This window comes from Halalkalibacter flavus, assembly GCF_036663575.1.
Taxonomy (GTDB): Bacteria; Bacillota; Bacilli; order Bacillales; family Bacillaceae_D; genus Halalkalibacter; species Halalkalibacter flavus.
The window spans coordinates 1-57,671 of sequence record NZ_JAWRVK010000003.1 but is presented as its reverse complement, the minus strand read 5'-3'; the positions used below and the strand labels follow the sequence as shown (position 1 = coordinate 57,671).

The window sequence follows — 57,671 nt, the reverse complement described above, 5'->3', positions numbered from 1 at the left end:
TTCCCTTCTTCCATATGTTCGCCTTCATAAAGATCAAAAAGTCGAACGTCATGTAACAATTCTCCACCAGCCCAACGAATAACTGCTTCCACTTCTCCAGCTGAACGGTGTGTATCTACGACAAGGGCAATATCACGAACCATAGCAGGATATCGTGGCAACGACTTGTAAATAACTGAATTCGTTTCATGCGTTAGCAGTGATTCAAGTTCAAGTTCATAGACGTATGTTTCTTTTAGCCCTAATTCCTTCTGTAGGGCCGGGTGAACTTGACCTACAAATCCAATTTCTTTTCCGTCTAGCTTAACAAGTGCCGTTCGCCCTGGGTGTAAGTCAGGTAGTTTTGCTTGTTCAAAAACTATTTTCTCAAAGACTCCTAGCTGTAAGAACATCTCTTCGAGGATGCCTTTCACAACAAAGAAATCAACTACTTTTTTCTCTCCTTGCCAATTATGTTCATGCCATAGCCCGGTCAATGCACCTGCAACCATTTCACGTTCAGTAGGTTGTTTTGTTAATGTCTCTTCATCTGTTAAGAAGATCGAACCAATTTCAAATACATGTACATTGTGATTTTTACGGTTTACGTTATAACTAAGAACATCAAATAAGTGTGGGATCAAGCTTGTACGCATCGTACTACGATCCTCACTCATTGGCATTGCTAAACGCACTGAGCTTGTTTGATTCGTTTCAAAAGCAAACCCTTTTGCCTTTTGGGGACTTGTTAATGAATACGTAATAACTTGAGAGAGTCCAGAACGCTCTAACACACGGCGGACATGACGTCTCTTTTTCTGATATTCTGTCAAAGCTCCTTGAGTTGTTGCACCAACTGGAAGAGTGGTCGGAATATGATCATATCCATATAATCTTGCTACTTCTTCCATTAAGTCTTCTTCAATTTGAATATCAGCGCGGCGAGAAGGGATTGTAACATGTAAGACGTTGCCATCTTGTTCATACGTAAATCCTAACCGTGACATGAACGATGCGGCTTCCTCGATTGTTACATTCATTCCTAAACGATTATTAACTCTTTCTAGATCAAGGCGAACTGTAGCCATATCATAAGAAAGTAGATCTTTTTCAACAACACCAGATACAATCGTACCTCCTGTTAATTCAGCAATAAGAGCGGCTGCTCTTCTACCCGCTGCAAGTACTCGGTCTTGGTCAACACCCTTTTCGTATCTTGTACTAGCATCACTTCTTAGCCCTAAATCTCTTGATGCTTTACGGATTGTTGATCCTTTGAAATAAGCAGCTTCTAAAAGGACTGTCGTTGTCCCTTCATGAACTTCAGATGTTGCCCCACCCATGACACCAGCAATAGCGACAGGCTCTTTGCCATTTGTTATGACAAGATGATCATTCGTAAGCGTCCGCTCTTGATCATCTAATGTGACAATTTTTTCTCCGTCATAAGCACGACGAACTAGTACTTCTTTGGAGCCGAAGCGGTCATAATCAAATGCATGTAACGGTTGACCATATTCAAGTAACACATAATTCGTTACATCAACGACATTACTAATTGGACGGATTCCTGCTGCCATCAGACGATTTTGTAGCCACAGAGGTGATGTACCTACTTTCACGTCTTTAATCATAATCGCACCGTAGTAAGGATTATCTTCTGTTGCTTCCACCTCTACGTTAATGTAGTCAGTAGCAGATTCATCATTTGTTACAACTTCAATATTAGGAAGAGTCACTTCTCGCTCATATAGAGCTCCCACTTCATAAGCTACCCCTAACATATTTAAGCAATCTGAACGATTTGGTGTTAAATCCAATTCTAATACTTCATCATCCAAGTTAAGTGCGGCAAGGGCGTCACTACCAACTTCAACTAGATCTTGGAAAACATAAATCCCTTCAGAGAACTCCTTTTGGACAAGTTTCCCTTCGATCCCTAGCTCTTGTAAGGAGCAAATCATTCCTTGTGACACTTCTCCACGTAATTTTGCTTTTTTTATTTTAAAGTTACCAGGAAGAACCGCTCCTACCTTTGCAACTGCGACATGCTGTCCGGCTGCGACATTCTTTGCACCACAGACAATTTGAACGAGTTCGTCTTCACCAATATCAACTTGACAAACATTCAGTTTATCTGCGTTTGGATGTTGTTCACATTCTTTCACATATCCAACAACTACTCCTGAAATTCCTTTATTTAATTGATGAACAAAATCAATTTCAATCCCGCCACGCGTCATCTTTTCTGCAATCTCACTCGCCGAAAGGTCTTTCACATCAATGTAATCTTGTAACCATTTATAAGAGACTAACATAATTTTTCCTCCTTACACCCGTTTGAACTGCGCTAGAAAACGTACATCATTTGTATAAAAATGACGAATGTCATCAATATCATATTTAAGCATTGCTAATCGCTCAACACCCATACCAAAGGCAAATCCACTGTATTTCGCAGAGTCAAATCCACTCATTTCTAATACTCGTGGATGAACCATTCCCGCACCTAACACTTCAATCCAACCTGATTGCTTACATACACGACAGCCTTTTCCACCGCACATTCCACAAGAAACATCCACTTCTACAGAAGGCTCTGTAAATGGGAAGAAACTTGGACGCAAACGAATTTCTCGATCTTCCCCAAAGAATGATTTGGCAAATTGTTCTAATACCCCTTTTAAATCACTCATGCGGACATTCTCATCAACAAACAAACCTTCTATTTGCATAAATTGATGTGAATGAGTTGCATCATCATCATCGCGACGAAAAACTTTTCCTGGACAAATGACTTTTACTGGGCCTTTTCCTTTATGTAATTCCATCGTTCTCGCTTGAACAGGAGACGTATGTGTTCTCAGTAACAATTCTTCTGTGAAATAAAAGGAATCCTGCATGTCTCGTGCTGGATGGTCTTTTGGTAAGTTTAACGCTTCGAAATTATAGTAATCGACTTCAACTTCTGGACCTTCTGCGACAGAGAAACCAAGTCCTAAAAATGCCTCTTCTACTTCTTCAACTACTTGAGTTAACGGGTGTGTAGAGCCACTATGAACTGGACGCCCAGGTAATGTCACATCAATACTTTCACTTGCAAGTTGCCGTTCAATGGCTGCATTTTCTAATTCCTTTTCTTTTCGTTCAACTTGTTCTTTGATAGCATCTCGTACGTCATTAGCCATCTGGCCAATGACCGGACGCTCTTCTGCTGAGAGTTTCCCCATTCCACGTAAGACCTCTGTAATGGGACCTTTTTTACCTAAATATGCCACTCTCACATCCTGTAATGCTTTTACATCTTCAGCAACATCGACCTTTGCCAACGCCTCATCACGCAAGGCTTCTAAACGTTCACGCATCATTTTTCCTCCTTCAAAATAACCATTCTCACTTAAAAGGGTAACCTCCAAAAAATATTGGCCAAAATAAAAAGCCTTCGCTCCCGCAAAAGGGACGAAGACTCGTGGTACCACCCTTATTAATGAAGAGGGAATCCCTCTCATTATCTTCATTGCTCTAACGGTCGAAACCGGGATCACCTTCACAAGGTTGTACTTGTGGTCCAGTGCCTGCTCCAGAGTGAATTCGGTTTTCCCTTCCATAAAAATGCTTTCAGTCTAAGGCATCTTCTCCCTGAATGGTGGTTAAAAACGTACTACTCTCTTTCTTAGCATTTTAAAAATATATTGATTTATTTATTATAGTGAATATACTTTCTTCATGCAACCATCTTTGCCATTATCCCCTCAAATAATACAGCAAGATGCCTGCAGCAACTGAAACATTTAATGACTCTGCTTGACCATGTATCGGAATATAGATGTTTTGGTCTGTTTTTTCTAGTAAAGGTTGGGCTACGCCCTCTCCCTCGTTTCCCATAATGAGTGCAAAATGAGATTGAGGTTGGATAGCAGAATATGAGCTTGCCTCATTTAATGCTGTCCCAAAAACAGGGATGGATGACTCTTTAAAGGCATCAATCCATTTTTCTAATTTTCCTTTGATAACTGGAAGGTGAAAAATCGAACCTTGAGTGGCACGAATCACTTTGCTATTAAAAACATCCACACTTCCTTCTCCAAGAATCACTCCCGTCATTCCAGCAGCATCAGCTGTTCGGATCATCGTACCGAGATTTCCAGGATCTTGAATTCGATCTAACAATAAATATTGCCCCGTTACCTTATCCACGTTAGGTTCAGTGGGAATGACACAAACAGCCGCTATCCCTTGAGGCGTTTCTGTCTCCGATAGTTCTTTCATTACTTGGTCGCTTACGATGATCACATCTTGGTCTTGCATCGATAATGATGAAGGCAAGACCGCCCCTTCTGTCATTAATATGTATTCTACGGCCATGTTAGCTTTAATAGCTTCCTCGACGAGGTGATACCCTTCGACGAGAAAACGGCCTGCTGTCTCTCTTCCTTTTTTCGTATGTAGCTTTTTCCAACGTTTTACATGCTCATTCTTAACTGAATCAATTCGTTTCATGCTCTACTCCTTTTAATCCTTCTTTCTCATTTCTTCATCATACCCATTTTTTTCGTCATAATCCAGTCCACGCTGTACATACTACAAATAGATTTAATACTATCACTTAAAGGAGTGCTGAAATATGAGTTTTAACTTACGCGGTGCCATCATGGCAAATATCAAAGGAAATTCACAGGATGAGGTAGAAGCAGTGATTGTTGACGCTGTTCAACGCGGCGAAGAAAAAATGCTTCCAGGTTTAGGTGTGATGATGGAAGTATTCTGGAAAAATGCAAGTGAGCAACAAAAAGACGAAGTTTGTCAGCAGATTAGTCAAGGATTGCAGTAATACTTGAAGAGGTTGCTCTCGCTTATGCTTGAGCAACCTCTTCTCGTTTAATCTAACAGTTGTTTAAGAAAACGTTATTTTCTCGACGGTGTCTTTATCAAGCTTTTTAATAACCTCAACGATGAGTTTCACTGCATTTTCGTAATCATCACGATGTAAGATAGCAGCATGTGTGTGTATATAACGAGTTGCTACTGTAATGGATAAAGCTGGAACACCATTTGCTGTTAAGTGAATGGCTCCAGAATCGGTACCACCACCAGCCATTGCGTCGAATTGATATGGGATATTATGCTCATCTGCTGTATCTGTCACAAAGTCACGTAAACCTTTGTGAGAAATCATCGATGCATCATACAAGACAATTTGAGGGCCATCTCCCATCTTTGCTAACGCTTCTTTTTCTGTTACACCTGGTGTATCTCCAGCTATCCCTACATCCACACCAAAACCAATATCAGGTTGGATTAAGTGTGCTGATGTACGTGCACCACGAAGGCCAACTTCTTCTTGTACGGTACCAACACCATACACAGTATTCGGGTGGTTCTCTCCTTGTAGACCACGGAGGACATCAATTGCAATAGCACACCCAATTCGGTTATCCCATGCTTTAGCCATTAATAGCTTTTCATTTTTCATGACTGTAAATTCGCAAACCGGAACGACTGAATCACCAGGACGTACTCCAAATTCCATTGCTTCCTCTTTACTTGTTGCACCGATATCTATAAACATATCTTTTTTATCAACGGGCTTCTTTCTTGCTTCAGGAGCTAGAATATGAGGAGGTTTTGAGCCGATTACTCCTGGAATATTTCCTTTATTTGTCATAACCGTAACACGCTGGGCTAGCATAACTTGTTCCCACCAGCCACCGACTGTTTGAAAGCGAAGAAATCCTTTCTCATCAATGCTAGTCACCATGAAACCAATCTCATCAAGATGGCCTGCAACCATGATTTTTGGTCCTTCGGCATTTCCTGTTTTCTTCGCAACAAGACTTCCAAGTTTATCTGTTGTTACCTCATCAGCAAATGGGCTAATGTATTTTTTCATTACCTCTCGAGCTTCACGCTCATTTCCAGGAACTCCATTTGCATCTGTTAAATCCTTTAACATTTGTAAACGTTCATCAAGATTTGTCATTATGTATAACCTCCTAAGTATCAACTATATTTTCAGTATACAGAAAACAATTTCGCTACTCAAATGAATCTAAAACAAGACTGCTAGTACCTACAAATTTAAAAAGGCTAATTCCATAAGGACACTAAAAAAGATCAACTTTCTCCTTTTTCAGTGGCTTCAATTTCATTTATCAATTCCCTAATACCCGCTATCTTGTCTTTCATGATTCACTTTATTCTTTACTAGATAAGCTTTTTCTACTTCTTCATTTGAAAAACCAAGTTGTTGACCTAATGAAAAAAATCCATCAACAAGTTGCTGAAATTTTTCTTGTGTCCGGTCAGCATCTAGTTCATGTGTTTGATTCATAATAAGAAGAAACTGATCAGTAACGCTTTGTCGTTCTTGATTATATTCTTTCACCGTAACCGAAGTAAGGTTTAATGTTAACCCTAGTGTCAAAATAAAGTGCAACCCGTCTACATATTCTTCTAAAATTACTGAACGTTCCGAGGATGACTTTCGGCTCCAATATTTAAAGCATCTTGTTTCATTGGCTAGTTCTGCGATTTCAACGATCAATGCAAGTAGTTGTTCCTTAAATAAATCTCGTCCTATCAGGTGATGCTCTTGAACAATTCGGTCATTAAGTTCTTTTTGAATGGCAAATAATTTCTGTATTTCCATAGACAATCCTCCTATCTATTTAATTATAACAATTTTTTTAAAAAACACGTAACCAAAGTCCAAGTGATTCGTATAACATAATAGCTTTACTTTATTAATAAACCTATGTCAAAATCAAAATACATTCCGATGATTTGTACCTCATAAGGAGGAGATTATTTATGGTAATTTTATTCCGTTTGTTGTTGTTAATCGCTTTATTTGTACTTGCTTATAGTGCGTTTAAGTACTTATTTCACCCACGCCGGAAACTAGAACAAGCACATGACCGAAAGCAATTTTTCTTTTATGACGACGACAATGAAGTCCGAAAAAATTTTCTAATCACATATAAAGGTGTTATGTTTGAAGGGGAAAAATATCTCGGAACGACAGAGCATTCCTTTGAAATTATTTCTATTTATGTTTGGGCAAAGCAAACGGACCAGCTAACGGGATTGAGCAAAGAAGACTTTCAATTTATTGCAGATGATATTCATTTACGTTACCCAAATGCTAAAGTTGAATGGAAAAGTCCAATTAAAGAACTACTTAAAAAATAAATAATTAAAAGGGGTGTCTCAAAGGTCTTTTTTCGACCTTTGAGACACCCTTTTTTTATGACGTTTCATATTATTTCACTTATTGTTTAGACGTTGAGAAGAAGTCATCCCATTTAATATTCGTTCGTTTTTTACGAAAAAACAAAAATAAAATCGCTAAAAATGTAGCAAAGACTACCGTACCAGCTAAAGGCAGTTCATGAATCATATCCCCAAATGCCGTATAGACCACTGCCGGTGGAATACTTACAAAAAAAGAATATTTCGTATATTCTTTTAAATTCTTTGTTGATTCAATCAAATACAATGAAACTAAATGAAAATGAATAAATGGCATCAACCTCATAATCATCATTTGGACAACTGTTAACTGATGCTTCTCTTTTAAAAATCTTTTTTTCAATTTCGTCAGTTTCTTTCGCATGCTCGGAAAAATATGAATGAGACCATAAAAGACAACACTTACTGCCGTAAGCCCTAATATTGAATAGATGGATCCATAAACCGTCCCAAATAGATAACCACCAAGTAGGCAAATGAGTAAGACAGGAATAAAAAATACTTGCCTAAAGACATGAAGTAAGACGAAAAACAGCGGAGCAAACCAACCACTTTGTTCTATTACTTGAAATGAACGCTCTAAAAACTCCTCCATTATTAGTCCCCCTCTCTCTAGTCTATGCCGAGACATTTAGTAAGATGAAGACAAGTACTGTAAATTGGATCACAATCATTAATGGAATTCCGATAGCAAAGCTTTTGTGCTTTGTTTTATGCCGAAACTTCTTCATACCTGCATAAATACCAACACTTCCTCCAACTAACGCTAACAGAAACAAAGTCCTTTCAGACACTCTTCTTTGACGATTTTTTGCTTTAGCCTTATCTATGCCCATTATAACAAATGCAAGGGTGTTAGCGAAAAGAATATAGATCGTTATGATCATTTTTAGATCCTCCTACCTTTTAGAAACATTGGAAAAAGCCGATCTTCCTTTTCCATTGCCTCTAGAAAACGTTATATTTCCGTTCCCATGAATTTAGACCTTTTTTGACAAAATAAAAAAACGCGACTATAAGCCGCGCTTTTTTATTTTTATGCATTAAGGCTTGCTTTTGCTTTTTCAGCAAGTTGTGCAAATGACTTTTCGTCAGTAACAGCAAGTTCAGCAAGCATTTTACGGTTCACATTGATATCAGCAAGCTTTAAACCGTGCATGAAACGGCTGTAAGAAAGACCATTCATACGAGCAGCTGCGTTGATACGAGTAATCCATAGCTTACGGAAGTCGCGTTTCTTGTTGCGACGATCACGGTAAGCATAAAGTAAAGACTTCATTACTTGTCCTTGCGCTGATTTAAATAATGTATGTTTAGAACCGAAATATCCTTTAGCTAACTTTAATACCTTCTTACGACGACGACGAGCGACATAACCGCCTTTTACTCTTGGCATCGAAGTTCCCTCCTTTTTCTATCAAAACGAAATCAATTATTTTTTGTACGTTAACATTTCGCGAATACGTTTGAAGTCACCAGAATGAACCATTCCAGCTTTGCGTAGTTTACGCTTTTGCTTTTGTGACTTGTTACCGAATAAGTGACTAGTGAATGCGTGTGAACGCTTAAGCTTCCCAGATCCAGTTTTCTTGAAACGCTTAGCTGCTCCACGGTGAGTTTTCATTTTTGGCATAACTCAGGTCCTCCCTTTAATCTTGTTTCAAGTTCAGATATTACTTCTCTGTTTTAGGAGCCAAAATAAGGAACATACTGCGTCCTTCCATCTTAGGCATCGCTTCAACTGTTGCAATATCTTCACATTCTTTTGCAAGACGCTCTAATACTTTCCGTCCAATTTGAGAATGAGTAATGGCACGTCCACGGAAACGGATCGCTGCTTTTACTTTATCTCCTTTTTCAAGGAATTTTCGAGCATTACGAAGCTTCGTATTAAAGTCATTATCTTCAATTGTCGGGCTCAAACGAACCTCTTTCACGTTGATAACCTTTTGTTTCTTACGCGCTTCTTTGTCTTTCTTTTGTTGCTCATAACGGAATTTTCCGTAGTCCATGATTCGACATACAGGTGGTTTCGCATTTGGAGCTACACAAACTAAATCAAGATTAACATTCTGCGCCATATCTAGTGCTTCTTGTTTCGTTTTCACACCAACTTGATCACCGTTTGCTCCAATAAGACGTACTTCACGTGCACGAATCCCTTCATTGACCAACATGTCTTTACTAATAATGAGCCACCTCCAAAGGATTTTAACGAATCAAAGCAAGGTTTGCATGGATATTGTGGTCCAATGCACCTTCATTCAAGTACAAAAAAAGTGTAGGCACACTACGCCCACACTTCGTCCATTCATAGAAATGAAACTGTTCATACCTGTAAACTGCATACGCGTCAATCAGGTGAGAAGCGGGCGCTTCTGCTTGCTTTGTTTCCAATGTTAAATTATTTACTCAATGACTATATCATAACCATCGAATCACGTCAACTCTTTGGTGGCCGACTTAATTATTCTACCTCCTGAAGTAGAAGAATGCAAGAGAATATTGCAAAAGGGTGATTTTCCCTTTTGCAATATTCTCGATGCGATGAGTGTAGCCGACGTTATCTCTTAAGCCTTTTAGGAGCGGTTTTCTCCTAAAAGGCGCACGGCGCGCGGAGCCATCGCAAACTTGTTCGCTCTCATAAAGATAAAAGGGTGATTTTCCCTTTTGCAATATTCTCTTCTACTTCCTAGCTTCTAACTTCATTTGCTCTACAAACTCTTCCAAAGAAACAGATGCAGAATCTTGCTCCCCATACTTACGGATGTTCACAGCATTTGCTTCCTTTTCCTTATCACCTAATACAAGCATATATGGAATCTTTTGCATTTGTGCTTCACGGATCTTATACCCAAGCTTTTCATCACGCTCATCAATTTCTACTCGAACTCCTACTGCTTGGAGCTCTTCTTGTACTTTCTTCGCGTATCCAAGGTGCACATCATTTGAAACAGGAATAATTTGTGCTTGTATTGGAGCTAACCAAGTCGGGAATGCCCCTTTGTACTCTTCAAGTAAAAAGGCAACAAAGCGCTCCATTGTTGATACAACTCCACGGTGAACAACGACTGGACGATGTTGTTGACCATCTTCTCCAACATAAGTTAAATCAAAACGTTCAGGTAATAAGAAGTCTAGCTGAACCGTTGACAACGTTTCTTCTTTTCCAAGTGCTGTTTTCACTTGAACGTCAAGCTTCGGACCATAGAATGCCGCTTCTCCCTGTGCTTCGAAGTACTCAATTCCTTCAAGTTCATTCATCGCATCCTTTAGCATGCTTTGTGCTTTGTTCCACATCTCATCATCATCAAAATACTTTTCAGTATCTTCAGGGTCACGATAAGACAGACGGAATTTATACTTTTCAATACCGAAGTCTTTGTAAACCTCTTGAATGAGTCGGACAACTCGTAAAAATTCATCTTTAATTTGATCAGGACGACAGAAGATGTGCGCATCATTTAACGTCATTCCACGAACACGTTGAAGTCCGGAAACCGCACCAGACATTTCATAACGATGCATCATACCAAGTTCAGCAATACGCAGCGGAAGTTGACGGTAACTTCTCATCTCCTGCTTGTATACCATCATGTGATGAGGGCAGTTCATTGGACGTAAAACAAACTCTTCATTATCGCGTTCCATAACAGGGAACATATCATCTTTGTAATGGTCCCAGTGTCCGGATGTTTTGTACAGCTCAGAGCTCCCTAAAATAGGTGTATAGACGTGCTGATAACCAAGTCGTTCTTCTTTATCCACGATGTAACGTTCAATGATTCGACGAACGGTTGCTCCCTTTGGTAGCCAAAGCGGCAGGCCTTGTCCTACCTTTTGCGATAAAGCAAAGATTCCTAGTTCCTTTCCTAGCTTACGATGATCACGCTCTTTTGCTTCTTCAAGTAAGCGGAGATGTTCTTTTAAATCTTCTTTGTTAAAGAACGCTGTGCCGTAAATCCGTTGAAGCATTTTATTTTTGCTGTCTCCACGCCAGTATGCACCAGCTAAGCTTAATAACTTAAATTCTTTAATTTTATTCGTTGATGGGATGTGTACTCCGCGACAAAGGTCAAAAAATTCACCTTGCTCATAAATTGTAAGCATTTCCCCTTCAGGAATTGCTTCAATAAGCTCTAACTTGTACTCATCGCCGATTTCTTTATATTTTTGAATTGCTTCCTCACGTGATACTTCGGTACGTTTCACTTCAAGATTTTCTGAAATAATACGCTTCATTTCCTTTTCAATCTTCGGAAGGTCTTCAGGTGTTAGTGACTCTTCTGAATCGATATCATAATAGAACCCACCTTCAATAACGGGGCCTACACCTAACTTCACATCTTTGTATAAACGTTTGATCGCTTGAGCCATTACATGAGCTGTACTGTGACGAACAATTTCAAGTGCCTCTTCAGAATCAGGTGTCACGATGGCAATTTTCCCATCTTCCGTAATTGGTGTACGTAAATCAAGTAATGTATCATTCAATTTTCCGGCAATTGCCTTCTTTTTTAACCCTGGACTAATCGACGCTGCAATCTCTTCTGTCGTCGTTCCACTTGGAAACTCCTTGACTGCACCATCTGGAAACGTAATCTTAACATCGGCCATGCTTGTCCACTCCTTCTTAATCTAAAATAAAAAACACCCATCCCTCCATATAGAAGGGACGAGTGTAGTTCGTGGTTCCACCCTTGTTCAAGATCGTTTTATTTTCACAAGAAAACAAAATCAATCTCCTCAAGATACAAAATAACGGTTGTTACCGGCGCCAGATATTCCACTTGTGTGTTTCCCTGCCGCAGTTCAGAGGTGGTAAGAACGTTATTCTAGTTAGGAAGCTCTCAGCAAATGCTTCCTTCTCTGAAAACCGATACAACGCCTCATGTCCTCATCAAGACTCTTACATGTTTGACTGTGATATGTAGTATTATAGGGAGCCTTGTTTAGAAAATCAAGTGGCAATAAAAAAATGGCGCAGCCGCTCTATTTTATTTACAAAATTAACTCCATTCTTTATCATATGCTTTTAACGGATAAAGCTTCATACGTTCCTGAAAAATTGCTTGAATTGATAAAATCACTCCATGGTCAGGGTCATCTGAGAAGACATGAACAAGTCTTGGCACCATGCTTACTAAAGGACTAATAACCATATCTTCTATATCTACCTCTTGTTCAAAAACGAGATCGTCCTGAAGATGGAACAGCAATTCTTCTCTTGTCATTCTACGAAAATGTTCATCATAGAACGTGAATGTTTCATCATGAACAATGTAAACCATCTCTAACTTCGGACGCTTGAATTGGACAAACTGTCGGAAGTCTTCAATCATATTTTGGTATTCTTGCTCAAGCATATACTCATCAATAGCCATCTCCACACAGTCAATTAAGATTTCCCCATAATCTCTTAAGCGAAATGTAAGAAATGGTTCATAATAAAAAGTCGTATCCTCTTCCAAATGAGTAGAAAATGCTTGATAAATAAACTCCCTTCGATTAAAAAACGATTTCATCTGTGGAAGATCGTTGCGATCACCTTCTAGAATCGATCGGGCAATCGTAAGAATCTGTTCCTGTTCTTCCTCATCATGAAAGTAGAACATTGTTTCAATGATATCTAATAGCCACTCATCCTCCTTTGAACTAATGACATAATCGGTTAACACAGAAGCTAGCAAAGGATGAAACGAATCATAAAAATCGATATGTTTGTGTTCATAGTTGAGAATAATCGTATCTTCACCTTCTGCTCTCACAGCTCCACCTAAGCCGTACTCAGCGTACTTTTGGATATACGCTGTCAGCTGACTATACAGCTGCTTGCAATCATAGCTTTCTTCAAAATGGATTGCTATCAACGCTTACTCCCCCTTACATATAACGAACACCTCTATGTGAACATCATCTTTTTCGTCATTTCAGACAGGCTCTACTTCCATCCTATGTTGAGATTAGAAAAACATGATTAGAAATTGCATTTTCATTTGAAGGGACTATTTAAACGCATAACTAAGCAAACTTGGTGCTCATCTATACGACAAAAAAAGACCTGACACAATGGTCGGTCCTTATAGAAAATCAATGTTAGACTAAAGAATAGATGGTACTCCGCTATCTTTAGTTTTGCATAATAAAATCTTTTGCTGCTGTTTCCTTATCATCAAACACACGTAAAATATTGTATTTCGTATCACGTTGTGCTGGAATTTTCCCAGCTTCGCGAATCAAACGTAGAATTTCATTTGTATTTACTTTATGAGTTGTACCTGCAGCAGAAACAACATTTTCTTCCATCATTGTACTTCCAAAATCATTACAACCGTATTGAAGTGACATCTTTCCTACCTCTGGTCCCATCGTTACCCAAGATGACTGGAAGTTTGGAATGTTATCAAGAAAAAGTCTTGAAATCGCCACATTTTTTAAATAGTCGCGCGAGGTTAGCTTTTTCGTTTTATACATTCCTGTATTCTCCGGTTGAAATAACCACGAAATAAAGGCTGTAAAACATTCGGTTTCATCTTGCGCATCACGAATTCGTTGAAGATGCAAAGCCCGCTCTTCAAACGATTCACCAAACCCAATAACCATCGTAGCTGAGCCATGCATACCAACACGCTTTGAAGCTTTCATCGCCTCAATCCATTGCTCCCACGTAATTTTCAAACGACTTACACGCAGACGGGTTTCCTCTGTTAAAATTTCAGCCCCACCACCCGGCATACTGTCAAGCCCAGCTTCGTGTAACTCACGTAAAACATCCTCAACTGATAAATCTGACACTTCAGCGATCTTCCAAATCTCTGCAGGTGAAAAAGAATGCATCCAAATAGCCGGATAACGTCGTTTAATCTCGCGTAATAGATCAGTATAATAACTAAGTGGCAAATCAGGATTCGTCCCACCTTGCATGAGGATTTCTGTCCCATCAACATCTAGCGTTTCTTGTATTTTCTTGAAGATTTCTTCATCTTCAAGAACATATCCTTCTTTATGACCTGGAGCACGATAAAAAGCACAAAAACGACAATACGTATCACAGAAATTTGTATAGTTAACATTTCGTCCAATTACAAAAGTTGTCACTGGTTCTGGGTGCCATTTCAGCATAATTTGGTTGGCAGCCTCTCCCATTTTTTCGACTTCATCACTCTCATATAGAGCAACCACATCGTCCACCGACAATCTTTCACCATTCACGGCACGTTCTAATATAGCATCAATGCTCATGTTGTACCTCCGAATCTCTCAATATAGGATACTGTTATCCTACCATAGTTACCTCCATGCGCAAAGTAAGGACTAAGCTATTGGAAGAAACTTCATTATCTAGCACGGCGATTTGCTCCTTCAACCCTTACAAATGTCGTAAAGTGCTTGATTCTTTCCATAATTCGTTTTGCTTTTAATTCTTCAATTCCTCCGCGCTCAGAATAGGCTAAATGCTCCTCAAGTTCATCGTAGTCATAATTCGAGGTGAATAATGTAGGTAAGTTTTCAAGCATTCGATGCTGCAAAATCGCCCCCAACACATCATCTCGAATCCATCCCGAGATGGTTTCTGCTCCAATATCATCAAGAATAAGGACCTGAGCTCTTTTCACCATATCTAGCTTCTCTTGAAACGTACCATCTCCAATTGATTGTTTCATTTCACGAAAGAAGTCTGGCGTATAAACAATAAAGGACTCGATTTCCCTTTCCCGAAGTTCATTTGCTATAGCCCCCATAAGATGAGTTTTTCCTACACCAAAACGTCCGTAAAAATAAAGACCTTGTCCATCTTCACCTGGCTTTGCATTAACAACAAACTCTAATGCTTTTCGACTTGCTTCTGCACGATCTCGATCAAGATCTAGTTCATCAAAAGTTGCAGTTAATATGTCTTTTGGAACATAAAGTGATTTCATTAGTTGACGCTGTTTCTTTGCACTTTCTGCTTGTTTCTTTAAAGAACATGAATGATACTCTAAATCAATTGCTTTACGAGCAAAAATAATTTCTGGTTGATAGCCTTGCATCATATTAGGACAAGCTGCTAAACCAGGACAATTCTCACAGTTGTAACGTTCATTTTTAAACTCATAAAGCTTAATTAAGCCTTGGTCGATAGCATCATCGGTAACCGGTATTTTATCCAGCGCATCTTTTACAAATGGATCAGCAAGTAATGATTTTCTAGCATTCTCTAATCTTTGTTCTAAGTTCTTATCTTTCGTCCATTGTTTTAAAGCCGATTGAATAGATTCCATACCTTATTTCCCTCCTTTCTGTGCTTTGCTTTTTCTTAATTTCTCTAGCATTTGTTCAAAACTTTGTTCATCTTCATTTTTTTGATTGGGTTTCTCATTTGCTTTTGACTCCGTAGTCGATTGTTCTTGCTTCTCTGCAACCAACCATTTAGGAAGTTTATCTCTCTTTTGCGGTTGTTTTCGTTGACCGCTTCGCTTCTTAGCTTGAGCTTGGGTTACTTTCTGAGTACTCGCCTCATTTGCTTTTCGTTGCTCTAATAAGGCAAGCTGCATGGCTTCTTTTACGTTTTTCACTTTCTTTCTAGACCAATGACCGGCTACTTTATCAATTAGCGCTTTAGACAATTTCATATCATGGCTATATAACATGAAATCTAGAAGAACGTTTGCTACTCCAGGGAACAACTGGTGATCGAGAATTAACGACTCAATAATTTTTACATCAGCAGCTGCTACTTTCCCACCGTGGGAACGAATTTCAAGCAGTTCCAATGGAGATGTCGTTTCATAAAATTTTATGGCTCGTTCTTCTTCTGTCTGTGGCTCTTTCCCTGCCATCGTTTGTTGATTCATCGGCTGCTTTTGCATGCCTATTCCCGGTGGTTCATTGCCATGTTCAACTTTGTACCATTCTTGTGCCTTTTTCCTTAGCTCCAGTAAGTCTAGTTTCTCATCATGAAGAAGAGCTTGCTGTAGGATACTACTCATTTCAAGCGGTTCAATTTTATAAACAAAGGCTAGCCTACTAATCATTTTTCTCACTTCACTAGTTAATATCTCTTCTGGAACAATAAAAGTTGATAAACTTTTTACCAGTAAATCAAAGTCGAATTGAGTAAAAATCATTTCATTTTGATCATTAATAGAGAGGAGTTCTTTTCCTTTTTCCATTTTTAATGCATTGCCAGTCTCAGATTGAAGATTTGTGACCATTTCGGAGTGATGCAATGAGACAAATACTTCATCAAACGCATAGGTCATTTCCGTATATTGGTCATGGTCAATCTTATCTAATGTAAAACGTTCCCGAAGTGTACGATAATGCGACTTCCCAAGCCGATTAAAGAGATAGACGCTTAACACATCATTTTCAAAGAATTGTTTAGGCGTCATAGGAGGCTGCAACTCATATAAATACGTTGCCCCACCATCCTCATCCTTACGCTTATAGGTTTTTAAAAGGCCAATTCCTTCAAGCTTCTTTCGTTCTTCGTATATAACTTCGAGTGAGACACCTAATAGCATCATCAATTGTCTGTGCGTCAACTCATTGCTCCAATACTGATCCTTCTCTAATTGTGATAGCAATGTCAAGTATAAGCTATGAGATATAGCTCCGGTTAGTGGTTGATATAGCAATGTTAGTGTAAGTCTGTCCATCTCTGTTATATAATTGCTTGTCCGCACAGAAAATCGATCAACTGGCAATAATTCTTTCCAATGCCATGTCATTCTCTCACCCCCATAAACATACAAAGAGTTCCTCACGTAAAAAGAGCTTGTAGCGATCACGCTTAAGCTCTATTATTCATTCTTATTCATTAACTCTGTTAGTTCCTTTATAAATACATTAATATCCTTAAATTGACGGTAAACCGAAGCAAATCGAACATAGGCAACATCATCAATATCTGCCAATCTTTCCATGACAAGCTCACCTACGTCATGACTGTTTACTTCATTTTTCCCAAAGCCCCTAAGTTCTCTTTCTACACCATTAACAATTTTTTCAAGGGTATCCAATGAAACAGGTCTCTTTTCACAAGCTCGTATTAATCCCCTTAAAATCTTCTCACGGGAAAACTCTTGTCGTGTTCCATCTTTTTTTACGACAATCAGCGGAATTTCCTCGACCATTTCAAACGTCGTAAATCGATGACTACATTCCTCACATTCTCTTCGACGACGAATGGACCGCCCTTCATGACTTGGCCTTGAATCAAGTACCCGAGTTCCATTGTGATGACAAGCAGGACATAGCATATAATCATCTCCACTTTCCGTATCGTACTCAGTCATTTGAGTTAAGTATCTTTATTTTATGATATAGAAAAAGTAGAAGTCTGACAAGAACTCTTATCATAGGTATATCATAACATAAAGACACATACGAAAGTGAACTACCAAATAGAGGTTGACTCTAGTTAACATCTAAATCTAGTTTTTTAGCACAAACTGTTAATAACAAGGGATTTAGATAGCTATATTTTTGAGTCAACCTCTTTATTTCAATTAGAGTGCTTGTACTTTTGATTTCTGAACTTTAATTGGTCCCATACCTCTTCGTATTTCAATTACTTCGCTTGACTTAGCATGTAATAATTCCGCGATGTAATTTGCGGCCACATTTGGATCAAGGTCCCCACAAGTATAAACATCCACACTGGCATAGCCATGCTCAGGAAAGCTGTGAATCGTTAAATGGGATTCAGAAATAATAACAACCCCGCTAACGCCCTGAGGAGCAAATTTTGAAAATGCTACCTCTCTTACTTCAGCACCTGATTTTAATGCAGCATCAACAAATAGTTGTTCTATAAAGCCCATATTATTCAACTTTTCTACGTTACATCCCCATAATTCCGCAATTACGTGGCGACCAATAGTTTCCATAAGTTGAATCCCCCTTTCAAAATAATTTCATGGCATCTATAAACATTTAGGAATGTCTAATTACACGGGGGAAAGTTAGTCCAAAGAGGTTCTAATCCAATTTGTAAAAAAACCTCTGAATTACTGTAATTGCCGTTCACAAAAAACTGGAATGAACAACAATTATTTTTTAGGATATCACAAAAGTTAAGCGCTATTCCCTTTCATTTTACTGCTAATCGTTTAACTCTAAAAAGATACCTTAATCAGGTTATTATCCCCTCTTAAGGTATCTTTTTTTACCAATATTTACGAAGCTGAGTGAATTTGACTTGTTTGATTTAATTTTTGTGCAACAAGATTCATCAAGTCAACAACGCGACATGAATATCCCCACTCATTATCATACCAAGCAAGAACTTTTATTTGTCTGCCATTCATAACCATTGTTGATAAGCCATCAATAATAGATGATTGCTCATCCCCATTAAAGTCTACCGAAACAAGTGGGTCATTTGTAAACCCTAATATTCCTTTTAATGAGCTTTTAGATGCTGTTTCAAGTGCATGATTCACTTCTTCAACAGTTACATCCTTCTCTACATTTACAACTAAGTCGACAAGTGAAACGTTTGGAGTAGGCACACGTAGCGCCATTCCATTTAATTTCCCTTCTAGTTGAGGAAGAACCTTAGCAATTGCTTTTGCTGCCCCTGTCGATGTAGGAATAATTGATTGCCCGCACGCTCTCGCCCTTCTTAAATCTTTATGTGGATTGTCAATATTCTTTTGGTCATTTGTATACGCATGAACCGTTGTCATAAGCCCACTTTCAATTCCAAACTCCTCATCAAGAACTTTGGCAACCGGAGCCAAGCAATTTGTCGTACATGACGCATTAGAAATAATATGATGTTCTTCATTGATGTACTCGCGTTCATTTACCCCCATTACAATGGTGATATCTTCATCTTTTCCCGGGGCTGTAATTAACACTTTTTTCGCTCCTGCTTCTAAATGATAACCAGCAGTCTCTTGTGATTTAAACTTTCCTGTTGCCTCGATAACAATATCAACTCCAAGCTTTGCCCATGGTAGATCTCTTGGATCACGTGATTGCAAAAGCTTTATTTCTTTTCCATCTACGACTAATGCATTTTCTTTTGCTTCTACTGATAAGTTATATTTACCATGAATCGTGTCATACTTTATTAGATGAGCTAACGTTTCTGCAGGATAACTAGCATTTATCGCTACAATCTCTACTTTTTTCTCGTTCATTGCCTTTCTAAATACCATTCTCCCTATACGACCAAAGCCATTTATCGCCACTTTCTTTTTCATTAGAATAACTCCTCCTTATAATAAGGTTATACTCTACGCTATTTATCTCAAAATTAGTATAACACATTAAATCTTAAAGGACATTATTAAATGTATAAAAATTTAAAAAAAGGCTGACACAAAGGTCGTTCTTTGACCTTTGTGTCAGCCTCGTTCAAGACACTATCCATTCGTCTAAAATTTCCTCTAATTGCCGTCTTGTTTCTTCCACAGTAGAGGAATTATCAATGATTGCATCTGCTCGTTCTCGCTTCTTTTGTAATGGCATTTGTGAAGCAATCCTAAGCTTAGCATCTTTTTCTCCAGCCAAATCTCGGTTCATCAATCTCTTTAACTGAGTCTCTTCATCTACATAGACAAGCAATACTTTATCTACTAAATGAAACAAATCGCTTTCAAATAAGAGTGGAATATCGAAGACAATGGTTTTTTCACCTTCTTCAACATACCTCTCCTTTAATTCATTCATACGGTTCCGTACAGCTGGATGAACAATTTTATTCAATATTTGACGTTCTTCTGGATGCTCAAATATTATTTCCCCGAGCTTCTTCCTAGCCAACGTACCGTCTTCATTTATAACACTTTGTCCAAAATGCTCGCTAATTAATTGTAGAGCCTCCGTTCCAGGCTCTACAACTTCACGAGAAATTTGATCTGCATCAATGACAGGGATGCCTTTTGACTGTATGATCTCACTTACAGTTGACTTCCCGCTAGCAATCCCCCCAGTTAACCCGATTAACATTCAACAACTCTCCTTCAAACTCGTTCGCTCCAAAAGATACATATTAGAGGGAACATAACAGTTGACATTAAACTCCTATAGGCTGAATACCCCAATTAAAATAAGTAAAAGACCAGGGATAAATGAGAATTTTTTCATCCAGGCAGAGTCAGCAAAACGATTGCCGCTTTTCATACCCAATGTAACAAATAAAGCACTCATTGTTGCTACAGCAATTGCCATCCAAACTGGTGAAAAACCAATTAAAGCAGCTCCTATTCCGGCACCAAATGCATCTAGAGAAAGAGCAATCCCGAGCAGCAATGCCTCTCTTCCCGTAATGGTCCCCGAATTGTCGAAGTCTGCTACCATTGGCTTACGTAAGATACGGATGACTACACCTAATACTTTAATTTCAAAATTAAGTATTACTTCGTCACCTTTTGTCTTCACTGTATTTGTAGCGGGTCTGTATACTTGGTACAATGCCCAAGCACCAATCAAAATTAAAATAGCTCCACCAATCGATTCAGCAACACGGGGGGACAAATACGTCTGTATCACTGTCCCAAAAAACATGGCAATTAAAATGGAGGTTGCTGAACAACCCGCGATAAAAAGGAGTGACTTCCAAGGCAACTTCATTTTTCGGAGTCCGTATGTTAAACCAACTCCAAAGCTATCAAGACTTACAGCCAGAGCAATAGCTAATAAGGAGAGAATCTCAACCATATTGATAAGCCCCTTCCATTTCAAACATACGATAGTATATGGCAAGAGCCTATCCAATGGTACTTTATTTTTGACAGTTTATGCAGAAGTGCGTACCTCGACCACCAACAACTTTCTTCGTAATTTCTGCCCCGCATTGCACACATGGTTCTCCTTTACGTCCATATACAGTAAGTTGTTGTTGAAACATTCCCATCTCACCTTGTCCATTTACATATGATTTAATTGAACTGCCTCCTAAATCAACAGCTTCTTGTAACGTCGTAATAATAGCATCATGCAAACGTGTTAGTTCAGTATTTGAAAGAGAAGAAGCCTGACGTTCAGGATGAATTCCTGCTTTAAACAAAGCTTCATCGACATAGATATTTCCAAGACCAGCGACTGTTTTCTGGTCTAATAAAACGACTTTAATATTTCTCGTCGTGTTCTTAAAGGAACGTTCCATTAGCTCTATGGTAAATTCCGGAGAAAAAGGCTCAACTCCTAAAAGAGACAACGGCATTGTTTTCTCTTCCGTTCCTTTTTCAAAAATATGCATCGTCCCAAATTTGCGTACATCTTGATAGCGCAACTGTGTTCCATCTGTGAAAGAGAAAATTACGTGGGTATGCGGCGTTAGCTCTTCTTCTTTTTGAAATAGACCATAACGCCCCTCCATACGTAGATGTGAAACCATCGTTATATCATCTAGCACAAACAACAAGAATTTCCCTCGTCGATTGACTTCATGGATCGTTTGCCCTATTAAGTGAAGCTTAAATTGTTCCACATCATCAGGCTTTTTTATTATATTTGCCCACAATACATCAACTCTTGCAATGGTTTTTCCAATGACCAATTGACGCAAGGTTCGACTTACCGTTTCTACCTCAGGTAATTCAGGCATACCATGTTCTCTCCTTATTTCGCATCATACCAGGTTTCACCATAAGAGACATCCGCCTTAAGAGGAACATCTAAATTAACCGTTTGCTCCATCACTTCTGGTACTAGCTTCATCATGATTTCCATCTCATTCTCAGGCACTTCAAAAATCAATTCATCATGAACTTGTAAAAGCATATGACTTTGTAAATTTTCTGCTTCAAGGCGCTCGGCCATATCGACCATTGCCCTTTTTATAATATCAGCGGCTGTTCCTTGAATTGGTGTATTCATCGCCGTTCGCTCAGCGAAACTCCGTTTATTAAAATTGCGACTTGTAATGTCAGCTAAGTAGCGTCTACGTTGCAATAAGGTAGACACATACCCTTTTTCCCGAGCTTCTTCAATCGTGTTATCCATATATTCTTTTACTTTTGGATAACTCGCTAGATAACGGTCAATAAATTGCCCGGCCTCTTTTCTCGTAATTCCAAGACTTTGTGATAAACCAAAATCACTTATTCCGTACACGATCCCAAAATTAACTGCTTTGGCACTTCTACGCATATTCGCCGTAACTTCTTCTTCATTTACATGGAACACATCCATCGCCGTTTTCGTATGGATGTCCATGTCAGACAAAAAGGCTTCTATTAACTTTTCATCACCAGAAATATGAGCTAGTACCCGTAATTCAATTTGGGAATAATCAGCTGCTAGTATTTTCCATCCTGTCTCTGACGGGATAAAAGCCTTTCGAATTTTACGACCTTCTTCCAATCGTATCGGGATATTTTGTAAGTTTGGATCAGTAGAACTTAAGCGCCCAGTCTGTGTTAAGGCTTGATTATAGCGAGTATGAATTTTATTCGTTTCGGCCTTTGTTACTTTTAATAAACCTTCAATATATGTTGAATTCAATTTTCCCAACTGCCTGTAGTGCAAAATATGTTCAACAATTTCATGATCCTCAGCTAATTTTTCCAATACATCTGCAGAAGTTGAGTATCCAGTTTTTGTTTTCTTAATTGGAGGAAGACCTAACTTTTCAAACAATACTTCTCCTAATTGTTTAGGGGAATTGATATTAAATGAACCACCGGCAAGTTCATGAATCTTCTCTTCCAATTCTTTCAAGCGTCGATTTAAATCTTCCCCCATCTGCTCAAGTTGTTCCTTATCTACTTTCACACCCGTTGTTTCCATACGTCCTAAGATAATGGAAAGTGGCATTTCAAGCTCTCTGAACAACTTTTCTTGTTCATTTTCTATTAACTCTTGTTCCAAAATAGGTTGAAGTTGATGCATCGCATCAGCTTTTCGTACTAAATGTTCGGCGAGCTGTGCTTGTTCTGGAACTTTTTGCTTCGCTCCTTTCCCATAAACCACTTCATCTTCCTGCACTTGTCCCCTTGCTTTACGCTTAGCTACATCACTTATTTCATGAGACGACAATGAAGGATCTAGTAAATACGAAGCCATTTGTAAATCAAACGTTACCCCGTTTAAAAGTACCCCTTTCCAACCTAGAGCAACGACGGCTCGTTTTGCATCAAATACAGTAATTTTTGTCGTATCATCTTTTAACCAATCAACAAAAGCTTGAGAATGTAATGCTTGTTCTGTGTTGATAAAAAAGCGACCTTTTTCATTAACAAGTGCAAACCCTTCAATAGTTGCTTGATGATAGTTTTCACTTAGCACTTCAACGATAAGAGCTGCTTCTTTTGTCAAGTTCTCTTTAGTTACCTCATCTAACACTTCATATGTAATATCTTCTAATTCTTCTTCCATAGCACCGTCTGTATCAAATTTAGAAACAAGCGATGTAAACTCTAGTTCTTTCATTAATTTAACTACATTTTGCTTTTCATACTCACCAAAACTAAGGTCATCTAATTGTGTTTCAAAAGGAACATCTACAAAAATGGTAGCAAGCTCTTTACTCATTAACGCTTGCTCACGATTCTCTTCTAGTTTTTCTTTCATTTTCTTCCCAGAGATTTGATCAATTGAATCAAGTACCTTTTCAACTGAACCGAATTCTTTCAAAAGCTTTAATGCCGTCTTTTCACCGACACCTGGAACTCCAGGGATGTTATCAGAGCTATCTCCCATAAGACCTTTCATATCGATGATTTGTTTCGGACTAATCCCGTACTTTTCAGCGATAAGGGCTTCGTCATATGCTTCAACATTTGTAATGCCCTTCTTTGTTAATACAACTGTCACTTTATCAGAGACGAGCTGAAGCAAATCCTTATCTCCAGAATATACCTTCACTTCAAAGTCTTTGTTTGATGCTTCTTTAGCAAGCGTACCGATGATATCATCAGCTTCATAATTCTCAACTTCATAACGAGAAATGTTAAAAGCATCAAGCATTTCCCTTACGAGGTGAAACTGTTCCGATAACTCTGGTGGCGTTTTTTGACGCCCACCCTTGTATTCATCAAACGTTTTATGACGAAACGTTGTTTTGCCAGCATCAAACGCTACTAACATATGCGTCGGCTTCTCTTCTTCAATAATCTTTAATAACATCGTTGTAAAACCATACACTGCATTCGTATAAACACCTTTATCATTATTCAATAATGGCAGTGCAAAAAAAGCACGATAAGCTATACTATTTCCATCTATTAATACGAGCTTTTTCAACTAAATGCCCCTCTCTTAAAAACCAGTTTTTACATATAGTTATTGTAGCACACGAAAAAAGGGAGTACCAAAAGTCTGGTTTTGACTTTTGGTACTCCCTTGAAGCAATTACTCTGTAAAGCCCATCAAAATACGAGCATAAGGAGAGTTAGACGGCAAAACAATGACTGTTTCATCACCAATTGTCTGCTCATATGATTCAAGCGTACGATACAACTGATAGAACTCTGTGTCACGGCCGAATGATTCATTGTAAATACGTGCCGCTTCGGCTTCCCCTTCCCCGACAATTTCATTTGCATCGGCATTAGCAGTTGCAAGGATTTCTGTTACTTCTCGGTCTGTGTTCGATTGAATTCGGTTCGCTTCCGCATCCCCTTGTGATAAATATTCTTGTGCTGTAGCATGACGCTCAGAAATCATCCGGCTATATACAGCTTCTTCATTCTCTTCTGGAAGATCTGTCCGTTTCATTCGAACGTCTGTTAAAACAATCCCGTATTGATTTCGCTCAAGCGCTTCATTGACACGATCACGTACAAGTTCATTGAAACTACCACGTGAGGACGTTTCTTCTTCATTAATAATCTCATCGAACTCTAATTGTCCTAACTCTGCTCGAATTGCCGAGAAAATTAACTCACCCATAATGGCTTCCGCACGTTCCTGTGTGACTGTATTTGAGATCATTAGCTGTGGATTTTCAATTCTCCATACTGCATAATGATCGGCTAGTACCCGTTTTTGATCTCTCGTATTAATTTCAGCTGGTGGGATATCATAAATTAATTGATATTTTGGCAAAGTTGAAACGGTTTGGATAAATGGAATTTTATAACTAAGCCCAGGTTCATCTTCAATCCTGACCACTTCACCAAACTGACGAACTACTTTATATTCCCCTTGTTCTACAATAAAAAGATTACTAATGATCGTTGCTAAAAGCGCAATTAAAATAATACCGATCGCTCCAAGCTTTGCGTACTTTCTCCATTCATCACTCGGACGACGTTCATTTAAATCCACGATATTCTCATCACTCATTAGTTACTCCCCCCTTCAGCAGAACTTTGTCCCCGCTCTAGTGGTCTAATTGGTAAGTAACTTACCGTATCACTATTGCTGTCCATAATATAAATCTCTGTATCTGGTAACACATTTTCAAGGGTTTCTAGAACAAGGCGTTGCCTCGTTACTTCCGGATTAACAAGATACTCGTTATAAAGAGCGTCAAATCTTGCCACGTCCCCACGTGCCCGCTCGATCCGTTCTGCTCTTGTTCCCTCTGCACGAGAGATAATCGCATCTTTTTCCCCTTCTACTTCATTGATTTGTTGGTTACGATATCTTGTTGCTTCATTGATTTTTGTCAGACGTTCCTCACGAGCATCCGTTACTTCTATAAAAGCTCGACGAACATCTTCAGTTGGAAGTTCTACATCTTGAAGTTTTACATCTTGAATACTTACACCAATTTGATAGATTTCTAATAACTCAATTAAATTTTCAAAAACCCGCGCCTCTACTTCAGGTCTTTGATCCGTCAGGACTTCATCAATCGTTGTGCTCCCAATAACTGTACGTAAGGCAGATGACGTTGCATTATATAAAACCTCTCTGGCATCAACAGAGCTATACAAATATTGCTCAGGATCTGTTATTCGCCATTGAACGGCTAAATCAGCAAAAAGAATGTTTTCATCACCCGTAATCATTTTCGCTTCTCTAGTGAATTCTACCACTTCTCCATCTTCTTCCTTATAGCCAACTTGGAGGTTATATGTTCCTCTCGATAAAATCTCAACTCTTTGTATCGGCCATGGCATTTTAAATTTCAAACCTGGCTCTGTAATCGTTTCATCTACTTTTCCAAATGTAATTAATGCTGCTTGTTCCGATTCGTCGACTATGTACCAACCTGTAGCAAGAAAAAGGGCTAATATTGCGACACCAACGCAAGATCCAAAGCCAACCAGTAATTGCTTTACCGTCATCTTATCATTCCTTCCTTGATGTTCTTGTTTTTCTACTCTTTATACGATTCTTTAAATAAATCGGTTTCATTTATTTTTTAAAGAATCTCACTCTTTTTCATTATAGTACAAATTTTAAGCTATTTGGGTCTTTTTACCGAAAACCTACTAATAATCATTGGCAATAAAAAAAGACATGAGCACAAAGGGGGGGCGCTCATGTCAATCAAAGGGTTGAACTATTAGCAAGATGTAATAGCTTGCCAAGCAGTGATGAAAACCGTTCCCTTAGATTATAGCCACATTTAGTAAAGGTTGTTTTAATAAAATGTAAATATTTCGTAAAAAAAATGTCATCAAGAGACGATTCCCTCGATGACACTTTTTGTTTGGATCATTCCATTACTTTGTTGTTACAAATTACTCAGCTCGAAATCGATGAAAAGTAATCGTAAAAGTAGTTCCTTTCCCAACCGAACTATTTACAATTATTTTGCCTTGGTGTGCTTCTACTAAGTGTTTGACAATAGCAAGTCCCAGGCCGGTCCCCCCAGAATTCCGGCTTCTCGCACGATCTACCCGATAAAATCGTTCAAAGATTCTAGGTAGATCCTTCTCACTTATTCCAACACCTGTATCAGTGATCTCTAATGTAATAGTTTCTTCATTTCCTTTAATTGAAATTTTGACCGATCCGGAAACTGGAGTGTACATAATACCATTGTTAATTACATTTATAGCAATTTGTTTTATACGCTCCGTATCTCCTTCAAGTGTCGTATTTCCTTCAACGAACATCTGTAAATCAATTTGTTTTTCTCGCGCCTTATCTTTTAATAATTCAATCACTTCACTTACAATTTCTTGTAAATTCGTTCTTTGCCAATTCAATTGAAAATAAGCTTGTTCAATTCTTGAAAGATCAAGTAAATCCTGAATCAAACTTTGCAGTCGCTCACTTTCATTAGCAATAATCGTTAAAAACTTTTCTCGAAGTGGCTCCGTGTTCATCGCCCCATCAAGAAGTGTTTCGGTAAATCCTTTGATCGAAGTAACTGGAGTTTTTAGTTCATGCGACACATTAGCAACAAAGTCTGTGCGTACTTGTTCAAGTTTCTTTAACTCTGTGATGTCATGAAGCACAAGGACGATCCCCTTTAACTTATCGCTATTACTTATGACCGGAGCTGCATACACTTCAAAGTGACGTACCTCTAAATGTACAGGGAAATGAATTTGCATTCTTTGTTTTTTTTCAGTCATAAATATGGTTTGTACGATTTTTATAAGTTCTTTATGTTGAATCACATCATGGTAAAGTTGATTTTGCCAAAGATCTGTATTTTCTTCAAAGATTTCTTGACACGCTCGGTTAATTAGGGAGATGTCCCCTTTTGTGTTAATTAAAATTAAGCCACTTCCCATATTGTCAATCAAGGTTTCCATACGTTCTTTTTGAGCTTGATCTCGTTTAGTTAGTTTCTCTAAGTTAAAAGCAAGAATATTAATAGACCTTGATAACTGTCCAATCTCATCTCGCTTTCCTTCAGACGTTCTCGCCTTATAGTTTCCTTCTGCTAACTCATTAGCAACGACCGTCGCACTTTCAATCGGTCCTATCATTTCATTTGTCACACGATACGTAATAGTTACAATAATGATAAATGCGACAGTAAAACTGATCCCTAAAATCAACCAAATCTTTTCTGTCATATCGGCTAACGTACTTGTAGACAGCCCTAAACGCATGTATCCTAATTTGTTCCCGTTCTCATCTATAATAGGAACAGCATAATATAGGAGTTCATCTTGTACAGTTTCACTATATCGAATATACGAGACACTTTCCTCATTTTCAATTGCTTCAATTTCAGGCCTTAGCAAATGATTCTCCATTGTTTTAGGATCTGTTGCAGACTCACCAATAACAGTACCATCTAAAAGAATAATTGTTACTCTTGAGTCAAGCATTTCCGCTATTTCCAACGCCCTCTTTTGAGCATTTTCTTCCTCAAGACCATATTCAGCAAGCGTATATGCAGCTAAGTTGGCTTCTTTCTCTACTCGATCGGTCAAATTATTAATGTAGAAATCTTCATATAGCTTTCCTATCACAAACCCTATGCCAATCAATACTAGCAAGGTAATTGATAGAACTGCTAACATGATTTTGAACCTTAACTTATACATTGACTGGGGGCTCCTCCAATTTATAGCCAAGTCCCCGGATGGTTTTAATATAAGTAGGCTTTTTTGTATTTGCTTCAATTTTTTCACGAAGGTGACTTATGTGAACATCCACAATCCTTGTATCACCAACAAATTCGTAATTCCAAACTGCGTTCAATAACTGATCTCTCGTTAATACACGCCCTTTATGATTAGCTAAATAGAGTAATAATTCAAATTCTTTAGGTGTTAATTCCAGTGAATTATTTTTGAAAAACACCTCGTAATTATCTGGATATATTTCCACCTCTCCAAATTTAATAACATTATCTGTTGAAGCTTGACTTGTGTCCGTTTCTAAAAGTACAGGTTGTGCTCTTCTTAGGATAGCTCGAACTCTCGCAACCACTTCACGAGGGCTAAACGGCTTCGTCATATAATCGTCTGCTCCAAGTTCTAATCCTAATACTTTATCGAATTCATCATCTTTTGCTGTAAGCATTAAAATAGGAGTTGTTACCTTATTTTGTCTAAGTTGCTTACATACATCTAAGCCATCCATTTCAGGTAACATTAAATCGAGAACGAGTAAATCAAATGATTCTGTAGTGGCCAATTCTAAAGCCTTTGCTCCATCCATTGCTGTCGTGACATCAAAACCCGCTTGCTCTAAGTTAAACTCTAATAACGTAACAATTGATTCTTCATCATCGACAATTAACAAACGCTGTGACATATTAATCCTCCCAAACTCGTTTCAAAAAACGAGTAAATGTAACGGTTCACCCTGCTATATCCCCTAATGGGTTCTTTCTATTTCTATAATTAGTATAGCAAAGTATAGGATAATTGCTATCAAGAAAAACAAAAAAAGGTATCCCAAAGGCCCTGTTTGACCTTTAGAATACCCCCCTTTATTAATTATGTTGACGGTAAAGCCGCCATAACACTACGAACAGATTCAACTGATTTAGCTAATGCTGCTTTCTCATCGTCTGTTAAATCTAGTTCGATGATTCTTTCAATTCCATCTCCACCTAAGATCGTCGGAACACCTACATATAGGTCCTCATAACCATACTCACCTTCTAAGTAAGCAATTGTAGGAATTACACGTTTCTTATCTTTAATAATCGCCTCAACCATCTGAGTTAGAGATGCAGCGGGTGCATAGTATGCACTTCCATTTCCAAGAAGACCTACGATTTCACCGCCACCTTTACGAGTACGCTCAACAATCGCATCTATGCGATCTTTTGGGATGAGCTTTTCAAGTGGAACTCCACCTGCAGCCGAATAGCGAATAAGTGGTACCATATCATCTCCATGTCCACCAAGTACAAAACCAGTAATATCTTCAACAGAAAGGTTAAGTTCTTGAGCAACAAACGTACGGAATCTTGCTGTATCTAGTACACCAGATTGACCAATGACACGATTTTTAGGGAATCCGGATTCCTTAAATACCGTATATGTCATTGCATCTGCTGGATTTGTTAAAACGATAATATAGCAGTTCGGAGAATATTTCACTACCTCTTTTGTGACTGCTTTCATTATACCTGCATTTGTGTTAACTAAATCATCACGGCTCATGCCTGGCTTACGTGCAATCCCTGCAGTTATGACAACTACATCAGAATCTTTCGTATCTTCGTAGTTAGAAGTGCCAATGATATTGGAATCTATTCCAGCTACTGGTGTTGATTCAAGCATATCTAATGCTTTTCCTTTTGTTGGACCTTCCATCTGAGGAATATCTAAAAGAACAACATCGCCTAACTCTTTCTGTGCAACCATTAGAGCAGTTGTAGCTCCTGTGAAACCTCCACCGATCACGGAAATCTTTCTACGTTTAATTGCCATAGTCATGCACCCCGTTTTTTTTAGTTTTGTATCCGGCTCATTTAAACCCAAAAGGGAAAAGCACCCTTTTTAGCCGAAACAGTGCGTTCATCATTTGCAATGGCTTCTCTCGCAGGGGTGAGACACTTCTCACACCAAAACGGCGGCTCCGCTCATTGCTTCGATATAAAACAAAAAGGGAAAAGCGCCCTTTTGGCCTGAACCGTGCGTACATCATTTGCAATGGCTTCTCTCGCCGTGCGCCTTTTGAGAAGACCGCTCAAAAGGCTTAAAACCTTTTACGGCGGCTCCGCTCATTGCTTCGATATAAAACAAAAAGGGAAAAGCGCCCTTTTTGTTTTATATCTTAAAGGTTTTTAATTAATTCGTCTGCAAATCCTGAGCAAGATACTTCAGTTGCTCCATCCATTAGACGTGCAAAGTCATATGTTACCACTTTACTTGCAATTGTTTTATCCATTGAAGCCATGATAAGATCTGCTGCTTCGAACCAACCTAAGTGACGAAGCAATAACTCACCTGAAAGAAGTACAGATGATGGGTTTACTTTATCAAGACCAGCATATTTAGGCGCAGTACCATGAGTAGCTTCAAAAATAGCATGTCCTGAATCGTAGTTAATGTTTGCTCCAGGGGCAATTCCAATTCCACCAACCTGTGCTGCAAGTGCATCAGAAATGTAGTCACCATTTAAGTTCATTGTTGCTACAACATCAAACTCTTTTGGACGTGTTAAGATTTGTTGTAAGAAGATATCAGCAATAGAATCTTTTACAATGATTTTTCCAGCAGCTTCTGCTTCTTCTTGAGCTTTGTTTGCAGCTTCCTTGCCTTCTGTTTCTACGATTTTATCGTATTGAGCCCATGTAAATACTTTGTCTCCGAATTCGCGCTCAGCTACTTCATAACCCCAGTTTTTGAATGCTCCTTCAGTAAACTTCATGATATTTCCTTTGTGTACAAGTGTTACACTCTTACGACCTTCATCAAGAGCATACTGAATCGCCGCACGAACTAGTCGGTCTGTCCCTTCTTGAGATACAGGTTTAATACCAATTCCAGACGTTTCAGGGAAACGAATCTTGCTAACACCCATTTCATTTTGTAAGAACTCGATAAGCTTCTTCACTTCATCAGAACCTTCTTTATACTCAATTCCAGCATAAATATCTTCTGAATTTTCACGGAAGATAACCATATCCGTATCTTCCGGACGTTTTACAGGTGAAGGAACCCCTTGGAAATAACGTACTGGACGAAGACAAACATATAAATCAAGCTCTTGACGTAGTGCAACGTTTAAAGAGCGGATACCGCCACCAATTGGTGTAGTTAAAGGTCCTTTAATAGCAATCATATATTCACGTACTGCATCTAATGTTGCTTCCGGAAGCCACTCACCTGTTTGATTATATGCTTTTTCACCAGCAAGAATTTCTTTCCACTCAATTTTCTTCTCACCATTGTATGCTTTCTCAACTGCGGCATCTAATACACGAGAAGCAGCAGCCCAAATATCAGGACCAATTCCATCTCCTTCAATGTAAGGTACAATTGGGTTGTTTGGTACATCAAGTACTCCGTTATTTACTTTAATCACTTGACCGTTTGACATGTTTAATTACCTCCTAATTATTCAAAAAAGTATAAAATATTACTTCCTCTATTATGTTGCTATTCTTTCTACCAAATGTCAATCTATGTACAGGGAGGAACTGCCTCCCAGAGTACGCTATTAACGCTGTTCAATTGGAATATAGGTTTGTTTATTCGGCCCAATATATTCAGCACGCGGACGAATTAGTCTGTTATTGCTATACTGTTCTAAAATGTGCGCTAACCATCCAGATGTACGGCTTACAGCAAAGATCGGTGTAAATAAATCATGCTTAATCCCTAAGCTATGATAGACACTGGCCGAATAGAAATCTACATTCGGTAGCAACCCTTTTTCACTCGTTACCATTTCATTTATCTTCGCTGACATTTCGTACCACTTTGTCTCACCTGTTATTTCAGTTAATCGCTTAGACATCTCACGTAAATGCTTTGCACGCGGATCTCCATCTTTATAAACGCGGTGACCAAAGCCCATAATTTTTTCTTTGTTATCTAACGCCTTACGGATATATGGTTCCACATTTTCCACACTTCCAATTTCAGATAACATGTTCATTACGGCTTCATTAGCTCCACCGTGCAGCGGACCTTTTAAAGCTCCAATTGCTGCTGTAATACCAGAGTATACATCAGAAAGAGTTGCTACACAGACACGTGCAGTAAACGTTGAAGCATTTAACTCATGGTCAGCATGTAGCACTAACGCTTTATTAAATGCATTCACTGCAATTTCGTCTGGCTCATTACCAGTTAACATGTAAAGAAAGTTCGCAGCAAAACCTAGATCCTTACGTGGAGCCACTGGCTCTAATCCCTCGCGTATTCTTGAAAACGCTGTCACTATTGTTGGGATTTGTGCTTGAATCTTGATTGCCTTACGACGGTTTGCAGCCTCATCCATTACATCTGCTTCTTCATCAAATAATGCCAGACTTGAAATCGCTGTACGAAGGGCAGCCATTGGGTGAACCTTGTTAATTGGGTATGCCTTCATTTGGTCAATTATCTGTTTTGGTATTTCAGCATGGTTGGCAAGCTCCTGAGTAAAATGACTAAGTTCATTTTCTTTTGGTAATGCCCCATTCCAAAGGAGGTATATAACCTCTTCAAAACTCGCATTATCTGCTAAATCATCAATATCATATCCTTGGTAAGTAAGGACACTTTCAATGATGGAGCTAACACTTGATTGCGTTGCTACAATACCTTCTAGACCACGAGTTGTACTCACGTTAACCTCTCCTTTTCTCTAATATCATAAACTTCCTCTAACTAGTGAGTGCTTACACTCCCTATGGAGAGAGAAAGCTACGCTATGTAAGAAGGATGCTCACAAGTTCCATTATAACGATTTATTACGCTTTTGTGAACGTTTTCGTGGAAAGTAATTAATAAATTCTAAAACCTTAACCTGTACCATTATTCTGATTCTTTAAAGGTAGCTTTCACTCATCCTCCAAGATGAGTGAAAAAATAAACTATTTTCATTGCAAGATAAGCTATTCCTGCCCCAATTAGTGGTCCAACTGCAACCCCATTAAATAAAGCAACAGCTAAAATCGTACCAAAGACTAACGCAGTCGTAATATGCGGATCATTTTTTAATAAATCAATACCGCTCGCAGCAATAATAGCAACTAAAATTCCTGCACCTAGTGCAATCCATGCATATGACGACTTAACAGCTTCTCCTAATTGCTTAAAACCTATTTCACCTGTGACAATTGGCGTTAAAACCGCAATTGTAATAATTGTGACTCCAATATTTATTCCCTTTTGCTGAAAAAGAGGGAATAATTTATCACCCAGTCCTATCCATTTGATAACTAGTAAAAATAGAACAGCTACAATTAAAGATTGGTTTTTTGCGACAACAGCCACAAGTAACAAAATCAACATAAAAACGGATGCTTGTGAGAACAAGTAACGCCCCTTCTTCCTCACTTACAGATACTGCAAGTGCACTTCATAGCAATTTAATTTTAACATAATATTGCTAATTCAGCTACTTTTCTAACTTTCTATCAAAAATAACTATCGATCCATTACCTTCTTGTCATTATAACGAAATTCCCATTTTTTATCATTTGGTTAAACATTTTTAATAAGAAGCCTTTAGCAATCGTTCGAGTTGCTGGGATCAATAAAAAGAAACCAATAGCATCGGTAATAAACCCTGGAGTTAATAAAACAACCCCACCTACTAAAATACAAATTCCATCTAGAATGACAGCACTTGGCAATTGCCCTTGCTGTGTTTGAAGCTGTGCAAGTCTTAATGCTTGTAACCCTTCTTTTTTTGCAAGCCAAGCACCTAGTACGCCTGTAGCAATGATCAACAAGATCGTAGGCCAAACCCCAAGGACATTCCCAGATAAAATTAAAACGGCAATTTCAAGGGCAGGTACAATAATAATTAACAACAATAATAATCGAAACATTTTCTGCTCCTTCCTAATTCCATTCAATCATTGACGAAATTAGCTTTTATACGTAAAGAGGAGAAGGGAATTCCCTTCTCCTCACCTTAAATTATAGTACACTTGTGTGACCTCTGTAAATGTCGCCTCGAGCACTATCTACCGTGATTTCTTCACCGTCTGTAAATAGCTCTAGAGCACCTTGAACTCCTACGATAACAGGCGTACTTAAGTTTAAACCTACAACAGCTGCATGAGAAGTTAAACCACCTTCTTCAGTAATAACAGCAGCTGCTTTTTCAAAAGCAGGGATCATATCTTTATCAGTGCTATACGTAACAAGGATGGACCCTTGTTTTGTTTTTTCATTCGCTTCTTCAGCAGAACGAGCAATGACTACACGACCAGCCGCTGAGCGACGTCCAATTCCTTGACCCTTAGCAATCACTTCACCAATGACATGAACTTTCATAATATTCGTTGTACCTGACTCACCTACAGGTACACCTGCTGTAATAACAACAAGATCACCTTGTTTGATTGCTCCTGATTCGATCGCTGTACCAATTGTCGAATCAAACATTTCATCTGTTGATGAAGCTTCCTTACCTAGAATTGGTGTAACGCCCCAAACTAGGTTTAATTTACGAATTACTTTAGGGTCACTCGCAACTGCTACAATTGGAGATTTGGGACGATACTTCGATACAATACGTGCAGTATGTCCACTTTCTGTAGCAGACAAAATCACCGATGCAGATAAGTTAAAAGCTGTATGAGCAACCGATTGTCCAATTGCACTCGTAATTGTAGTCGTTTCTTCTTTTGTTTTCTTACGAAGCATCGAAGCATAGTTCAATGCTTGTTCAGTTCGAGTTGCAATGTTGTGCATTGTTTGTACAGACTCAACAGGATAATCACCAGCTGCTGTTTCACCAGAAAGCATAATCGCGTCTGTTCCATCAAAAATTGCGTTTGCAACATCACTTGCTTCTGCTCGAGTTGGTCTAGGGTTACGTTGCATAGAATCAAGCATTTGAGTCGCTGTAATAACTGGTTTAGCAACAGCATTACACTTTTTAATTAGTACCTTTTGAACAAGTGGAACTTCTTCTGCAGGGATTTCTACACCAAGGTCACCTCGAGCTACCATTAAGCCATCAGAAACTTCTAAGATCTCATCAATGTTGTCTACCCCTTCTTGATTTTCAATCTTAGGGATGATATGAATTTTTTCTCCACCATTATTTTCTAGAAGCTCACGAATTTCAAGAACATCCGTTGCTCTACGAACAAATGAAGCAGCAATAAAGTCTACTCCTTGTTCAATACCAAATTTAATATCAGCAGCATCCTTATCCGTAATTCCTGGAAGATTAACGCTTACATTTGGTACATTTACCCCTTTTTTGTTTTTCAATGTTCCACTGTTTAATACTTTTGTAACAAGTTGCCCATCACCTATTTCTGTTACTTCAAGTCCAATCAAACCATCATCGAGTAAAATTTTCGATCCAGGCTGAACATCGTTAATTAGGCCAGGATATGTAACAGAGATTTTCTTGTTGTTACCAACAACTTCCGTCATTGACACAATCAGTTCATCACCAGCAACTAAATCCGCTACGCCACCTTCTAACGTTTGAGTACGAATTTCAGGTCCTTTCGTATCAAGCAAAATAGCAACGGTTTTCCCTGTTTTCTCTGCAGCTTCGCGGATGTTACGAATTCTTGCACCATGTTCTTCAAAGTCACCGTGTGAAAAGTTTAATCGTGCTACATTCATACCTGCTTCAATTAAAGCCTCAAGTTTTTCAATAGACTCACTTGCTGGACCAATCGTACATACAATTTTTGTTTTACGCATAGTATCCTCCTACTTGCTCATATATTTTTTATTTACTCATGAATCATTACCATACACCCGTTTATGGAAACTACTCACAGATGTATGGTACTAGTCTAAATATCATGAATCCTTAAATCGACAATTGTTGAGATAGCTTGTACATTTCCATATCGATTGAATGCTTACGAGCTAATGCCTCATCTATATCATGATAAACAAGCTCGTTTTTCTCTATACCAACAGTTACTCCAGCTTTCCCTTCTAAAAGGAGGTCTACTGCTTTTGCACCTAACCTGCTGGCTAGAACACGGTCAAATCCTGAAGGTGAACCTCCACGTTGAATATGCCCTAATACTGTAACTCTCGTTTCTAAATTGATTTCTTCTTTAATGCGATTTCCAAAGTCAAAACCGCTACCTACACCTTCTGCAACGATAATGATACTATGTTTTTTCCCACGCTCTTGTCCACGTTTTAAACGGGCGATAATGTCTGACATTTCATAATCTGCTTCCGGAACGATAATTGTTTCCGCACCATCTGCAAGACCTGACCATAGAGCAAGGTCGCCTGCATGACGTCCCATAACTTCGATTACATATGTACGTTCATGTGATGTAGCTGTATCACGGATTTTATCAATTGCATCAATAACTGTATTTAAGGCTGTATCAAACCCGATGGTAAAATCCGTTCCAGGAATGTCATTATCAATCGTTCCTGGTACACCAATTGTTGGAAAACCGTGTTCAGTTAACTTCTGAGCGCCTCGGTACGAACCATCTCCACCGATAACAACAAGTCCTTCAATCCCAAACTTCTTCAACTGTTCAATTCCTTTTTTCTGACCTTCTAGCGTCTTGAATTCTTCACAGCGAGCCGTGTATAGTACTGTTCCCCCACGGTGGATAATATCACCTACAGACCCTAATTCCATTTTCTTAATCTCTCCATTTATTAACCCTGCGTATCCGTAAGAGATGCCGTACACTTCTAAGCCATGAAAAATGGCTTTACGTACAACTGCACGTATAGCAGCGTTCATTCCTGGAGAATCTCCACCACTTGTTAATACTCCTATTCTTTTCATTTCGTCTCCTCCTCAAACTCTGTAATAAAAATATATTATAAAGTTCAATGCTAATAGCATGTGTACTTTTAGCCTCAATATAATTATGCACTTAAGCATTTCCCATTTTTAAAAATACCACTTTAACGAATTGAATACAATACAGTTAATTCCAACACAAAAAGTGCTTCCACAAAAATCGAAAGCACTTATCCTTTATCTACAGCAATGGCACCGTTTACATGCGTAAATTGTCCGATTTTTTTATATTTTTCATATCGTTGTTCAACGAGCTCATCTTCTGTCAACTTAGAAAGTTGCGTAATAGATACAGTTAAGACAGCATCAATAGCTTCGCTTTGTGCTGCAAGGTCTCTGTGAGCTCCTCCCTTTACTTCACGAACAATCTCCTCGATGATACCGAGTTCCTTTAAGTCTGGAGCAGTAATTTTCATTGATTCGGCAGCCTTTTTTGCAAGAGAAGCATCTTTCCACAACAAGGCAGCTGCCCCCTCGGGAGAAATGACTGAATAGGTTGAATTTTCAAGCATGTGTAAATGGTTGCCTACTCCAAGTGCAAGAGCACCTCCACTTCCACCTTCACCAATTACGATGCAAACAACAGGGACCGTTAAACCTGCCATCTCCAATAAGTTTCTAGCAATGGCCTCGCTTTGTCCTCTTTCTTCCGCTGCTTTCCCTGGATACGCACCTTTTGTATCAATAAAACAAATGATTGGCCTTTTAAACTTCTCTGCTTGTTTCATCAAACGAAGTGCTTTTCGATATCCTTCTGGATGAGGCATCCCAAAATTACGGTGGATATTCTCTTTTGTATCCTTCCCGCGCTGATGACCAATTACAGTAACAGGACGCCCTTTATATTTCGCTATACCACCTACAATAGCAGCGTCATCACCATAAAGGCGATCTCCATGCATTTCTAGAAAATCAGTAAATAATTCTCCAATATAATCAAGAGTCGTAGGACGATCACTGTGCCTAGCAATTTGAACACGTTCCCATGGCTGTAAGTTTCCATATATATCACGCTCAAGTTGTTGTAAACGCTTTTCAAGCTTTGTTATTTCATCAGTTAAATCAATTTCTTTTTCTTCCGTAAATGTTCGAAGTTCAGAAATTTTATTTTTTAATTCTACAATTGGTTTCTCAAATCCCAATTCACTTGCCATGCTAAGACACCTCCTTTATGAAGCATGAATATCCAATATTGTTGTTAGTAATTCTTTCATTTCAAGACGAGACACAACACGATCTAATTGACCATGCTTCAAAAGAAATTCAGCTGTCTGAAAGTCTTCTGGTAACTCTTGACGAATTGTTTGTTCGATAATGCGACGACCCGCAAAACCGATTAACGCTTTTGGTTCAGCAAAATTATAATCTCCTAAAGAGGCAAAACTTGCAGAGACTCCTCCCGTTGTTGGATGAGTCATAATTGAAATAAATAATCCTCCTTGACGACTTAGCTTCTCTAGTGCGGCACTTGTCTTTGCCATTTGCATTAAACTTAAGACGCCTTCTTGCATTCTCGCTCCACCTGAAGCAGAAAAGAGAATAAATGGAACACCCATTTCAATAGATTGCTCTACAGCTCTTGTAATTTTTTCTCCGACTACAGAACCCATGCTTCCCATTCTGAACCTAGAGTCCATAACAGCCATCACTGCTCCGTAACCATTTATGGTTCCTTTCCCAGTAACGATGGCCTCATTTAAATCCGTTTTATTACGGTCTGCTTCTAACTTTTCCTCATACGTTGGAAAATCAAGCGGGTTTTCCCCGATCATATCTTTATCAAATTCCACAAATGTCCCTTCATCAAACAAACTATCAAAGCGCTCGTACGCAGTCATTCGATGATGATGTCCACACGAGTCACAAACATATAAATTTTTCTTTAATTCTTTTGTGTACATAATCGTTCTACATGACGGACACTTTGTCATAAGTCCTTCTGGAACTTCTTGTTTCGCTCGTTCTGAAGGGATTGTTGCATATCTTTTCTTTTTCTTTAAAAAATCCTTAAGCATTTTTCCACCTCATTCGCCTAAGCTAACTATTAATTCAGGATATGGTTCTGTCTCCGTAAATAGTACAAGCTAAAAACGACTATTTTCTAAATGGCGTCTCATCGCCTCTGTCGCTCTTTGTTGATCACGACTTTTTAAAGCATGATAGACTTCCTCATGCTCATTAAGGGAAACAAGCATCCGTCCTTCCCTTTTTAATGAGCGCTCAATCGCAACTTTATTATATTCAACAAGTGAGACCCACAGATTAAGGAGTAACCGATTATGGCTAGCCTCAACGATTGTCTTATGAAATAAATAGTCTTCTTCAACTGGTAAGTCTCCATGGGCCCATTCTTCTTTCGCCTGGTTAACCAACTTTTGCAATTGATTAACAGCCTCATCGGTAATCCGCTCGCAAGCTAATTTAAGTGCTTCAAGCTCTACTATTCGTCTTGTTTCCGTCAAATCCTTCCTCGCATTTTCATCTTTAAGAAGAAATGATAAGAGAATTTCTACAAGCCGATAGCTACCAAAAGCTTTTATGTAGGTTCCTTCACCACGTCTTGTTTCTATTAAATCTAATAATTCAAGAGCTCTTAACGCCTCACGAACAGAGGAGCGACCGACATCAAGACGGTCGCTCAATTCTCTTTCCGATGGTAACTTGTCCCCACTTGCCAATTGATCTTCATTAATAATATTATTGATTTGCTTAATGACTTCTAAATAGACTTTCGGTTGTTCCGATGACATTTGTCACCCTCACCTCAGTTATAAACATATTATTTATTTTTCATCCCCAATAATGGCAAGTTTTCTTGTTTTTTCTGCTATTTTTTCTGGATCAACCTGTTTTCTAGCAACACCTGTTTCCATCGCTGTTTTAGCAACTGCTGCTGCAACTGCTGGTGCAACACGTGGATCAAATGGAGCTGGAATAACATAGTCTGGTGATAGATCTGCTTCAGCTACTAAGTCAGCAATAGCATAAACAGCTGCAACTTTCATCTCTTCGTTAATATGCGTAGCTCTTACATCCAGTGCACCGCGGAAAATACCAGGAAACGCTAATACGTTGTTGACTTGATTTGGAAAATCTGAACGACCTGTTCCTATTACACTTGCACCTGCTAATTTTGCTTCTTCCGGCATAATTTCTGGAACCGGATTAGCCATTGCAAAAATGATAGGATTATCATTCATGCTCTCGATCATTTCTTTTGTTAAAGCACCAGCAACAGAAACGCCAACAAATACATCCGTACCTTTAATAACGTCAGCTAAATTCCCTTCTAATCTGTCACGGTTTGTATTTTTTGCAACCTCAGCTTTCATATCATTCATCCCGTACGTGCGGCCTTCAAAAATAGCTCCCTTTGAGTCACACAAAATGATGTCACGAACACCCATACGTTGCATAAGCTTAATGATTGCAATTCCAGCTGAACCTGCTCCATTTGCAACCACTTTTATTTCAGATAACTTTTTCCCAGAGATCTTTAGTGCATTAATTAAACCCGCTAAAGTAACAATCGCTGTACCATGTTGATCATCATGAAAGACTGGGATATTTGTTTCTTTCTTTAGTCTCTCTTCAATTTCAAAACATTCTGGTGCAGCAATATCTTCTAAATTGACCCCGCCAAATGTTGGCTCCATTAGTTTAACAGTTTCAATAATTTTCTCAACATCATTTGTCCGTAAGCAGATTGGAAATGCATCTACCCCAGCGAATGATTTAAATAATACAGCTTTTCCTTCCATTACTGGTAAAGAAGCTTCTGGACCAATATTGCCAAGGCCTAGTACGGCTGTCCCGTTACTAACAACAGCAACCATGTTGCCTTTCATCGTATACTCATAAACTGTTTCAACATCTTCGAAAATCTCTTTACAAGGTTCAGCTACCCCTGGAGAATACGCCAAGCTTAAATCTTTAGCGTTTCTAACAGCGACTTTTGTTTTTGATTCCAGTTTCCCTTGGTTAACACGATGCATATGTAAGGCTTCTTCTCTTGTGGTTGCCACAACGACACTCTCCTTCTTCTTTCTAGATAATTGTAAGATCTTTTACTGGTCAGACCACCTAAAACATTTCTAATTATATAGAAGAACTGCTCATTAGCCAAGTACAAAAGCTGAATTTTTTATCATTCTTTTAAGATGACATTATTATATCCTAATATCTTTTTTAATGTATTGATAGAAGATTCATCGGCTTTGACCCTATACTCATCACTTAGATGTTTTGTTTGTTTGGTTTGTTCATAATACAGGATGACCGGGATTTTCCCTTGTTTCTCTAATAAGGCTGATTTCACCTGTTCTAAAATAGCTGGCGTTTGATGGTTCGAGCTAATTCGCAAATACAGGGTTGTTACATTTCCTCTTGACTCAAGAATCGATTTAACTAATCCTATCTTTCCAACAATAAACTGGGTTCTCCCCTTTGAACTGTCATAATGACCTTCTACAATCACCAACTCCCCATCAATGACTGCTTGTTGTGAGCTTTCCCAAATACGTGGAAAAATAACAAGCTCTCCACTACCTGATTCATCTGTCAGTTGCGCAAAAGCCATTGATTCCCCTTTTTTTGTTTTAATCCTTCTTACTTGTGACAGAAGCCCAGCAATCCGAATTGTTTCTTTACTCTTTGACGCATCTTGTAACGTACGTCTTCCTAGTGACTGTAATTGACTTTTATATTGTTCAATTGGGTGTCCTGATAAATAAAATCCTAATGATTCTTTCTCATAGTCTAATTTTTCTTGAATAAGAAGCGGCTCCACTTCGTTGTATTCAGGCGTTTGAATATCAAGTGTAAACAGCCCTTCTGTTTCATCTTGAAACGAATTCACTTCTAGTGCAAACTTCCATGCGTCTTCAACTGAAAATAATAACGTTGCCCGTTCAGGGTGAAAATCATCCATTGCCCCAGCCTTGATTAAATTTTCGATTGCTTTTTTATTTACAATCTTTTGATCGGTTTGAACAACAAAATGAAAAAAGTCTTTAAACGATTCCTTTTCTCTAGCTTGTATTATCCTTTTGGCCGCTTGAAATCCTACATGAGCAACTGGAAGTAATCCAAAACGTATGCCTTCTCCTTCAATTGTAAACAATACGTGGCTCTTACATACAGAAGGAGGAAACACCTCATAGCCTGCTTCTTTGCACTCTCGAATGTGATGAGCTAATTTATCTGCATTATTCCACACACCTGATAAAAGAGACGTATAAAAAGCTAAAGGATAATTCGCTTTTAAATAAGCCAACAAATAACTTATCATACTATAAGCAACGGCGTGGCTCCTATTAAATCCATAATCAGCAAAACGTTCAATCAATTCATATACATCCGTTGCAACTTGCTCGGTGTAGCCCTTATCCATTGCCCCGTTAATAAATGCATCACGATGCTTATTAAGCTCGCCCTTCTTCTTCTTACTAATTGCCCTTCTAAGATTGTCCGCTTGTGCAAGTGAAAATCCTGCCATTTTTGAAGCCACTTCCATGATTTGTTCCTGATAGACGATAACGCCATACGTTCTTCTTAATATTGGTTCAAGGTCTGGGTGCGCATATAATACTTCTTTCGTTCCATGCTTTCCACTAATGTAAGAAGGAATGTACTCCATGGGACCTGGTCGGTACAACGCATTAACAGCCACAATGTCTTCAAATTCCGTTGGCTGTAATTGTTTTAGCACTTGCCTCATCCCGTCTGATTCGAGCTGAAAGATCCCTGTTGTTTCACCACTACCTAACAATTTGAAAGCTTTTTGATCATCTAATGGGATTCGAGAAAATTCTACCTTCAATCCATAATGATGTTCAATTAATCGAGCAATGTTTTCTAATAACGTCAAGTTGCGTAACCCAAGAAAATCAAATTTAAGCAAGCCAACCTTTTCTACTACATCCATGGTTGCTTGTGTAAGTGAGATTGATGATTGCCCTGCTTGTAGTGCTATGACACCTGTTAACGGTTCTGCACTTATCACCACTCCAGCTGCATGTGTAGATGCATGCCTAGGCAAACCTTCTAATTTTTTTGCGATTTTCCAAAGAGCGGCTAGCTCATTGGAATCACTTATTAGCGATTGAATACGTGTACTATTTTGCATGGCTTTTTCTAACGTAGTTCCAGGGACTGCTGGAATTTCCTTTGCTATTTGACCGATTACATAACTATCAATTCCAAGTACCTTGCCCACATCACGAACGACTGCCCTTGCCGCCAATGTCCCAAATGTAATAATTTGCGCTACGTGCTCATGACCATATTTTCGTTGCACATATTCGATAACTTCATCGCGTCGGTGATCAGGAAAATCAATATCGATATCTGGCATTGACACACGCTCATGATTTAAGAAACGTTCGAATAACAAGTCATACTGCAAGGGATCTACGTCTGTAATGTAAAGAACATAGGCAACAAGAGAACCTGCTGCAGACCCTCTACCAGGTCCTGTTAATATCCCTTGTTCTTTCGCATATTTCATAAAATCCCATACAATTAGAAAATAATCATTAAACCCCATTTGATTAATGACAGCTAATTCTTTGTTTAGCCTTTCCTTCACTTCGTCTGTTAGATCTCCATACCGTCTTTTGCAGCCTTCCTCACACAATGAACGCAATACATTAATTGCCTTTGCATCTTCTAAAGGGAATTTAGGAAGTTTTCGTTGTCCTAGTTCGAGTTGAACGGAACACAACGAGGCAAAGTGACTTGTATTGGCTATAGATTGCATTTCCTTAGAAAACCGCTCACGCATTTCGCTTGGACTGTGTAAATAAAAGGAACGCTCCTCTTGTTCTAGAGGGTAATCCTCGGCTTTCACACCCTCTCTAATCGCACGAATTACTTGATAGGAAGCTGCATCTTGCCTTTCTAAAAAACGTGCAGGATGGGAAGCTAGAAGCTTCATTCCGCTTTTCTCTGAAAATCGTTTTACCTTTTCTTGTCTATCTTTATTTTGTCCATCTAATGTTTGGAGTTCCAAAAACCAATCAGTACGCTTTGTGCCCCCCTTCCATGTCTCACACCACGTAAACGCCTTATCAAATTGACCATTGTTAATTTCTTCATCTAATACACCTTTTTGAAAAGGAATGACAACTAGAACATCTCGAAAGTACGGGACCACTTCTTGATTTGTTAAGCTAGGTACTTTTGATTGTTGATGCCCAACTTTTGTTGCTAACTTAAGAAGGTTTGCATATCCTGTTTCATTCTTGGCATAAACTCGAATAAAACCAAACGACCCTTCTTTATATTCAATCGTTAACTCAAGTCCAAATATCGGTTTAATTTTATATTGTAAACAAGCTTGGTAAAAAGGCACAGCACCATACATAACATGGTGATCACATAATGCTAGCGTATCGTAACCAAGCTCACTCGCCTTTTTAACTAGTTCCTCTATTCGATTCGTTGATGATAGAAGACTGTATTCACTGTAAACATGCGTCTGAACAATCTCCATACAACTCTCCTCACCTTTCATCCTTTGTATTTCTAGTATAGTACAAATTTAGTATCAATGAATATGAGACGGCCTTACGACTTTTTAATTCCTAGTCATAATTTTTACTTTTTCTACTTATAAATGATATGGATAAGCTCTTTTATCTGAACTGAAATAATGAAAGTGGGTGGAACCACATGCTAAGTAGAGAACTTCTCGCAACGTTAATTATTGATTTCTTTGTCGCATTCGGCGTTATCATCGGTGGGGCCATCATTGGTGGGATTGGTGCATTTTTAATAGGAAAACCGCCGTTATCAGTGATGCACGATTTAGCCGGTAGTCTAAAAATCTGGGCCATCGTTGCCGCAATTGGTGGAACTTTCGACGCAATTACTAGTATAGAGCGAGGCCTCTTTTACGGAACTCATGATGATATTTTTAAAACAGGGTTTATGATCTTTGCTGCGTTATGCGGTGCGCAATCTGGGACAATACTAATTCAGTGGATTGTTGGGGAGTCATTATCACCATGAGGGTTCCTCCTTTTTATGAACGCCCGACTGTAAAGCGTTTTTTTGCTGGCATGATCTTAGGAGTAATTATTGGTTGGTTCTTTTTCATCTATCAATATGGACAAGTGTATGAAGGTTTAGTATTTCGAATATCCGAACAACAAGCGATCATTAACGAGCTTCAAGACGACATTGATCTATTACGTAGCGAACAAAGCAGGCTGAATGAAGAGAATCAAAAAAAATTGACCGTACAGGAAATAGATATACAATTTAGTAACGACCGTAGGCTCCGGCTTAATCAATTAACATTACTAGATTTAAAGCAGCAGGCCTTAAATGAATTACAATATATTAAACGAAAAGATATCGAAACGGTATCAAATATGAATGACCTAATGATTAGCAACCTTGAAAATAAAGTTTTCCGTGCAGGAGATAAACGGTACCAGTTGGAAGTTGAACATGTACATCTGTATACGACTGTTCGAATTATCGTTAAAATTATTCCTTCCAACAGTTAATTATCACATTTTTTTGAACGTTCCGTCATAACCCATTCTTATCTTTTAATCTATTGTATAATAAGTATAGAATCTCATTACGATATGGGAGGGTTATTAATGGACATTACCGGAAAAGAAATGGTCATTAATCGGAAGGAAATGGCCTTTAAAAAAATTGAAAAGATAAAAAATGGCTTTTCTGCCTTTGCAGAATCTAAAGAAGTGACCGAGCTCATCCGAAACGAGCTAAAGAAACAAAAAATCGATGTACACGAAGATGTAACTGATGTAGGATCTTGGTTTACACCTGTCAATAAACTATAGAGTTCCACCTTAATAAGAGGGTGTCTCAAAAGGTCAAAAACAGACCTTTTGAGACATCCCCTATGACACTTTCGCCTCCTTATCAAAAAGCAGGCATAACCTTATTTACAAGCTTCCACTAACTTCTTCACAATTTCTTCTGTCTCCTCCCAAGAGTGAGCAGTTGCCCCAGCAGCCATAGGATGTCCTCCACCGTTATGTTCGGCTGCAATCGTATTTATCACAGGGCCTTTCGAACGAAGCCTTACTCGAATCTTGTCATCGTCTTCAACAAAGAACACCCACACTTTCAGTCCTTCTACATCAGAGAACGTATTAACAAGCTGTGATGATTCTGTAGACGTCACATTAAATTGTTCCAGCTCCTCATTTGTTAAGCGCATCACCCCAACTTCATTTTCAATGATTGAAAAATGTTGAAGTACATACCCTTGTAGTCTCGTTATTTTCAAGTCTTTTTTATGTAAATTGGAATAAAAAGCATTTTGATCAAACTTTTGATTAACTAAAAGACTTGCTCTTTGTAGCGTTTCTGGTGTCGTATTTGTATACCTGAAACGACCTGTATCACCTACAATTCCAGCATATAACAATAATGCCGATGCTGGATCTAGTTTATATCCAACTGCTTTGCCTTGTTCTACGAATTCAACTATCATCTCACTTGTTGAACTATATGTTGTATCAACCCAATGTAAGTCTCCATATGGTTCTTCATTTGGATGATGATCAATTTTAATAAAAAACGCACCTTGATCATAACGTTTATCATCAATTCTATCTGTGTTAGCTGTATCACATACAATAACAAGAGCTTGTTTATACTCATGATCTGAAACAAAGTCCATCTCACCTAGAAAAGCTAGACTTTGCTCCTCTTCTCCCACCACGAATACTTTTTTGTTTGGAAAGCGCACTTTAATCACTTCTGCTAAGCCCAATTGTGATCCTAATGCATCAGGATCAGGTCGCTCATGACGATGAATAATGATCGTCTCGTATTGATTAATTGCGTCTTGAATCTGTTTTATCATAATTTCTTCCTCCTTAAAGTACTTGTTCACTGTTCCTCCACTGGCAAATTCGTTCTTCCCGATATACAATGGCTACTAGAGGTTGTACTTGAAACATTAGATAGGTATGTCTTTTAACCACTTAGATATTAGGGGAGGTTCATTTTTTTGGATAAACTGTTAACAATTATTATCATCATTTCAGCTGTCTTTTTCTTATATAATAAAATTAGAATGTGGCGCTCAAAAGAATCTTTATTAAAACGAATTTATCAAACTAAGTCTTCTTTGTCATTAGGATTTTTCCTAACGGCGTTTGGTGCAAATCTTCTCATCTACAATAGAAGCGTAGTTGACCTTGTCGTAGGTGCGATCTTTGCCATTCTTGGTGTTGCAAATATCGTTTATGGATACCGTGCCTCTCGTCATTATGTGGCACAATTAGGTGACTAATAAAAAACAGGAAGGGCTTGCTTCCGGCTATAATATATGTTGTATATATCAACATACATGCCAGACGGAGCAGACCCTTCCTTTGTTTGTGTTCGTTAGTCAATAACTTGAGCCATCATCATCGCCTTCCCAACGATAGCTGATTCATGATATAGTTCAACATCAATCTTTCCATGCTTCCTTCCAACCTCAAGAATCTTAGGTTTGATTGTAATCACACTATCAATTTGTACTGGTTTCAGAAAATACAATGTAATGTTTTCGACAACCAAATCTCCTTTTTTAAACTTCCGCATGACACGACTGCCTATTTCCGTTACGAGTGTTGTAATAACGCCATTAGAAATCGTCCCTAGCTGATTGGTCATTTGCGGGGTTACTTCACATTCGAAGGTTATTTCCTCTGAAGTTGAAATATCCTGCACTCGGCTCGTAACTATATCCTCAATCGTTTCACCGATATGTGGCTGCTTCTGAACCATTTGCAGTGCTTTTAAGACATCCTGCCTGCTAATTACTCCTAGTAACTTTCTTTGAGTATCAATAACAGGGAGTAATTCAATTCCTTCCCAAACCATAACATGCGCCACAGCCGCAATAGACGTCCGTTCATTGACGGTAATAGGGTTCTTTGTCATCACCTTTTCAATTGGCGTCTGTTTTGAAACGCCAAGCACATCTTTTGCTGCAACCATCCCTTGAACTTTCAAATTTCCATCGATAACAGGGTATCTGCTGTGTCCTGTTTTGCTATTTAAATCATGCCATTTCTCAACAGTGTTTTGCGTTGTCATATAGAAAGTATCTTGAAAAGGTATTAAAATATCGTCAACTAAAACAATTTCTTTTTTTATGAGCTGGTCATAAATCGCACGGTTAATCATTGACCCAACGGTAAAAGTATCATAGCTAGTTGAAATAATTGGTAGCTCAAGTTCATCCGCTAATTCAATCACTTCTTCACTTGTACCAAATCCACCTGTAATAAGAACGGAAGCCCCAGCTTCTAAGCCAACTTTATGGACTTGATCACGGTTTCCAACAATTAAAAGGTTTCCTGGATCTACATATCTCATCATCGCTTCCAACTTCATTGCCCCAATGACAAAACGGTTTAACGTCTTATGAAGCCCGTTTCGCCCACCTAATACTTGTCCATCTACAATGTTAACAACTTCTGCATATGTAAGCTTCTCAATATTTTCTTTTTTCTTATTTTCAATTCGAACGGTACCAACCCGTTCAATCGTACTAACTAGCCCTTGATTCTCAGCTTCTTTAATTGCTCGGTAGGCTGTTCCTTCACTAACTGTAAGGGCTTTCGCGATCGAACGTACGGAGATTTTCTCTCCTACTGCAAGATTCGTAATATATTCAATGATTTGCTCATGCTTTGTAGCCATGATAGCCACCACACTTTCACTCAGCTGTTGTACTAAAAATATGCATTCTGTACTAATGCCATTATACGTCTGAAAGTTCGGACTATCAAGGCTCTCTTATTATCCACGCATTTTTTCACGTGATTGGCTTACATATCGAATAGGTACAGCCACGCGTCTTCTTCGTTTTTTTTGGTATAACAGGTGGAAACCGTTACCACTAATTACGAGCATCGCAAACATAAGCCATGACCACGCAAACACCCTGTCCATTCCTGAACCATCAAAAGGTAAGTATTCTAATCCATACACAACCATTGCCACAGCAAGCAAAAAGGACAAAAACAGCCGTTGTTTCAAAGACATCACCCCACTACTTGTTTGTACATTCTATGCAAAAAACAATAGAAAAGACCAAGAGCCTATTGAAAAAAGGGTGCATTTCCCTTTTTTCAATAGGCTCGAAGCAATATGCGAAGCCGCCGTTTTCTTTTAAGCCATTTGAGTGGGCTTCTCGAATGGCGCACGGCGTGTGGAGCCATTGCTTACTTGTTCGCTCTCTCAAAATATGAAAAAGGGTGTACTTCCCTTTTTTCAATAGGCTCGACGAAAAAAGAGTGAAGCATATACTTCACCCTTTCCTGAAACTATTTCATTTCCTATTTACAATTCAATTGATTCCCCAACTGTTAAGGCAAGACCTTTTTTTCCTGATAAGTTTTCAGCAAATTCAACTGGATCTTGTTCAATAACAGGGAACGTATTGTAATGGATTGGTACGACACGCTTAGCTTGCAACCATTCTGAAGCAACCGAGGCGTCCTCTGGCCCCATTGTAAAGTTATCACCAATTGGTAAAAATGCTATATCAATCGAATTTCGTTCACCAATTAATTTCAAATCACTAAATAAAGCGGTGTCTCCTGCGTGAAAGATTGTTTTCCCTTCAGCTGTAAATAATATCCCTGCAGGCATTCCTGTATATACAATTTTTTGTTCTTCTTCAATGGTAAATGATGACCCATGAAATGCCTGTGTCAGCTTCACTGTACCAAATTCAAACTGTTGAGAGCCGCCAATATGCATAGGGTGGGTTTTGACACCTTGCCATCCTAAATAGGTAGCAAGCTCAAAAGGTGCAATAACAAGTGCATCGTTTCTCTTCGCAAGCTCAATAGTATCTCCTACATGATCATTATGCCCGTGTGTTAAAAGGATCACATCCACTTTGAGCTCTTTTGCATCTAAATCTGTTAGCTGATTTCCTGTAATAAACGGATCAATAATAATTCTCTTACTTTTCGTTTCAATTTGTACAACAGAATGTCCATGATAACTAACTTTCACGCTATATCGACTCCTTTTAGTAATCTTTTTCCCTATCAACTTATTAACCAACAGCTAATAGATTTCCTGCAAATATTTATGATTCTTTTCTTTCTCCATTTTGAAAAAGCATTTGCTTTTTCACTCCTGTTGTCTCTGTCACATATGAAGCTTCCAATACCGCTGTTGAATCAATTGATAGGACGATATCTTTTAATTTTGGATACATAAACCGGTTTGTTATGCAATAAATAATTAATCTTTCGTCCCCTGTGTAGCCACCTTGTCCATACAAATATGTGATGGATACATCGAGTTCTTCCAATAGTTTGTTGCCTATAACATGAGGCTTCTCTGAAATAATCATCACCGATTTGCCCTGATTTAAACCATCTAAAACAAAATCAATCATTTTAGAAACGATATAAAAAACAGCAATACTAAACATCGCTTGCTCCAATGTAAATACAAAGGCAGCTGCTGTAAGGATAATCGCGTTGATAGCTAATAAAAACGTACTAATTGGAATATGAAAACGTCTATTAACCCAAATCGCAACCATTTCCGTTCCGTCAACTGCACCTCCAGCTTTTACGACAAGTCCTATTCCTAAACCAAGCATCAAACCTCCATATAAGACAATTAATACCTCTGAAGATGTTATGGCTTGCATCGGAGCTAACCACCATAACGCCGCCGTTGTTACGGCATTAGCATATAAAGTTCGTACAACAAATTTTCTCCCCATAAAACGTCCAGAAATAAGAAGAGTAGGGACATTCAAAGCTAGGTATACAGCCCAGATAGGCCATCCCAATTGAGAATTGGCCATGATCGCTATTGCCGTCACACCACCATCAACAAGGCCATTCGGTGCAAGAATCAGTTCTAAACCGGCCGCAACAATGATCGAGCCAATCGTTAAAGTAAGGTAATAAAAAAATGGTTTCATTTGTTTCCCCTCTTCTCCTTGTCTATCTTATTTTAACATATGATGTTAAATTAAGAATAATCATAAAGCTTTGAAAGGAGTTAATTATGTTAGATCATCGGTTACAAACTTTGCAAACCTGGTTAAAAAATGGAGATGTTGCGTATGCATTTATACAAGGCAAAGCAAACTTATTCTACCTTACAGGATTTCGTTGTGAGCCTCATGAACGATTAGTTTCTTTATTTGTTTTTCAGAATGAGGAACCTATATTAATTTGTCCAAATATGGAGAAGGAACTCGTGCGACAAGCTGGGTGGAAATATCCTATTATTAGTTATAGCGATCATGAGAATCCATGGGTGCTCATATCAACATATGTTTCTTCATTAAAAATTAATGGCTCCAACATTGCCATTGAAAAAAGTCTACTCTCTGTGGCAAGAGCGGAACAATTAAGAGAGCTTTCTAAAGGAGCAGATTTCATCTGTTGTGAAACGGAATTAATGAATCTGCGCCTAATTAAGAGTAATGAAGAAATTGCTATTTTACGCGAGGCTGCAAAGCTGGCAGACTATGGGGTTGAAGTTGGCGTACACGCTCTTTCAACGGGCCGGACGGAAATGGACGTACTTGCAATGATTGAGTTTGAGCTAAAACGAAAAGGAATTTCTGAAATGTCATTTGGGACACTTGTACTTAGCGGGGAGCAGTCTGCTAATCCTCATGGCAAACCAAGTATGAAACGCCTACAAGAAGGTGAGTTTGTTTTATTTGATTTAGGAGTTGTGTTAGACGGCTATTGTTCAGATATAACAAGAACAGTCGCCTTAGGTAAAATAACGGAAGAGCAGCAAAATATCTACAATACCGTATTACATGCACAAACAGAGACATTAAAGCTATGTCAAGCTGGTACCATCTTGGGAGATTTAGACCGTAAAGCTAGGTCTATTATTACAGATGCTGGCTATGGCTCATATTTTCCACACCGAATTGGACATGGATTAGGGACAGAAGTCCACGAGCTCCCTTCTCTTAACGAAACAAATAATGATCAGTTACAAGTCGGAATGACTTTTACCATTGAGCCTGGAATCTATGTTCCGAAAACAGGTGGCGTTAGAATTGAAGATGATGTGTTGATAACAGCAGAGGGATATGAATGCTTAACACAATATCCGAAAGAGCTACAAGTCATTAAATAAGACTTTAGAGGGTGTCGCAAAAGGACTGTTTTTGACCTTTTGAGACACCCCCTAAACAATGAGCGAAGTCGTTGCATCTTTTAAAAGCCTGAGAGGAGTGGGTTACACACTCACGGCGTGTAGCGAACCGAGCCATTGCTCCTCAGTTCGACTTTTGGAACAGCCCCTTTTCAATTTTTTATTCAGGTTTGTTGTCTTTCTTCCACTCATATGGTACTTTTGACCAATTATAAAACATCATAATTAAGACCATTATCACGCAAATACTAATATTCTGTAACCAGTTAACTTCCCTATGAAAGATGAATTGAACGATAGCTGCTGCTATCAAATAAAATAAGGGCATTCTAATATTAATCTTAAACATATCGGTCCCCCTTTATTGATTAAACTATGTATTTAGTTACCCATTGAACCATATTGAACATAACGTGTTACTCTCTCTTTAACCTCACCTGAAAGTAGATTATACTTAATTTTTTTCTTGAAAATTAAATCCTTATCAATATACACTTTACAATTTAACTTAATAAACCACCCAATTTCACTTTTAATATTCGAGGTTGATTATGTTCTTCAATGATACCTGTTAACGTATGAAAAGATATATGCCAAGAGTACCAACTATTTCTTTTTTCTCAGAAACAATTTTACCATTTATGTATAATTGTTCATGATTATACCGATTTACAATTAGTACCTAATTAAGAATTCGAAAGTGAACCTTAAACGTTTTATTTTTATGACTTTAAATATTCCCTGCTACTTTTATTACTTTCCAATCCCTCATTCGCCATTGCTACTTGAGCTTCTGAAGATAATTTTATTAGCTAAAATATTTGAAAACCGAAATAAAAAAACTGCCCCCCATTGTTCGATCACAACGGAATGCAGCTTTCTCTTTTTATTAATTAAACGAATCGACCGAACGGCATTTTATTAAATAGCAAATGCGTGGTTTCCTATTACTTTTACAACTTCACGTGTAAAAATCCAATCACTTGTTGCTGTCTCAGGGTTATAGAAGAAAACAATGTCTTCTTCAATTCCTTGATAGGCTAACGCTTCTTCCACAGCATCATACGCATCCTGGTCAGCTGGTTCATAAATGGAGTTATTAAGCACAGGTTCAAATGCATTCGTTTCATAAATAACTTCCTCAATTGTATCAGGGAACTCTTCATGTTCCACACGATTGAGCACGACCTCTGCTACTGCCACTTTACCAACATATGGCTCTCCTTTTGCTTCGGCGTGAACGAGTTGAGCAAGTAAATCTTTTTCTTCATCAGAGATTGTTAGCGCATCATCTCTGTTTTCTTTTAAGGTCATAAATAGATTAGGCTCTACCTCAAAACATGCGTTTTTTATCTTCTCTTCAAATTGGTTAAAACCATATTTTACGCACATCAATCCCAAAACGTCACCCGGTTGACTAGACACATTGGCTTTGGCGCTTACTTTATTTGCAGTATAGGAACCGATTACTACGATTACTGTCATGAGAAAGACAAATACAATTTTCATTGGTTACCCTCCTGTTTTTGTAATGATACAGGCTCATAAAAAGGCTAACAGTTTTTCGTAGGATTCACATTAGTAGATGATTGGTAGGCTTACCAATTGGTTTGGAGGTTTGGAAGTATCTAGTTAAGTTGCCACTGCATTCTCATCCAGCAATCTTCATCAAAAATAGATCAATCTAAAAAATATTTATTGACAATGATTATCTTCAGCAATAGAATTTCAGTGCAGGTTAACGAAAATGATTATCAATACCAATTATCTTGTATTTTGAATATTTTTACCTACACTAAATTGAACTTTATCGATTTACGATAAATAATTATCTTTTTTTATTATACTTTTACTGTTATATAAATCCCATTGCGTCTCAGACATAGAAAAAAGCATTCCTCATTTTAAGAAATGCTCGATGAAACATGAATTTTTTATTTTCCAAAGACATTCTGCAACAGTGATTACCGATTAACTATTTTCCTCGGCGTGAGCACCCCCATTCATGACGAATTAATTATAAATCGTCCCACCCGAAGGACTGTCATACCAGTTCCAAAAATCCACTTCACCTAACGTGCTATAAATAATCGAATGATTTTCTTGAAGGGTTAGTAGCTCTTTTGTCGGACCAGTAACTACCACTCCATACGTTTTAACCCCATTTTCTTCAACATAATTATAACGTTCTTCAATACTAGTATCATTATTGTAGTACCAAATGTATCGATCTACTAGTTTTTTATTTTCAGCCAGAAACTTTAATCCTGTTTTAAATGCTTCTGCTCGCTTATGACCATCTCCTCTTGTTGCAATTGATACTTCACCTCTTATAAAATCAAATATTGCATGTTCATGGAAACCCCAGATATCGGTACTGGCACTTAAATATGGTGAGTGGTAAGGATCCCCTTCCCCTTCTGTACCTGTATCAATGGCGTACCATACTATATCCAAGTCGTAGCCATGTAATAGAACATACACATCGTCTACGATGTATAAGTCTAAACCTTTAAAGTTCCGCTCACATAAATAAAGTCGGTTAGACTTTTTTCTCTACTGCTTTTATGAATCGAATGACCCAATATAAAACGATCCAAGGGAAAATGAATTTAGTCGTCCATTCAACGAATTCAAGAATGAAGTAAAACTGATAACCAAAATAAGGAAAGACTACATTAAGCGCCGCAAACATCCCAGCCGCAATTATGAAATATTTCATCATACGACTTAAATTTGTCCTTCTCATGAAAAGCATGAACGCAATTAAAAATAAAATAACAAGTAGCACAACTAACAAATCATAAAATATAGAATAGCTAGTACTGTACCTAATATACTCCATTGTTTCCCCTCATTTCACAAAGCGAAAAACTTCACAATATCTATTTTAACATAAATATCCAAGGTCCATAAGAAATGGCCCTCCATAATCTGGCCCTATTCATTTAGAAAGAGCGCAATTCTCTTATTCTAGAAAAGCGCCCGATTGTTGAAGGTCAAAGGATGTTAAATATACTATACTGTAACAGGAACTATCTTTTCCTAAACGCAACAATTCTAATTCGTTTATAATCAGCTTCCCAGATACCATCTTTATATAAATCAGATTGTAACTTATTTTTTATTTTTCCGTAAATAACTATTTTTTCTTCCTTAGATAACTCAGGGAAAAAGTCATTCGCAAAACTATCTAAGCAATGATTCAATCCTTTTTCTCCATCAGTTAATGGGGTAGGTCTATCAAAATGTTGAGCATATGATACTCTAAATCCGTACTGTTCAAGTATAGTACTATATTCTCCTATACTTGGAAAATACCAAGGGTTTCTTTCTGCTACATTCATTCCATATTCTTGAGAGAGTACCTCTGTTATTCCCCGAATAACAGTTTGAACATTTCCTTGTCCACCAAATTCAGCTACAAAGCGACCTCCTGGATGTAATGCTAGCTCAACCGATTCGACCACTTTGGTAGCTTGTTTCATCCAATGAAGGGCTGCATTCGAAAAAACAGCATCATACTTTTCATTTGTTCTAAATGTTTCTCCATTTTCAACAATGAATGGGATTTGAGGATACTTTTTACGTGCCTTCTCAATCATTTCTCCTGAGAAATCACTTCCCGTCACAATCGCACCGGACTTAGAAATTTCGTATGTAAGATCTCCCGTTCCACAACCTAAATCAAGTATTTTCTCTCCCTTTTGTGGTTGAAGTAGCTCAACTACCCCTTTACCAAAACTAGATACGAAGCTTAATTTATCATCGTACAAATCTGCATTCCAAACATTGACAAAACTCATGTAATTAACACTCCCTTAATTTCAAAATATTGTTATTTTCATAATAATCTATAAACATCTATTCGGCTAAGATATATAATCTATTATATTGATAGCCGCAGACTATGGAGGGATATTATGGACATGAGACTATTTGAGTATGCATTAGAAATATATAAAACAAAGAGCTTTTCAAAAGCTGCTTCTCATCTTCATATTGCACAGCCATCTTTAAGTAAACAAATTGCAAAATTAGAACAAGGAACTCGGTGTATGTTTGTTTAATCGAAAGCCTGGTACAGTAGAAGATTCTCGTTTGAATACGAAAACAATGCTTACTGAGCCCCTTTATCTTGTATTGCCAAAAGAACCAAAACAATGGATGCCTGAAAAATTAAAACAGATGATCTATTCTCCTAAATTGATCAAACAAACTGCTTTACCTATTGAGGGCTTTGCCAATTGTCCATTTATTTTATTGAAGCAAGGATACGGTTTTCGTCGTACAGTATTAGAATTATGTGCGAGAGGTAGATTTGAACCACAGATTGCTTATGAAACAAGTAGCATTGAAACAGCTCAATCTCTTGTGGGACATGGTCTTGGTCTAACAGTAGTTCCTGAAATGATCGATTACCGAAGTCCTCAGCAAACTTACTTTTCTTATATTAAATTAGATTCAAATCCTACCCGTACACTAGTGTTTACATATAACAAGGAACGCTATCTTAGTATAAATGCAAAAGCTTTAATAGAAATTTATGAAAAACAAAGCTAATTCAAAATATAAAAACCTTTTTCTGTTAGCTTCTATTAAGCTTTGCCATATAAATATACAGTTCAGTTTACATTACCATTCCTAACGAAAGTTACCAATGACACCCCCCTTGTGCGCAAGGGGGGTCAACTTGTCATAATTTATTGCTTTTACAGGATTATACACATCGATGATAAATCAACGTTTACGTGCGCTCAAGCGCAATAAGTGGGGTTTTATGCAACTTCTTATTCTAGAAATGCGCCCGATTGTGGAAGAACATGTTTACATAGACTTGTTGAATGCACCCGTTACTTCAAGAGTTATTTCATTTTATCAAGAGGAAAATCAAACTGAGTGAAAATTAAAATAAGAACAGCTCCCGATATAAGCCACGCTAGCAGTGGGTTTTTATAATGAATGGGGAATATAATAAACATAAAAATAAGAAATAGAAATGAATTCCACATTTGCCATCCATTGTGATGAGAAATTAATCCTAAATGAATATTTATAATTTCAATTGAAGCGTATAGCAAAACCCAAAAAATAAA

56 protein-coding genes, 1 pseudogene and 3 other annotated features (1 of these 60 running past the window's edge) are annotated in these 57,671 nt (G+C 38.2%); of the genes and pseudogenes, 9 read left to right on the top strand and 48 right to left on the bottom strand.

The features are described from left to right. From pheT to SAY88_RS02780, 3 genes are all read right to left on the bottom strand, one after another. Positions 1–2,297: the 5' portion of a phenylalanine--tRNA ligase subunit beta gene (gene pheT, locus SAY88_RS02790; protein WP_332629130.1), read on the bottom strand. Its footprint begins 130 nt before the window's first position; 2,297 of the gene's 2,427 nt are visible here — the first part of the coding sequence; its start codon is at positions 2,295–2,297; its stop codon lies beyond the left edge, outside the window. Positions 2,298–2,309: 12 nt separating this feature from the next. Further along, positions 2,310–3,344: a phenylalanine--tRNA ligase subunit alpha gene (gene pheS / locus SAY88_RS02785; protein WP_332629379.1), complete on the bottom strand. Its 1,035-nt coding sequence runs from the start codon at positions 3,342–3,344 to the stop codon at positions 2,310–2,312. 87 nt (positions 3,345–3,431) lie between these two features. Next, positions 3,432–3,663 (bottom strand) — a binding site (T-box leader). Positions 3,664–3,723: 60 nt separating this feature from the next. Beyond that, positions 3,724–4,479: a TrmH family RNA methyltransferase gene (locus SAY88_RS02780; RefSeq protein WP_332629129.1), complete on the bottom strand. Its 756-nt coding sequence runs from the start codon at positions 4,477–4,479 to the stop codon at positions 3,724–3,726. A 124-nt stretch (positions 4,480–4,603) separates the two neighbouring features. On the opposite strand from SAY88_RS02780, the gene sspI reads away from it, so the two are divergent. After that, on the top strand, positions 4,604–4,810 hold the full coding sequence (sspI, locus tag SAY88_RS02775) for a small acid-soluble spore protein SspI (protein WP_332629128.1): 207 nt from the start codon (positions 4,604–4,606) through the stop codon (positions 4,808–4,810). 63 nt (positions 4,811–4,873) lie between these two features. Here sspI and SAY88_RS02770 read toward each other — a convergent pair whose 3' ends face one another. Beyond that, complete coding sequence (locus tag SAY88_RS02770) at positions 4,874–5,959, bottom strand: M42 family metallopeptidase (RefSeq protein WP_332629127.1); 1,086 nt, start codon at positions 5,957–5,959, stop codon at positions 4,874–4,876. Between the two features lie 180 nt (positions 5,960–6,139). Beyond that, complete coding sequence (locus tag SAY88_RS02765; RefSeq protein ID WP_332629125.1) at positions 6,140–6,628, bottom strand: dUTP diphosphatase; 489 nt, start codon at positions 6,626–6,628, stop codon at positions 6,140–6,142. 161 nt (positions 6,629–6,789) lie between these two features. On the opposite strand from SAY88_RS02765, the gene SAY88_RS02760 reads away from it, so the two are divergent. Continuing rightward, positions 6,790–7,170 carry a sigma-w pathway protein ysdB gene (locus tag SAY88_RS02760; protein ID WP_332629124.1) on the top strand — a complete coding sequence of 127 codons (381 nt, stop codon included), beginning with the start codon at positions 6,790–6,792 and terminating at the stop codon, positions 7,168–7,170. 79 nt (positions 7,171–7,249) lie between these two features. Here the strand turns inward: SAY88_RS02760 and SAY88_RS02755 are convergent, their stop codons facing one another. From SAY88_RS02755 to dnaE, 33 genes are all read right to left on the bottom strand, one after another. Next, positions 7,250–7,825: a TVP38/TMEM64 family protein gene (locus SAY88_RS02755; protein ID WP_332629122.1), complete on the bottom strand. Its 576-nt coding sequence runs from the start codon at positions 7,823–7,825 to the stop codon at positions 7,250–7,252. Positions 7,826–7,847: 22 nt separating this feature from the next. Next, entirely contained in the window at positions 7,848–8,117 is a 270-nt protein-coding gene (locus SAY88_RS02750; RefSeq protein ID WP_332629120.1) for a DUF1294 domain-containing protein, read from the bottom strand. 149 nt (positions 8,118–8,266) lie between these two features. After that, positions 8,267–8,626, bottom strand: coding sequence for a 50S ribosomal protein L20 (rplT, locus tag SAY88_RS02745; protein ID WP_332629117.1), 360 nt, complete (start codon positions 8,624–8,626; stop codon positions 8,267–8,269). Positions 8,627–8,662: 36 nt separating this feature from the next. Continuing rightward, the gene (gene rpmI, locus SAY88_RS02740) at positions 8,663–8,863 is read right to left on the bottom strand and encodes a 50S ribosomal protein L35 (protein WP_034627113.1); all 201 of its coding nucleotides are present in this window, start codon (positions 8,861–8,863) and stop codon (positions 8,663–8,665) included. A gap of 40 nt (positions 8,864–8,903) precedes the next feature. After that, positions 8,904–9,407 carry a translation initiation factor IF-3 gene (gene infC, locus SAY88_RS02735; protein WP_332629113.1) on the bottom strand — a complete coding sequence of 168 codons (504 nt, stop codon included), beginning with the start codon at positions 9,405–9,407 and terminating at the stop codon, positions 8,904–8,906. A gap of 90 nt (positions 9,408–9,497) precedes the next feature. Continuing rightward, positions 9,498–9,620: a sequence feature (ribosomal protein L20 leader region), on the bottom strand. 295 nt (positions 9,621–9,915) lie between these two features. Beyond that, entirely contained in the window at positions 9,916–11,847 is a 1,932-nt protein-coding gene (gene thrS / locus SAY88_RS02730) for a threonine--tRNA ligase (protein ID WP_332629111.1), read from the bottom strand. 51 nt (positions 11,848–11,898) lie between these two features. Continuing rightward, positions 11,899–12,143, bottom strand: a binding site (T-box leader). Positions 12,144–12,239: 96 nt separating this feature from the next. After that, on the bottom strand, positions 12,240–13,100 hold the full coding sequence (ytxC, locus tag SAY88_RS02725) for a putative sporulation protein YtxC (RefSeq protein ID WP_332629109.1): 861 nt from the start codon (positions 13,098–13,100) through the stop codon (positions 12,240–12,242). A gap of 259 nt (positions 13,101–13,359) precedes the next feature. After that, on the bottom strand, positions 13,360–14,472 hold the full coding sequence (gene mqnC, locus SAY88_RS02720; RefSeq protein ID WP_332629108.1) for a cyclic dehypoxanthinyl futalosine synthase: 1,113 nt from the start codon (positions 14,470–14,472) through the stop codon (positions 13,360–13,362). Positions 14,473–14,567: 95 nt separating this feature from the next. Further along, entirely contained in the window at positions 14,568–15,494 is a 927-nt protein-coding gene (dnaI, locus tag SAY88_RS02715; RefSeq protein ID WP_332629107.1) for a primosomal protein DnaI, read from the bottom strand. Between the two features lie 3 nt (positions 15,495–15,497). After that, complete coding sequence (locus SAY88_RS02710) at positions 15,498–16,946, bottom strand: replication initiation and membrane attachment family protein (protein WP_332629105.1); 1,449 nt, start codon at positions 16,944–16,946, stop codon at positions 15,498–15,500. Between the two features lie 72 nt (positions 16,947–17,018). Further along, a complete protein-coding gene (nrdR, locus tag SAY88_RS02705) occupies positions 17,019–17,477 on the bottom strand; it encodes a transcriptional regulator NrdR (RefSeq protein ID WP_250096660.1) in 459 nt (152 codons plus the stop codon). A 249-nt stretch (positions 17,478–17,726) separates the two neighbouring features. Beyond that, positions 17,727–18,107: an adenosylmethionine decarboxylase gene (gene speD / locus SAY88_RS02700; protein ID WP_332629104.1), complete on the bottom strand. Its 381-nt coding sequence runs from the start codon at positions 18,105–18,107 to the stop codon at positions 17,727–17,729. 288 nt (positions 18,108–18,395) lie between these two features. Next, on the bottom strand, positions 18,396–19,430 hold the full coding sequence (locus tag SAY88_RS02695; protein WP_332629103.1) for a glyceraldehyde-3-phosphate dehydrogenase: 1,035 nt from the start codon (positions 19,428–19,430) through the stop codon (positions 18,396–18,398). Positions 19,431–19,584: 154 nt separating this feature from the next. Beyond that, complete coding sequence (gene coaE / locus SAY88_RS02690) at positions 19,585–20,178, bottom strand: dephospho-CoA kinase (RefSeq protein ID WP_332629101.1); 594 nt, start codon at positions 20,176–20,178, stop codon at positions 19,585–19,587. A 75-nt stretch (positions 20,179–20,253) separates the two neighbouring features. Next, a complete protein-coding gene (gene ytaF, locus SAY88_RS02685; protein WP_332629100.1) occupies positions 20,254–20,889 on the bottom strand; it encodes a sporulation membrane protein YtaF in 636 nt (211 codons plus the stop codon). 64 nt (positions 20,890–20,953) lie between these two features. Next, complete coding sequence (mutM, locus tag SAY88_RS02680; RefSeq protein WP_332629098.1) at positions 20,954–21,778, bottom strand: DNA-formamidopyrimidine glycosylase; 825 nt, start codon at positions 21,776–21,778, stop codon at positions 20,954–20,956. A 14-nt stretch (positions 21,779–21,792) separates the two neighbouring features. Beyond that, positions 21,793–24,417, bottom strand: a complete 2,625-nt coding sequence (gene polA / locus SAY88_RS02675; protein WP_332629096.1) for a DNA polymerase I — start codon at positions 24,415–24,417, stop codon at positions 21,793–21,795. A 108-nt stretch (positions 24,418–24,525) separates the two neighbouring features. Beyond that, complete coding sequence (gene hflC / locus SAY88_RS02670) at positions 24,526–25,461, bottom strand: protease modulator HflC (protein ID WP_332629093.1); 936 nt, start codon at positions 25,459–25,461, stop codon at positions 24,526–24,528. Next, entirely contained in the window at positions 25,461–26,411 is a 951-nt protein-coding gene (gene hflK, locus SAY88_RS02665; RefSeq protein ID WP_332629092.1) for an FtsH protease activity modulator HflK, read from the bottom strand. The genes hflC and hflK overlap by 1 nt, the downstream gene beginning before the upstream one ends. Before the next feature lie 399 nt (positions 26,412–26,810). Further along, the gene (gene pnpS / locus SAY88_RS02660) at positions 26,811–28,580 is read right to left on the bottom strand and encodes a two-component system histidine kinase PnpS (RefSeq protein WP_332629091.1); all 1,770 of its coding nucleotides are present in this window, start codon (positions 28,578–28,580) and stop codon (positions 26,811–26,813) included. Continuing rightward, complete coding sequence (locus tag SAY88_RS02655) at positions 28,573–29,295, bottom strand: response regulator transcription factor (RefSeq protein WP_332629090.1); 723 nt, start codon at positions 29,293–29,295, stop codon at positions 28,573–28,575. The genes pnpS and SAY88_RS02655 overlap by 8 nt, the downstream gene beginning before the upstream one ends. Positions 29,296–29,480: 185 nt before the next feature. Then, positions 29,481–30,425, bottom strand: a complete 945-nt coding sequence (mdh, locus tag SAY88_RS02650; RefSeq protein WP_250096671.1) for a malate dehydrogenase — start codon at positions 30,423–30,425, stop codon at positions 29,481–29,483. A gap of 346 nt (positions 30,426–30,771) precedes the next feature. Next, positions 30,772–32,040 carry an NADP-dependent isocitrate dehydrogenase gene (gene icd / locus SAY88_RS02645; protein ID WP_332629088.1) on the bottom strand — a complete coding sequence of 423 codons (1,269 nt, stop codon included), beginning with the start codon at positions 32,038–32,040 and terminating at the stop codon, positions 30,772–30,774. Between the two features lie 120 nt (positions 32,041–32,160). After that, on the bottom strand, positions 32,161–33,276 hold the full coding sequence (gene citZ / locus SAY88_RS02640) for a citrate synthase (RefSeq protein ID WP_332629087.1): 1,116 nt from the start codon (positions 33,274–33,276) through the stop codon (positions 32,161–32,163). Positions 33,277–33,494: 218 nt separating this feature from the next. Next, positions 33,495–33,968, bottom strand: coding sequence for a DUF441 domain-containing protein (locus SAY88_RS02635; protein ID WP_332629085.1), 474 nt, complete (start codon positions 33,966–33,968; stop codon positions 33,495–33,497). Positions 33,969–34,090: 122 nt separating this feature from the next. Beyond that, complete coding sequence (locus SAY88_RS02630) at positions 34,091–34,486, bottom strand: FxsA family protein (protein WP_332629084.1); 396 nt, start codon at positions 34,484–34,486, stop codon at positions 34,091–34,093. Positions 34,487–34,577: 91 nt separating this feature from the next. After that, entirely contained in the window at positions 34,578–36,332 is a 1,755-nt protein-coding gene (gene pyk / locus SAY88_RS02625; protein WP_332629082.1) for a pyruvate kinase, read from the bottom strand. Positions 36,333–36,444: 112 nt separating this feature from the next. Further along, a complete protein-coding gene (gene pfkA / locus SAY88_RS02620) occupies positions 36,445–37,404 on the bottom strand; it encodes a 6-phosphofructokinase (protein ID WP_332629080.1) in 960 nt (319 codons plus the stop codon). A 188-nt stretch (positions 37,405–37,592) separates the two neighbouring features. Next, positions 37,593–38,576 (bottom strand): acetyl-CoA carboxylase carboxyl transferase subunit alpha, encoded by a 984-nt coding sequence (gene accA, locus SAY88_RS02615; RefSeq protein WP_332629078.1) that lies wholly within the window; start codon positions 38,574–38,576, stop codon positions 37,593–37,595. Positions 38,577–38,591: 15 nt separating this feature from the next. After that, the gene (accD, locus tag SAY88_RS02610; RefSeq protein ID WP_332629077.1) at positions 38,592–39,437 is read right to left on the bottom strand and encodes an acetyl-CoA carboxylase, carboxyltransferase subunit beta; all 846 of its coding nucleotides are present in this window, start codon (positions 39,435–39,437) and stop codon (positions 38,592–38,594) included. 69 nt (positions 39,438–39,506) lie between these two features. Then, complete coding sequence (locus tag SAY88_RS02605) at positions 39,507–40,172, bottom strand: FadR/GntR family transcriptional regulator (RefSeq protein ID WP_332629076.1); 666 nt, start codon at positions 40,170–40,172, stop codon at positions 39,507–39,509. Between the two features lie 33 nt (positions 40,173–40,205). Further along, complete coding sequence (ystJ, locus tag SAY88_RS02600; protein WP_332629376.1) at positions 40,206–41,417, bottom strand: NADP-dependent malic enzyme; 1,212 nt, start codon at positions 41,415–41,417, stop codon at positions 40,206–40,208. A 152-nt stretch (positions 41,418–41,569) separates the two neighbouring features. Continuing rightward, complete coding sequence (dnaE, locus tag SAY88_RS02595; protein ID WP_332629074.1) at positions 41,570–44,917, bottom strand: DNA polymerase III subunit alpha; 3,348 nt, start codon at positions 44,915–44,917, stop codon at positions 41,570–41,572. 179 nt (positions 44,918–45,096) lie between these two features. Here dnaE and ytrH point away from each other — a divergent pair, with 179 nt between their 5' ends. The 3 genes from ytrH (at position 45,097) to SAY88_RS02580 (ending at position 46,244) form a co-directional block, all read left to right on the top strand. After that, positions 45,097–45,435, top strand: coding sequence for a sporulation membrane protein YtrH (ytrH, locus tag SAY88_RS02590; protein WP_250096682.1), 339 nt, complete (start codon positions 45,097–45,099; stop codon positions 45,433–45,435). Continuing rightward, complete coding sequence (ytrI, locus tag SAY88_RS02585) at positions 45,432–45,938, top strand: sporulation membrane protein YtrI (RefSeq protein ID WP_332629068.1); 507 nt, start codon at positions 45,432–45,434, stop codon at positions 45,936–45,938. Before ytrH ends, ytrI begins: the two co-directional genes overlap by 4 nt. 99 nt (positions 45,939–46,037) lie before the next feature. Next, on the top strand, positions 46,038–46,244 hold the full coding sequence (locus SAY88_RS02580) for a YtzJ family protein (protein ID WP_332629065.1): 207 nt from the start codon (positions 46,038–46,040) through the stop codon (positions 46,242–46,244). Positions 46,245–46,345: 101 nt separating this feature from the next. Here the strand turns inward: SAY88_RS02580 and SAY88_RS02575 are convergent, their stop codons facing one another. Then, a complete protein-coding gene (locus tag SAY88_RS02575; protein WP_332629062.1) occupies positions 46,346–47,278 on the bottom strand; it encodes a DHH family phosphoesterase in 933 nt (310 codons plus the stop codon). A gap of 147 nt (positions 47,279–47,425) precedes the next feature. On the opposite strand from SAY88_RS02575, the gene SAY88_RS02570 reads away from it, so the two are divergent. Continuing rightward, positions 47,426–47,710, top strand: coding sequence for a YtpI family protein (locus tag SAY88_RS02570; RefSeq protein WP_332629059.1), 285 nt, complete (start codon positions 47,426–47,428; stop codon positions 47,708–47,710). A gap of 95 nt (positions 47,711–47,805) precedes the next feature. On the opposite strand, the gene SAY88_RS02565 is transcribed toward SAY88_RS02570, so the two are convergent. The 4 genes from SAY88_RS02565 to SAY88_RS02550 all read right to left on the bottom strand — a co-directional run bounded on the left by SAY88_RS02565 (position 47,806) and on the right by SAY88_RS02550 (position 51,370). After that, on the bottom strand, positions 47,806–49,113 hold the full coding sequence (locus tag SAY88_RS02565) for a CBS domain-containing protein (RefSeq protein WP_332629056.1): 1,308 nt from the start codon (positions 49,111–49,113) through the stop codon (positions 47,806–47,808). Positions 49,114–49,212: 99 nt separating this feature from the next. Then, entirely contained in the window at positions 49,213–49,452 is a 240-nt protein-coding gene (locus SAY88_RS02560) for a hypothetical protein (RefSeq protein ID WP_332629054.1), read from the bottom strand. 303 nt (positions 49,453–49,755) lie between these two features. Further along, entirely contained in the window at positions 49,756–50,439 is a 684-nt protein-coding gene (locus SAY88_RS02555) for a metal-dependent hydrolase (protein WP_332629052.1), read from the bottom strand. Between the two features lie 76 nt (positions 50,440–50,515). After that, on the bottom strand, positions 50,516–51,370 hold the full coding sequence (locus SAY88_RS02550; RefSeq protein WP_332629050.1) for a YitT family protein: 855 nt from the start codon (positions 51,368–51,370) through the stop codon (positions 50,516–50,518). Between the two features lie 86 nt (positions 51,371–51,456). Between SAY88_RS02550 and SAY88_RS02545 the strand changes: the two genes are divergently transcribed. Next, positions 51,457–52,557, top strand: a complete 1,101-nt coding sequence (locus SAY88_RS02545; protein WP_332629047.1) for a M24 family metallopeptidase — start codon at positions 51,457–51,459, stop codon at positions 52,555–52,557. A 939-nt stretch (positions 52,558–53,496) separates the two neighbouring features. Here the strand turns inward: SAY88_RS02545 and SAY88_RS02540 are convergent. The 4 genes from SAY88_RS02540 to SAY88_RS02525 all read right to left on the bottom strand — a co-directional run bounded on the left by SAY88_RS02540 (position 53,497) and on the right by SAY88_RS02525 (position 56,381). Beyond that, entirely contained in the window at positions 53,497–54,084 is a 588-nt protein-coding gene (locus SAY88_RS02540; RefSeq protein WP_332629045.1) for a cell wall hydrolase, read from the bottom strand. A 504-nt stretch (positions 54,085–54,588) separates the two neighbouring features. Beyond that, on the bottom strand, positions 54,589–55,071 hold the full coding sequence (locus tag SAY88_RS02535) for an anti-sigma factor C-terminal domain-containing protein (RefSeq protein ID WP_332629375.1): 483 nt from the start codon (positions 55,069–55,071) through the stop codon (positions 54,589–54,591). Positions 55,072–55,117: 46 nt separating this feature from the next. Then, the gene (locus SAY88_RS02530; RefSeq protein ID WP_332629043.1) at positions 55,118–55,420 is read right to left on the bottom strand and encodes a hypothetical protein; all 303 of its coding nucleotides are present in this window, start codon (positions 55,418–55,420) and stop codon (positions 55,118–55,120) included. 190 nt (positions 55,421–55,610) lie between these two features. Then, positions 55,611–56,381 carry a class I SAM-dependent methyltransferase gene (locus tag SAY88_RS02525; protein ID WP_332629042.1) on the bottom strand — a complete coding sequence of 257 codons (771 nt, stop codon included), beginning with the start codon at positions 56,379–56,381 and terminating at the stop codon, positions 55,611–55,613. Between the two features lie 117 nt (positions 56,382–56,498). On the opposite strand from SAY88_RS02525, the gene SAY88_RS02520 reads away from it, so the two are divergent. Together SAY88_RS02520 and SAY88_RS02515 are read left to right on the top strand one after the other, a co-directional pair. Continuing rightward, complete coding sequence (locus tag SAY88_RS02520; RefSeq protein WP_332629041.1) at positions 56,499–56,645, top strand: LysR family transcriptional regulator; 147 nt, start codon at positions 56,499–56,501, stop codon at positions 56,643–56,645. Next, positions 56,638–57,138: a LysR family transcriptional regulator substrate-binding protein gene (locus tag SAY88_RS02515; RefSeq protein ID WP_332629040.1), complete on the top strand. Its 501-nt coding sequence runs from the start codon at positions 56,638–56,640 to the stop codon at positions 57,136–57,138. The genes SAY88_RS02520 and SAY88_RS02515 overlap by 8 nt, the downstream gene beginning before the upstream one ends. A gap of 302 nt (positions 57,139–57,440) precedes the next feature. Here the strand turns inward: SAY88_RS02515 and SAY88_RS02510 are convergent. Then, positions 57,441–57,671 (bottom strand): annotated as a pseudogene (locus SAY88_RS02510) (CBO0543 family protein); the annotation flags it as partial.

Bases quoted from the DNA above. Each gene is read 5' to 3' on its own strand.
- SAY88_RS02655 (WP_332629090.1), bottom strand. From the start codon at position 29,295: ATGTCACAGCGTTTGTTAATTGTCGATGATGAAGAATCAATTGTTACG.
- SAY88_RS02765 (WP_332629125.1), bottom strand. From the start codon at position 6,628: ATGGAAATACAGAAATTATTTGCCATTCAAAAAGAACTTAATGACCGA.
- SAY88_RS02550 (WP_332629050.1), bottom strand. From the start codon at position 51,370: ATGAAACCATTTTTTTATTACCTTACTTTAACGATTGGCTCGATCATT.
- mqnC (WP_332629108.1), bottom strand. From the start codon at position 14,472: ATGAGCATTGATGCTATATTAGAACGTGCCGTGAATGGTGAAAGATTG.
- infC (WP_332629113.1), bottom strand. From the start codon at position 9,407: ATGTTGGTCAATGAAGGGATTCGTGCACGTGAAGTACGTCTTATTGGA.
- nrdR (WP_250096660.1), bottom strand. From the start codon at position 17,477: ATGCTATGTCCTGCTTGTCATCACAATGGAACTCGGGTACTTGATTCA.
- ystJ (WP_332629376.1), bottom strand. From the start codon at position 41,417: ATGCATCGTGTTAACCAAGGGAAACTGGAATCAAAAACAAAAGTCGCT.
- SAY88_RS02520 (WP_332629041.1), top strand. From the start codon at position 56,499: ATGGACATGAGACTATTTGAGTATGCATTAGAAATATATAAAACAAAG.
- SAY88_RS02780 (WP_332629129.1), bottom strand. From the start codon at position 4,479: ATGAAACGAATTGATTCAGTTAAGAATGAGCATGTAAAACGTTGGAAA.
- SAY88_RS02565 (WP_332629056.1), bottom strand. From the start codon at position 49,113: ATGGCTACAAAGCATGAGCAAATCATTGAATATATTACGAATCTTGCA.
- pnpS (WP_332629091.1), bottom strand. From the start codon at position 28,580: ATGTATAAGTTAAGGTTCAAAATCATGTTAGCAGTTCTATCAATTACC.
- hflK (WP_332629092.1), bottom strand. From the start codon at position 26,411: ATGACGGTAAAGCAATTACTGGTTGGCTTTGGATCTTGCGTTGGTGTC.
- accD (WP_332629077.1), bottom strand. From the start codon at position 39,437: ATGCTTAAGGATTTTTTAAAGAAAAAGAAAAGATATGCAACAATCCCT.
- dnaI (WP_332629107.1), bottom strand. From the start codon at position 15,494: ATGGAATCTATTCAATCGGCTTTAAAACAATGGACGAAAGATAAGAAC.
- pfkA (WP_332629080.1), bottom strand. From the start codon at position 37,404: ATGAAAAGAATAGGAGTATTAACAAGTGGTGGAGATTCTCCAGGAATG.
- ytrI (WP_332629068.1), top strand. From the start codon at position 45,432: ATGAGGGTTCCTCCTTTTTATGAACGCCCGACTGTAAAGCGTTTTTTT.
- SAY88_RS02710 (WP_332629105.1), bottom strand. From the start codon at position 16,946: ATGACATGGCATTGGAAAGAATTATTGCCAGTTGATCGATTTTCTGTG.
- SAY88_RS02605 (WP_332629076.1), bottom strand. From the start codon at position 40,172: ATGTCATCGGAACAACCGAAAGTCTATTTAGAAGTCATTAAGCAAATC.
- thrS (WP_332629111.1), bottom strand. From the start codon at position 11,847: ATGGCCGATGTTAAGATTACGTTTCCAGATGGTGCAGTCAAGGAGTTT.
- rplT (WP_332629117.1), bottom strand. From the start codon at position 8,626: ATGCCAAGAGTAAAAGGCGGTTATGTCGCTCGTCGTCGTCGTAAGAAG.
- SAY88_RS02755 (WP_332629122.1), bottom strand. From the start codon at position 7,825: ATGGAGGAGTTTTTAGAGCGTTCATTTCAAGTAATAGAACAAAGTGGT.
- pheS (WP_332629379.1), bottom strand. From the start codon at position 3,344: ATGCGTGAACGTTTAGAAGCCTTGCGTGATGAGGCGTTGGCAAAGGTC.
- SAY88_RS02575 (WP_332629062.1), bottom strand. From the start codon at position 47,278: ATGATAAAACAGATTCAAGACGCAATTAATCAATACGAGACGATCATT.
- mdh (WP_250096671.1), bottom strand. From the start codon at position 30,425: ATGGCAATTAAACGTAGAAAGATTTCCGTGATCGGTGGAGGTTTCACA.
- SAY88_RS02580 (WP_332629065.1), top strand. From the start codon at position 46,038: ATGGACATTACCGGAAAAGAAATGGTCATTAATCGGAAGGAAATGGCC.
- ytaF (WP_332629100.1), bottom strand. From the start codon at position 20,889: ATGGTTGAGATTCTCTCCTTATTAGCTATTGCTCTGGCTGTAAGTCTT.
- mutM (WP_332629098.1), bottom strand. From the start codon at position 21,778: ATGCCTGAATTACCTGAGGTAGAAACGGTAAGTCGAACCTTGCGTCAA.
- SAY88_RS02545 (WP_332629047.1), top strand. From the start codon at position 51,457: ATGTTAGATCATCGGTTACAAACTTTGCAAACCTGGTTAAAAAATGGA.
- coaE (WP_332629101.1), bottom strand. From the start codon at position 20,178: ATGTTAATCGGGTTAACTGGGGGGATTGCTAGCGGGAAGTCAACTGTA.
- icd (WP_332629088.1), bottom strand. From the start codon at position 32,040: ATGTCAAACGGTCAAGTGATTAAAGTAAATAACGGAGTACTTGATGTA.
- SAY88_RS02630 (WP_332629084.1), bottom strand. From the start codon at position 34,486: ATGTTTCGATTATTATTGTTGTTAATTATTATTGTACCTGCCCTTGAA.
- SAY88_RS02770 (WP_332629127.1), bottom strand. From the start codon at position 5,959: ATGACAAATCTTGATGAACGTTTACAAATGTTAAAGGATTTAACAGAT.
- speD (WP_332629104.1), bottom strand. From the start codon at position 18,107: ATGGAAACTATTGGTCGCCACGTAATTGCGGAATTATGGGGATGTAAC.
- pyk (WP_332629082.1), bottom strand. From the start codon at position 36,332: ATGCGTAAAACAAAAATTGTATGTACGATTGGTCCAGCAAGTGAGTCT.
- dnaE (WP_332629074.1), bottom strand. From the start codon at position 44,917: ATGGAGATTGTTCAGACGCATGTTTACAGTGAATACAGTCTTCTATCA.
- SAY88_RS02695 (WP_332629103.1), bottom strand. From the start codon at position 19,430: ATGAAAAAGAAAGTGGCGATAAATGGCTTTGGTCGTATAGGGAGAATG.
- SAY88_RS02750 (WP_332629120.1), bottom strand. From the start codon at position 8,117: ATGATCATAACGATCTATATTCTTTTCGCTAACACCCTTGCATTTGTT.
- SAY88_RS02540 (WP_332629045.1), bottom strand. From the start codon at position 54,084: ATGAAAATTGTATTTGTCTTTCTCATGACAGTAATCGTAGTAATCGGT.
- sspI (WP_332629128.1), top strand. From the start codon at position 4,604: ATGAGTTTTAACTTACGCGGTGCCATCATGGCAAATATCAAAGGAAAT.
- SAY88_RS02525 (WP_332629042.1), bottom strand. From the start codon at position 56,381: ATGAGTTTTGTCAATGTTTGGAATGCAGATTTGTACGATGATAAATTA.
- accA (WP_332629078.1), bottom strand. From the start codon at position 38,576: ATGGCAAGTGAATTGGGATTTGAGAAACCAATTGTAGAATTAAAAAAT.
- SAY88_RS02530 (WP_332629043.1), bottom strand. From the start codon at position 55,420: ATGGAGTATATTAGGTACAGTACTAGCTATTCTATATTTTATGATTTG.
- SAY88_RS02760 (WP_332629124.1), top strand. From the start codon at position 6,790: ATGGTAATTTTATTCCGTTTGTTGTTGTTAATCGCTTTATTTGTACTT.
- hflC (WP_332629093.1), bottom strand. From the start codon at position 25,461: ATGAGTGATGAGAATATCGTGGATTTAAATGAACGTCGTCCGAGTGAT.
- rpmI (WP_034627113.1), bottom strand. From the start codon at position 8,863: ATGCCAAAAATGAAAACTCACCGTGGAGCAGCTAAGCGTTTCAAGAAA.
- ytrH (WP_250096682.1), top strand. From the start codon at position 45,097: ATGCTAAGTAGAGAACTTCTCGCAACGTTAATTATTGATTTCTTTGTC.